This is a genomic window from Ensifer sp. 1H6 (assembly GCF_001976035.1).
Lineage (GTDB): Bacteria > Pseudomonadota > Alphaproteobacteria > Rhizobiales > Rhizobiaceae > Ensifer > Ensifer canadensis.
On sequence record NZ_MOAI01000010.1, the window covers coordinates 56,261 to 111,424 of the forward strand.

54 protein-coding genes, 2 tRNA genes and 3 pseudogenes (1 of these 59 running past the window's edge) are annotated in these 55,164 nt (G+C 62.2%); 26 read left to right on the forward strand and 33 right to left on the reverse strand.

Features of this window, described 5'->3' with window-relative positions; all coding sequences use genetic code 11:
- Positions 1-9, forward strand: partial view of an antibiotic biosynthesis monooxygenase gene (locus tag BKP54_RS13745; RefSeq protein WP_025426199.1) — the 3' portion only. It extends 339 nt beyond the left edge of the window; 9 of the gene's 348 nt are visible here — the last part of the coding sequence; its start codon lies off the left edge, out of view; its stop codon occupies positions 7-9.
- Between the two features lie 138 nt (positions 10-147).
- Positions 148-1,278, forward strand: coding sequence for a site-specific DNA-methyltransferase (locus BKP54_RS13750; protein ID WP_025426200.1), 1,131 nt, complete (start codon positions 148-150; stop codon positions 1,276-1,278).
- A gap of 159 nt (positions 1,279-1,437) precedes the next feature.
- Here BKP54_RS13750 and BKP54_RS13755 read toward each other — a convergent pair whose 3' ends face one another.
- Positions 1,438-2,055, reverse strand: a complete 618-nt coding sequence (locus BKP54_RS13755) for an HAD family phosphatase (protein WP_038575950.1) — start codon at positions 2,053-2,055, stop codon at positions 1,438-1,440.
- Between the two features lie 45 nt (positions 2,056-2,100).
- On the reverse strand, positions 2,101-3,192 hold the full coding sequence (gene mutY / locus BKP54_RS13760; protein ID WP_025426201.1) for an A/G-specific adenine glycosylase: 1,092 nt from the start codon (positions 3,190-3,192) through the stop codon (positions 2,101-2,103).
- A gap of 93 nt (positions 3,193-3,285) precedes the next feature.
- Between mutY and BKP54_RS13765 the strand changes: the two genes are divergently transcribed.
- The 3 genes and pseudogenes from BKP54_RS13765 (at position 3,286) to smc (ending at position 8,312) form a co-directional block, all read left to right on the forward strand.
- The gene (locus BKP54_RS13765; protein ID WP_025426202.1) at positions 3,286-3,792 is read left to right on the forward strand and encodes a DUF721 domain-containing protein; all 507 of its coding nucleotides are present in this window, start codon (positions 3,286-3,288) and stop codon (positions 3,790-3,792) included.
- Positions 3,793-3,912: 120 nt separating this feature from the next.
- On the forward strand, positions 3,913-4,749 hold the full coding sequence (locus BKP54_RS13770; RefSeq protein ID WP_081788840.1) for a DsbA family protein: 837 nt from the start codon (positions 3,913-3,915) through the stop codon (positions 4,747-4,749).
- A 102-nt stretch (positions 4,750-4,851) separates the two neighbouring features.
- Positions 4,852-8,312, forward strand: a pseudogene (gene smc / locus BKP54_RS13775) (chromosome segregation protein SMC).
- A gap of 2 nt (positions 8,313-8,314) precedes the next feature.
- Here the strand turns inward: smc and BKP54_RS13780 are convergent.
- Positions 8,315-10,126 (reverse strand): caspase family protein, encoded by a 1,812-nt coding sequence (locus BKP54_RS13780; RefSeq protein WP_025426205.1) that lies wholly within the window; start codon positions 10,124-10,126, stop codon positions 8,315-8,317.
- Positions 10,127-10,377: 251 nt separating this feature from the next.
- Complete coding sequence (locus tag BKP54_RS13785) at positions 10,378-11,427, reverse strand: AraC family transcriptional regulator (RefSeq protein WP_025426206.1); 1,050 nt, start codon at positions 11,425-11,427, stop codon at positions 10,378-10,380.
- 163 nt (positions 11,428-11,590) lie between these two features.
- Here BKP54_RS13785 and BKP54_RS13790 point away from each other — a divergent pair, with 163 nt between their 5' ends.
- Together BKP54_RS13790 and ppdK are read left to right on the forward strand one after the other, a co-directional pair.
- Positions 11,591-12,301 carry a hypothetical protein gene (locus BKP54_RS13790; RefSeq protein ID WP_025426207.1) on the forward strand — a complete coding sequence of 237 codons (711 nt, stop codon included), beginning with the start codon at positions 11,591-11,593 and terminating at the stop codon, positions 12,299-12,301.
- A 137-nt stretch (positions 12,302-12,438) separates the two neighbouring features.
- Complete coding sequence (gene ppdK, locus BKP54_RS13795) at positions 12,439-15,105, forward strand: pyruvate, phosphate dikinase (protein WP_025426208.1); 2,667 nt, start codon at positions 12,439-12,441, stop codon at positions 15,103-15,105.
- A gap of 176 nt (positions 15,106-15,281) precedes the next feature.
- Here ppdK and BKP54_RS13800 read toward each other — a convergent pair whose 3' ends face one another.
- Both BKP54_RS13800 and BKP54_RS13805 read right to left on the reverse strand, forming a co-directional pair.
- Positions 15,282-15,563, reverse strand: a complete 282-nt coding sequence (locus BKP54_RS13800) for a hypothetical protein (RefSeq protein ID WP_025426209.1) — start codon at positions 15,561-15,563, stop codon at positions 15,282-15,284.
- A gap of 350 nt (positions 15,564-15,913) precedes the next feature.
- The gene (locus BKP54_RS13805) at positions 15,914-16,303 is read right to left on the reverse strand and encodes a hypothetical protein (protein ID WP_025426210.1); all 390 of its coding nucleotides are present in this window, start codon (positions 16,301-16,303) and stop codon (positions 15,914-15,916) included.
- Between the two features lie 260 nt (positions 16,304-16,563).
- Between BKP54_RS13805 and BKP54_RS13810 the strand changes: the two genes are divergently transcribed.
- Positions 16,564-17,472, forward strand: a complete 909-nt coding sequence (locus tag BKP54_RS13810) for a DUF1499 domain-containing protein (protein WP_025426211.1) — start codon at positions 16,564-16,566, stop codon at positions 17,470-17,472.
- A 23-nt stretch (positions 17,473-17,495) separates the two neighbouring features.
- Here the strand turns inward: BKP54_RS13810 and BKP54_RS13815 are convergent, their stop codons facing one another.
- Genes BKP54_RS13815 through BKP54_RS13830 form a run of 4 tightly spaced genes read right to left on the reverse strand, consistent with a single transcriptional unit; the run spans position 17,496 to position 19,841 of the window.
- Positions 17,496-18,128 carry a DUF4166 domain-containing protein gene (locus BKP54_RS13815; protein WP_057211504.1) on the reverse strand — a complete coding sequence of 211 codons (633 nt, stop codon included), beginning with the start codon at positions 18,126-18,128 and terminating at the stop codon, positions 17,496-17,498.
- Positions 18,129-18,148: 20 nt separating this feature from the next.
- The gene (locus tag BKP54_RS13820; RefSeq protein WP_025426213.1) at positions 18,149-18,601 is read right to left on the reverse strand and encodes a thiol-disulfide oxidoreductase DCC family protein; all 453 of its coding nucleotides are present in this window, start codon (positions 18,599-18,601) and stop codon (positions 18,149-18,151) included.
- 2 nt (positions 18,602-18,603) lie between these two features.
- Positions 18,604-19,527: an MBL fold metallo-hydrolase gene (locus BKP54_RS13825; RefSeq protein ID WP_025426214.1), complete on the reverse strand. Its 924-nt coding sequence runs from the start codon at positions 19,525-19,527 to the stop codon at positions 18,604-18,606.
- Positions 19,528-19,544: 17 nt separating this feature from the next.
- Positions 19,545-19,841: a cupin domain-containing protein gene (locus BKP54_RS13830; RefSeq protein WP_025426215.1), complete on the reverse strand. Its 297-nt coding sequence runs from the start codon at positions 19,839-19,841 to the stop codon at positions 19,545-19,547.
- A gap of 214 nt (positions 19,842-20,055) precedes the next feature.
- Between BKP54_RS13830 and BKP54_RS13835 the strand changes: the two genes are divergently transcribed.
- Together BKP54_RS13835 and BKP54_RS13840 are read left to right on the forward strand one after the other, a co-directional pair.
- Positions 20,056-20,130, forward strand: a tRNA-Gln gene (locus BKP54_RS13835).
- Positions 20,131-20,364: 234 nt separating this feature from the next.
- Positions 20,365-21,576, forward strand: a complete 1,212-nt coding sequence (locus tag BKP54_RS13840; RefSeq protein ID WP_025426216.1) for a GGDEF domain-containing protein — start codon at positions 20,365-20,367, stop codon at positions 21,574-21,576.
- Positions 21,577-21,683: 107 nt separating this feature from the next.
- Here BKP54_RS13840 and BKP54_RS13845 read toward each other — a convergent pair whose 3' ends face one another.
- Entirely contained in the window at positions 21,684-22,118 is a 435-nt protein-coding gene (locus tag BKP54_RS13845; RefSeq protein ID WP_025426217.1) for a hypothetical protein, read from the reverse strand.
- Between the two features lie 390 nt (positions 22,119-22,508).
- A complete protein-coding gene (locus tag BKP54_RS13850) occupies positions 22,509-22,985 on the reverse strand; it encodes a hypothetical protein (protein ID WP_025426218.1) in 477 nt (158 codons plus the stop codon).
- Between the two features lie 272 nt (positions 22,986-23,257).
- On the opposite strand from BKP54_RS13850, the gene BKP54_RS13855 reads away from it, so the two are divergent.
- Both BKP54_RS13855 and BKP54_RS13860 read left to right on the forward strand, forming a co-directional pair.
- Positions 23,258-23,334, forward strand: a tRNA-Pro gene (locus BKP54_RS13855).
- 339 nt (positions 23,335-23,673) lie between these two features.
- On the forward strand, positions 23,674-24,093 hold the full coding sequence (locus BKP54_RS13860; protein ID WP_057211502.1) for a hypothetical protein: 420 nt from the start codon (positions 23,674-23,676) through the stop codon (positions 24,091-24,093).
- 158 nt (positions 24,094-24,251) lie between these two features.
- Here BKP54_RS13860 and BKP54_RS13865 read toward each other — a convergent pair whose 3' ends face one another.
- On the reverse strand, positions 24,252-24,431 hold the full coding sequence (locus tag BKP54_RS13865; protein WP_025426220.1) for a hypothetical protein: 180 nt from the start codon (positions 24,429-24,431) through the stop codon (positions 24,252-24,254).
- 209 nt (positions 24,432-24,640) lie between these two features.
- Between BKP54_RS13865 and BKP54_RS13870 the strand changes: the two genes are divergently transcribed.
- Both BKP54_RS13870 and BKP54_RS36040 read left to right on the forward strand, forming a co-directional pair.
- A complete protein-coding gene (locus BKP54_RS13870; protein WP_025426221.1) occupies positions 24,641-25,600 on the forward strand; it encodes a bile acid:sodium symporter family protein in 960 nt (319 codons plus the stop codon).
- 558 nt (positions 25,601-26,158) lie between these two features.
- Positions 26,159-26,302 carry a hypothetical protein gene (locus tag BKP54_RS36040; RefSeq protein WP_164474926.1) on the forward strand — a complete coding sequence of 48 codons (144 nt, stop codon included), beginning with the start codon at positions 26,159-26,161 and terminating at the stop codon, positions 26,300-26,302.
- 30 nt (positions 26,303-26,332) lie between these two features.
- Here the strand turns inward: BKP54_RS36040 and BKP54_RS13880 are convergent, their stop codons facing one another.
- The 4 genes from BKP54_RS13880 to BKP54_RS13895 all read right to left on the reverse strand — a co-directional run bounded on the left by BKP54_RS13880 (position 26,333) and on the right by BKP54_RS13895 (position 29,939).
- Complete coding sequence (locus BKP54_RS13880; protein ID WP_107026871.1) at positions 26,333-26,527, reverse strand: hypothetical protein; 195 nt, start codon at positions 26,525-26,527, stop codon at positions 26,333-26,335.
- Positions 26,528-26,678: 151 nt separating this feature from the next.
- Complete coding sequence (gene cysN, locus BKP54_RS13885; RefSeq protein WP_025426223.1) at positions 26,679-28,184, reverse strand: sulfate adenylyltransferase subunit CysN; 1,506 nt, start codon at positions 28,182-28,184, stop codon at positions 26,679-26,681.
- A complete protein-coding gene (cysD, locus tag BKP54_RS13890; protein WP_057211498.1) occupies positions 28,184-29,137 on the reverse strand; it encodes a sulfate adenylyltransferase subunit CysD in 954 nt (317 codons plus the stop codon). The genes cysN and cysD overlap by 1 nt, the downstream gene beginning before the upstream one ends.
- A gap of 46 nt (positions 29,138-29,183) precedes the next feature.
- Positions 29,184-29,939, reverse strand: coding sequence for a phosphoadenylyl-sulfate reductase (locus BKP54_RS13895; protein WP_025426225.1), 756 nt, complete (start codon positions 29,937-29,939; stop codon positions 29,184-29,186).
- A gap of 462 nt (positions 29,940-30,401) precedes the next feature.
- Here BKP54_RS13895 and BKP54_RS13900 point away from each other — a divergent pair, with 462 nt between their 5' ends.
- Both BKP54_RS13900 and BKP54_RS36485 read left to right on the forward strand, forming a co-directional pair.
- Positions 30,402-30,791: a DUF6152 family protein gene (locus BKP54_RS13900; protein WP_025426226.1), complete on the forward strand. Its 390-nt coding sequence runs from the start codon at positions 30,402-30,404 to the stop codon at positions 30,789-30,791.
- Positions 30,788-31,265: pseudogene (locus tag BKP54_RS36485) on the forward strand (DUF2214 domain-containing protein). The gene BKP54_RS13900 and the pseudogene BKP54_RS36485 overlap by 4 nt, the downstream one beginning before the upstream one ends.
- Before the next feature lie 8 nt (positions 31,266-31,273).
- Here the strand turns inward: BKP54_RS36485 and BKP54_RS13910 are convergent.
- From BKP54_RS13910 to betI (BKP54_RS13935), 6 genes are all read right to left on the reverse strand, one after another.
- On the reverse strand, positions 31,274-31,909 hold the full coding sequence (locus BKP54_RS13910; RefSeq protein WP_025426228.1) for a flavodoxin family protein: 636 nt from the start codon (positions 31,907-31,909) through the stop codon (positions 31,274-31,276).
- 149 nt (positions 31,910-32,058) lie between these two features.
- Positions 32,059-32,955, reverse strand: a complete 897-nt coding sequence (locus tag BKP54_RS13915) for a sigma-70 family RNA polymerase sigma factor (protein WP_084814545.1) — start codon at positions 32,953-32,955, stop codon at positions 32,059-32,061.
- A gap of 236 nt (positions 32,956-33,191) precedes the next feature.
- Complete coding sequence (gene betA, locus BKP54_RS13920) at positions 33,192-34,841, reverse strand: choline dehydrogenase (protein ID WP_025426230.1); 1,650 nt, start codon at positions 34,839-34,841, stop codon at positions 33,192-33,194.
- 222 nt (positions 34,842-35,063) lie between these two features.
- Positions 35,064-36,527: a betaine-aldehyde dehydrogenase gene (gene betB / locus BKP54_RS13925; protein WP_025426231.1), complete on the reverse strand. Its 1,464-nt coding sequence runs from the start codon at positions 36,525-36,527 to the stop codon at positions 35,064-35,066.
- Position 36,528: 1 nt separating this feature from the next.
- Positions 36,529-38,064, reverse strand: a complete 1,536-nt coding sequence (gene betC / locus BKP54_RS13930) for a choline-sulfatase (protein WP_057224795.1) — start codon at positions 38,062-38,064, stop codon at positions 36,529-36,531.
- A complete protein-coding gene (gene betI / locus BKP54_RS13935; RefSeq protein ID WP_025426233.1) occupies positions 38,061-38,663 on the reverse strand; it encodes a transcriptional regulator BetI in 603 nt (200 codons plus the stop codon). The genes betC and betI (BKP54_RS13935) overlap by 4 nt, the downstream gene beginning before the upstream one ends.
- A 145-nt stretch (positions 38,664-38,808) precedes the next feature.
- Between betI (BKP54_RS13935) and BKP54_RS13940 the strand changes: the two genes are divergently transcribed.
- Together BKP54_RS13940 and BKP54_RS13945 are read left to right on the forward strand one after the other, a co-directional pair.
- Positions 38,809-39,357 (forward strand): HdeD family acid-resistance protein, encoded by a 549-nt coding sequence (locus BKP54_RS13940; protein ID WP_025426234.1) that lies wholly within the window; start codon positions 38,809-38,811, stop codon positions 39,355-39,357.
- Between the two features lie 467 nt (positions 39,358-39,824).
- A complete protein-coding gene (locus tag BKP54_RS13945) occupies positions 39,825-41,621 on the forward strand; it encodes a GGDEF domain-containing protein (RefSeq protein WP_025426235.1) in 1,797 nt (598 codons plus the stop codon).
- Between the two features lie 52 nt (positions 41,622-41,673).
- Here the strand turns inward: BKP54_RS13945 and betI (BKP54_RS13950) are convergent, their stop codons facing one another.
- Entirely contained in the window at positions 41,674-42,264 is a 591-nt protein-coding gene (gene betI / locus BKP54_RS13950) for a transcriptional regulator BetI (RefSeq protein WP_025426236.1), read from the reverse strand.
- A gap of 104 nt (positions 42,265-42,368) precedes the next feature.
- On the opposite strand from betI (BKP54_RS13950), the pseudogene BKP54_RS13955 reads away from it, so the two are divergent.
- The 3 genes and pseudogenes from BKP54_RS13955 to BKP54_RS13965 all read left to right on the forward strand — a co-directional run bounded on the left by BKP54_RS13955 (position 42,369) and on the right by BKP54_RS13965 (position 45,203).
- Positions 42,369-43,303, forward strand: a pseudogene (locus tag BKP54_RS13955) (choline ABC transporter substrate-binding protein).
- Positions 43,303-44,160, forward strand: a complete 858-nt coding sequence (locus BKP54_RS13960) for an alpha/beta hydrolase (RefSeq protein ID WP_025426238.1) — start codon at positions 43,303-43,305, stop codon at positions 44,158-44,160. Before BKP54_RS13955 ends, BKP54_RS13960 begins: the two are co-directional and overlap by 1 nt.
- A gap of 32 nt (positions 44,161-44,192) precedes the next feature.
- Positions 44,193-45,203 (forward strand): NAD(P)H-quinone oxidoreductase, encoded by a 1,011-nt coding sequence (locus tag BKP54_RS13965; protein ID WP_025426239.1) that lies wholly within the window; start codon positions 44,193-44,195, stop codon positions 45,201-45,203.
- A 369-nt stretch (positions 45,204-45,572) separates the two neighbouring features.
- Here the strand turns inward: BKP54_RS13965 and BKP54_RS13970 are convergent, their stop codons facing one another.
- A complete protein-coding gene (locus BKP54_RS13970; RefSeq protein ID WP_025426240.1) occupies positions 45,573-46,310 on the reverse strand; it encodes a DUF3750 domain-containing protein in 738 nt (245 codons plus the stop codon).
- A gap of 72 nt (positions 46,311-46,382) precedes the next feature.
- On the opposite strand from BKP54_RS13970, the gene BKP54_RS13975 reads away from it, so the two are divergent.
- Positions 46,383-47,390: an asparaginase gene (locus BKP54_RS13975; protein WP_025426241.1), complete on the forward strand. Its 1,008-nt coding sequence runs from the start codon at positions 46,383-46,385 to the stop codon at positions 47,388-47,390.
- A gap of 80 nt (positions 47,391-47,470) precedes the next feature.
- Here the strand turns inward: BKP54_RS13975 and BKP54_RS13980 are convergent, their stop codons facing one another.
- Entirely contained in the window at positions 47,471-48,223 is a 753-nt protein-coding gene (locus BKP54_RS13980; RefSeq protein WP_025426242.1) for a DeoR/GlpR family DNA-binding transcription regulator, read from the reverse strand.
- Positions 48,224-48,315: 92 nt separating this feature from the next.
- Here BKP54_RS13980 and BKP54_RS13985 point away from each other — a divergent pair, with 92 nt between their 5' ends.
- On the forward strand, positions 48,316-48,687 hold the full coding sequence (locus BKP54_RS13985) for a hypothetical protein (RefSeq protein ID WP_025426243.1): 372 nt from the start codon (positions 48,316-48,318) through the stop codon (positions 48,685-48,687).
- A 109-nt stretch (positions 48,688-48,796) separates the two neighbouring features.
- Here the strand turns inward: BKP54_RS13985 and BKP54_RS36490 are convergent, their stop codons facing one another.
- Both BKP54_RS36490 and BKP54_RS36495 read right to left on the reverse strand, forming a co-directional pair.
- Positions 48,797-49,213, reverse strand: coding sequence for a DUF4198 domain-containing protein (locus BKP54_RS36490; protein ID WP_245317831.1), 417 nt, complete (start codon positions 49,211-49,213; stop codon positions 48,797-48,799).
- Between the two features lie 77 nt (positions 49,214-49,290).
- The gene (locus BKP54_RS36495) at positions 49,291-49,527 is read right to left on the reverse strand and encodes a hypothetical protein (protein WP_245317832.1); all 237 of its coding nucleotides are present in this window, start codon (positions 49,525-49,527) and stop codon (positions 49,291-49,293) included.
- Between the two features lie 138 nt (positions 49,528-49,665).
- Between BKP54_RS36495 and BKP54_RS13995 the strand changes: the two genes are divergently transcribed.
- Entirely contained in the window at positions 49,666-50,286 is a 621-nt protein-coding gene (locus BKP54_RS13995) for a glutathione S-transferase family protein (protein WP_025426245.1), read from the forward strand.
- A 9-nt stretch (positions 50,287-50,295) separates the two neighbouring features.
- On the opposite strand, the gene BKP54_RS14000 is transcribed toward BKP54_RS13995, so the two are convergent.
- Entirely contained in the window at positions 50,296-50,712 is a 417-nt protein-coding gene (locus BKP54_RS14000; protein ID WP_057211496.1) for a hypothetical protein, read from the reverse strand.
- A 125-nt stretch (positions 50,713-50,837) separates the two neighbouring features.
- Entirely contained in the window at positions 50,838-51,755 is a 918-nt protein-coding gene (locus BKP54_RS14005; protein WP_025426247.1) for a bestrophin family protein, read from the reverse strand.
- A gap of 249 nt (positions 51,756-52,004) precedes the next feature.
- On the opposite strand from BKP54_RS14005, the gene BKP54_RS14010 reads away from it, so the two are divergent.
- On the forward strand, positions 52,005-52,583 hold the full coding sequence (locus tag BKP54_RS14010; protein ID WP_025426248.1) for a dihydrofolate reductase family protein: 579 nt from the start codon (positions 52,005-52,007) through the stop codon (positions 52,581-52,583).
- Between the two features lie 112 nt (positions 52,584-52,695).
- Here BKP54_RS14010 and BKP54_RS14015 read toward each other — a convergent pair whose 3' ends face one another.
- A complete protein-coding gene (locus BKP54_RS14015; RefSeq protein ID WP_051509197.1) occupies positions 52,696-53,082 on the reverse strand; it encodes an MmcQ/YjbR family DNA-binding protein in 387 nt (128 codons plus the stop codon).
- The gene (locus tag BKP54_RS14020) at positions 53,079-53,282 is read right to left on the reverse strand and encodes a hypothetical protein (RefSeq protein WP_057212448.1); all 204 of its coding nucleotides are present in this window, start codon (positions 53,280-53,282) and stop codon (positions 53,079-53,081) included. The genes BKP54_RS14015 and BKP54_RS14020 overlap by 4 nt, the downstream gene beginning before the upstream one ends.
- Before the next feature lie 90 nt (positions 53,283-53,372).
- Between BKP54_RS14020 and BKP54_RS14025 the strand changes: the two genes are divergently transcribed.
- Positions 53,373-54,314 carry a LysR substrate-binding domain-containing protein gene (locus BKP54_RS14025; RefSeq protein ID WP_084814540.1) on the forward strand — a complete coding sequence of 314 codons (942 nt, stop codon included), beginning with the start codon at positions 53,373-53,375 and terminating at the stop codon, positions 54,312-54,314.
- Between the two features lie 36 nt (positions 54,315-54,350).
- On the opposite strand, the gene BKP54_RS14030 is transcribed toward BKP54_RS14025, so the two are convergent.
- Positions 54,351-55,010 carry a glutathione S-transferase family protein gene (locus BKP54_RS14030; RefSeq protein ID WP_025426251.1) on the reverse strand — a complete coding sequence of 220 codons (660 nt, stop codon included), beginning with the start codon at positions 55,008-55,010 and terminating at the stop codon, positions 54,351-54,353.
- Positions 55,011-55,164 lie beyond the last annotated feature (154 nt).

Sequence of the window (55,164 nt, forward strand, 5' to 3'; positions counted from 1 at the left end):
GAGGCTTGAGGGCCATCGGCATGCCAAGCGGTTGGCTATGCATCGCAATTACAAAATTTTTCCTGATGACCTTCAGGCTTTGGTAACCATCTTCGGTAACCATACGCTCCATAGTCCGTCCCGAGTAAGCGTATTTGCGAGTTGTCCATGTCATCAGTTGTTTCGCTTGCCGAAGTCTCCCGTTCCACCCGTCCGCTGGGCTGGCTCGATTCCATCATCAAGGGTGACTGCGTGGCAGCGCTCAATGCGCTTCCCGACAATTCGGTGGATGTCGTTTTCGCCGATCCGCCCTACAACCTGCAGCTTGGCGGCATGCTGACCCGCCCCGACCAGTCGGTCGTCGACGCCGTCGATGACGAGTGGGACCAGTTTGCTTCCTTCGAAGCCTATGACGCCTTCACCCGCGCCTGGCTGCTTGCCTGCCGTCGCGTGCTGAAGCCGACCGGAACGCTTTGGGTCATCGGCTCCTACCACAACATCTTCCGCGTCGGCGCCATCCTCCAGGACCTGCATTTCTGGATCCTCAACGACATCATCTGGCGCAAGACCAACCCGATGCCGAACTTCAAGGGCCGCCGGTTCCAGAACGCCCATGAAACGCTGATCTGGGCGACGCCGAACGCCAGCGCCAAGGGCTACACCTTCAACTACGATGCAATGAAGGCGGCCAATGACGACGTGCAGATGCGCTCCGATTGGCTGTTTCCGATCTGCTCGGGTCACGAGCGCCTCAAGGGCGACGATGGCAAGAAGGTGCACCCGACCCAGAAGCCGGAAGCGCTGCTTGCCCGCATCATGATGGCATCGACCAAGCCCGGCGACGTCATCCTCGATCCGTTCTTCGGCTCCGGCACCACCGGCGCCGTTGCCAAGCGCCTCGGCCGTCACTTCGTCGGTATCGAGCGCGAACAGGATTACATCGACGCGGCATCGGCGCGCATCGACGCCGTCGAGCCGCTCGGCAAGGCCATGCTTTCTGTGATGACCGGCAAGAAGGCCGAGCCGCGCGTGGCATTCAATACGCTGATCGAAAGCGGATTGATCAAGCCCGGCACCGTCCTGACCGACGCCAGGCGGCGTCATAGTGCCATCGTGCGCGCCGACGGCACGCTTGCCTCCGGTGGCGAGGCCGGCTCCATTCATCGCCTGGGCGCCAAGGTCCAGGGTCTGGATGCCTGCAATGGATGGACATTCTGGCACTTCGAAGATGGGAACATCCTGAAGCCCATCGACGAACTCAGAACCGTCATTCGAAATGACCTGGCAAAACTGAACTGATCAACCAGTTCCGCCAGGTCCTTCGAAAAGCCCTCTGCCCGGTTTTTGTACCTTCAGTCCCGGAAGGAGAGCTTTAAACGCCCGGAATCCGCAAGGTTTCCGGGCGTTTGTATGTTTCCCTCAACCTCGGGGACTTCCAGCTATTGGCGCGCTGCCATGTCAGCGCTGGATGCCATAGGCCGCGAGATCGGCCTTCAGCTTCTCCGGGTCGGTGAAATGCACCGCGTACCAGCCGGCGAGGCGCGCGCCCTCGACATTGGGCATGCTGTCGTCGATGAACAGTGTCGCTGGCGGATCGAGGTCGAAGTTGCGGGCATGAGTCTCGTAGATCGCCACATCCGGCTTGATCAGGCCGACATCGCCCGACACGGTGACGCCGCGCGGCAGGGTGAGGAACGGATAGAGCTGCAGCGCCTCGCGGAACGTATCGGAGGCGAAGTTGGTCAGCATCGTCACGTCGCGCCCCTCGGCGATCAGGTTCTCCATCAGGGAAACCGTTTCGACATAGGCGTGCGGGACCATCTCCTGCCAGTGCTTGCGGAAGGCGCGGATATGCTCTTCCCGTTCAGGGTGATCCTTGATCAGCAGAGCCTCGGCTTCTTCCCAGGAGCGGCCGCGGTCCTGCTCGATGTTCCAGTCGTGGGAGCAGACATTGGCGAAGAACCACTGCCGCTCGGCCTCGTCGGGAATGATGCGGCTGAAAGGCAGATTCGGGTCGTAGTGGATCAGCACCCTGCCGATGTCGAAGACGATGTGGCGGATTTCGATGCTGCTCATGAACCTGTTCCTCTTTACGAACTTTTACAGCGCCGCGCGTCTACGCTAGACGCGCTCGGCCTTGAAGGCATCTGGTATCGCCTGGGCGATCGCCTTCTTCATAACCGTCGGCAACGCCTGGGTTTTCAGCGAAGCGACCGGCTCCCACCAGCCGTCGTTTCCGGTCTCGGCGCGCGCGACATTGGCCCGGTAGACCGACAGGCGCAACTCGAAATGCGTAAACACATGGGTGATCGTGCCGCAGTCTTCCCAGGCCGCCGCAAAGGGCTGGGCCTCGACTGAAGTCTCGCCGTCTTGCCGCGCCGTCCACGCCGTGCCGGGCACTTCGGTCATGCCACCGAGTAGGCCGGTTTCGCTGCGCTTGCGCAGATAGACCGTGTCGCGGGCATCGATCGCCACGAAGGCGGCGCCGAGCCTCAGCGGCTTGTCCTTCTTCTTTGCCTTGCGCGGAAAAGTCTCGGGGTCGGAGACGGAAAGCGCCAGACAGTGTGGCCGGAAGGGACAGAGCGAACAGGCGGGGCGCTTCGGCGTGCAGATCGTCGCGCCGAGATCCATCATCGCCTGGGCGAAATCGCCGGGCCGGTCGGTGGGCGTCAAGGCCGCGACTTGGCTACGCATTTCCGGCTTGGCCGCCGGCAGCGGCGTTTCGATGGCATAGAGCCGCGAGATCACCCGCTCGACATTGCCGTCAAGTACGGCGCTCTGGCGGTTGAAGGCGATGGCGGCGACGGCGGCGGCCGTATAGTCGCCGATGCCGGGCAGGGCCTTCAGCCCTTCTTCCGTGTCCGGGAAACGGCCGCCATGATCGCGGGCGACGGCCTCGGCGCATTTCTTCAGGTTGCGCGCCCGTGCGTAGTAGCCGAGGCCGGCCCAGGCCTTCATCACGTCTTCATTGTCGGCGGCGGCGAGATTTTCGACCGCCGGCCACAAGGTCAGGAACTTCTCGAAATAGGCCTTCACCGCCTGCACGGTCGTCTGCTGCAGCATGACCTCCGACATCCAGATATGGTATGGGTTCGCGACCACGCCTTGCCGCGCCATCGACGGCGAGACCCGCCACGGAAGCTCGCGGTGGTGCCGGTCGTACCATTCAAGAAGAAGCGGAGCGGCCTTCGCCGCCGTGATCGTATTTGCCATGATTTGCCGGAAGTTCCTTTTCCGGCCTATACTTGGAGAAGGCGAGCCGGCGCATCAAGGCTCAATCGACATTGCATACAGAAAGTCGCGTTCGTGAGTGAACAGAAGTCCCGCAGGGGTGTGGTCCAGATCAGCGAGGTCGCCAACGGCCTGATCGATCCGGTGCTCGCCAAGCGCGCCGGCATCAACACCATGCTGCTCGGCTCCTGGGACGAGATCGCCGGCGCGGACTTTGCCGACTGCACCCGGCCGGAAAAGATCGCCTGGCCGCGACGCGCCTCGGAGATTGCCGGCGAGGGCGGCCATCAGCCCGGCGTGCTCACCGTTGCCTGCGAGGGCGCGCGTGCGCTTTTCCTCACCCATGCACAGGGCGAGCTGATCCAGCGTATCAACGGCTTCTTCGGCTTTTATGCCATCGGCCAGCTGCGGATCGTGCAAAAGCCGGTATCGCCGCCGCCAAAACGCAATCGCAAGCCAAGCCCGCTTTCCGGCGAACCGGCCCGCAAACTCGAAACCATGGTCGAGGGTATCGAGAGCGAAGAGCTGAAGGCGGCGCTGCGACGGCTCGGGACCGCAGTCATGTCTCCACGCCGGCGTTAGGCCAGCACCATCAGGCGGTCACAATTCTTTGAATTCTGTTGAAACGCTGCCCCTTGCCGCCCCGCGCGCGGCAAGATATCGAATCCGCACTGCAATTCCCTCCGAACACGGGTAAAATTCATGTCCGCTTCCGCAATGAACCTTTCGAAACGCCTGCTCAGCGGTGTTGCCATCGCGACCGTCGCTCTTGTGCTTGCCGCCTGCAGCGACGAGAAGAAGGAGCAGGCTTCGGCGACCCCGACCGAAACCACGGAAACGGCCGCCAAGGCCGACGCCAAGCCGGCCGACGCGATGACGACCGCTTCGACGACGGCTGCTCCGACAACGACCGCGCAAGCCAAGCCCGCCGGCACCGAAGTTGCCCAGTCGACCGCCGCTCCGGCAAAGGTCGAGCTGCCGAGCTCGGAAGGCTCCGTCGACATGGCCAAGCTGCTCGAGCCCGGAGCGCTGCCGGAAATGGCGGTCGGCGATGCCAACGCCCCGGTAACGATCGTCGAATACATGTCGATGACCTGCCCGCATTGCGCCGCCTTCCACAACAACACCTTCGAAGCGATCAAGACGAAGTACATCGACAGCGGCAAGGTTCGTTTCGTCCTGCGCGAATTCCCGTTCGATCCGCGCGCTGCTGCCGCCTTCATGCTGGCGCGCTGCGCCCCAGAGGGCCAGTATTTCCCGATGATCTCGATGCTGTTCAAGCAGCAGCAGCAGTGGGCTGCCGCTCAGAATGGTCGCGACGCATTGCTGCAGATGTCCAAACTTGCCGGTTTTACACAGGAGAGCTTCGAGTCCTGCTTGACGAACCAAAAACTTCTGGATGATGTGAACGCAGTTATGCAGCGGGGCGCAAAGGACTTTGGCGTACAATCGACGCCGACCTTCTTCGTCAATGGAGAGCACTATTCTGGGGATATGTCGGTTGACGTCATGTCGGCCCTCATCGACAGCAAGCTCTGATCCTTCGCTTTTCCTGAAAACGGGCGACGGCAGCAGCCGTGCGCCCGTTTTTCATGCCCTGGGGCCGGGTGAAGAGGGGCGTTCCGCGCCAGCGTTTGCCGCATGAAGTTCAACAAGCTTCGCCTGCTTGGCTTCAAATCCTTCGTCGAACCCAGCGAATTCATCATCGAGCGCGGTCTGACCGGCATCGTCGGCCCGAACGGCTGCGGCAAGTCGAACCTTGTCGAGGCATTGCGCTGGGTTATGGGGGAGAACTCCTACAAGAACATGCGCGCGTCCGGTATGGACGATGTGATCTTCTCGGGCTCCGGCAATCGCCCGGCGCGCAACACCGCCGAAGTCGGCCTCTACCTCGACAACAGCGATCGCACCGCGCCTGCCGCCTTCAACGACAGCGACGAAATCCAGGTGACGCGCCGCATCGAGCGCGAACAGGGCTCGGTCTACAGGATCAACGGCAAGGAAGCGCGCGCCAAGGATGTGCAGCTGCTGTTTGCCGACGCGTCCACCGGCGCTCGCTCGCCGTCGATGGTCGGCCAGGGCCGCATCGGCGAGCTGATTGCGGCAAAGCCGCAGGCCAGGCGCCAGCTTCTGGAAGAGGCGGCCGGTATTTCCGGCCTGCACTCGCGCCGGCATGAGGCCGAGCTGCGGCTGAAAGCCGCCGAAACCAACCTCGAGCGCCTTGATGACGTCACCTCTCAGCTCGAAAGCCAGATCGAGAGCCTGAAACGGCAGGCGCGCCAGGCCAGTCGCTTCAAGATGCTCTCTGCCGATATCCGCAAGCACGAGGCGATCCTGTTCCACATCCGCTGGGTTCAGGCCAAGGAAGCCGAAGCCGAGGCGACCAGCCAACTCAACCAGGTGACGGCACTCGTCGCCGAAAAGGCGCAGGCCCAGATGCAGGCCGCCAAGGATCAGGCGATTTCCAGCCTGAAACTGCCGGAGCTGCGCGAGAGCGAGGCGAAATTGGCGGCCGCACTGCAGCGGCTGCAGATCGCCCGTTCGCAGCTTGAGGAGGATGCTGGCCGTATCCTGCGCCGTCGCGACGAGCTGCAGCGTCGCCTGGCCCAGCTTGCCGAGGATATCGCCCGCGAGGAGCGCCTGGTTGCCGACAATGCCGGTATTCTCGCTCGCCTCGACGAAGAAGATGAAGAACTGCGCGAACTGCTCGCCGAGGCGGACGACCGGGCAAGCGAAGCCCGGGAACGGCTCGAGGAAGCGAACGAAAAGCTCTCCATGAGCGAAGCAGATCTCAGCCGGCTGACGGCCGAGCGTGCCGAGGCACAGGCCGGTCGCAACCAGCTTGAGCGGGCGCTGCGCGATCTCTCGGAGCGGCAGGCTCGGTTGGCGCGCCAGCTCTCCGACCAGGCCCGCGATCTTGACGAACTCGACCGGCAGATGTCGACGCTGCCGACCCGCACGAAAAACAGGGCCAGGTCGAAGTGGCCGAGGCCGCCCTAGAAGAGGCCGAGGCGACTGTCGCAGCCATCGAAGAGACCCTCGCCGAAACCCGCCGCGCCGAGGCCGACGCCCGCCCGCCAGTCGATCGGGCGCGGGCCATCCTGAACGGCATCGAGACCGAGGCGCGCACGATCCGTCGCATGCTCGAAGCGGCCGGTGGTGGCGACTATCCGGCTGTTGTCGAGGAGATGAAGGTCGACCGCGGCTTCGAGACGGCGCTTGGCGCAGCGCTTGGCGATGATCTCGATTCGCCGCTCGATAGCGCAGCACCGGCCCATTGGCGTACACCGGGCGATCATTCCGGCGATGCCGCCTTGCCGCAAGGGGCGCGCTCACTCATCGAGCACGTTCGCGCGCCACAGGCATTGACGCGTGCCTTGAGCCAGGTCGGCATTGTCGACAGCGAGGCAGAGGCCGAGCGGCTGATGCCGCTGTTGAAACCCGGCCAGAGCCTGGTGACGAAGCAGGGCTCGGTTTGGCGGTGGGATGGCCACGTGACCGGTTCCGAAGCGCCAAGTGCTGCAGCACTAAGGCTGGCCCAGAAGAACCGCCTTGCTGAACTCGATACTGAGGCGGACGACGCCGGCGAGTCGCTCCGCCGTGCCGAGGCTGATCTTGCCGCTGCCGGCTCGCGCATCCGCGCCGAGGATGAACGGCTGAGGCTTGCGCGCGACGCCCAGCGCATGATCACGCGCCAGCTCGGCGAAGCGCGCGATGCGCTGGCCGCTGCCGAGCGCGCATCCGGCGATCTCTCGCGTCGCCGCGCGGTTGTTGCCGAAACCAAGAGCCAGCTTGAAAGCCAGCTTGAAGAGGTCGCCGAGCAGATCGAGACCGCCAACGACGCGCTTGCCGATGCGCCCGACCTTTCAGAACTTGAGCTGAAATTGCGCACGCAAACGGCAGATGTCGCCGCCGACCGGGCAGCGGTTGCCGAAAGGCGTGCGGCCCATGACGGACTTGCGCGCGAAAACGAGGCGCGCCAGCGCCGGATCACTGCGATATCAGGCGAACGCCAGACCTGGAAAGCACGGGCGGCAAGCGCCGAAGAACATATAGCCACCCTCAGGGATCGCGAGGCGGAAGCGCGCGACGAGGTCGAGGAGCTGATGGATGCGCCCGACGAGTTCGAGGACAAGCGGCGCGCGCTGATGAACGAATTGCAGAAGGCCGAGGCTTCACGTCGCGAGGCCGCCGATATCCTGGCCGAGGCCGAGGGTCGCCAGCGCGAGGCAGACCGCATGGCCGCAACCGCGCTTTCGGAGTTGGCAGAATCGCGCGAAAAGCGCGGCCGCGCCGAGGAGCGGCTGGTATCCGGCCGCGAGCGCCGGGTCGAGATCGAGGCACGCATCCAGGAGGCGCTCTCCTGTGCTCCGCATGAGGTTATGCGGCTGACCGGGCTTGCCGTCGACGAGGCGCTGCCGGACATGCGCAATGTCGAGCGCGAGCTGGAACGGCTGAAGATCGAGCGGGAGCGTCTTGGCGCCGTCAACCTTCGGGCCGAAGAAGAACAGAAGGAGCTCTCCGAGCGGCTCGCTCTGCTTCTGAAGGAACGCGACGACGTCATCGAAGCGATCCGCAAGCTGCGCAGCGCCATCCAGAACCTCAACCGTGAGGGTCGCGAGCGGCTGATCGTCGCCTTCGACGTGGTCAACGCCCAGTTCCAACGGCTTTTCACCCATCTCTTCGGTGGCGGCACGGCCGAGCTGCAATTGATCGAGAGCGACGACCCGCTTGAAGCCGGCCTTGAAATCCTTGCCCGTCCGCCGGGCAAGAAGCCGCAGACCATGACGCTGCTGTCGGGCGGTGAACAGGCGCTGACGGCAATGGCGTTGATCTTCGCCGTCTTCCTCACCAATCCGGCGCCGATCTGCGTTCTTGACGAAGTCGACGCGCCGCTCGACGACCACAATGTCGAGCGCTACTGCAACCTGATGGACGAGATGGCGGCATCGACCGAAACCCGCTTCGTCATCATCACCCACAACCCGATCACCATGGCCCGCATGAACCGCCTGTTCGGCGTCACCATGGCGGAGCAGGGCGTGTCGCAGCTTGTTTCCGTCGACCTGCAGACGGCAGAGCGGCTGAGGGAAGTGGTGTAACTCTACTCGAACTCAAGCAGGAAGCTCCCGGTCGCGTCTTGCGGACCCATGTCGTCCCAAGTCGTTACCCGCAGCGATTTAAGATCGGCTCTGCCTTCGCGGTGAGCATAATACATGCCAACATCGTCGCCCTTCTTGTGCTCGTTCGGCATGTTGGCAAACCATTTCGAGTACGTCAGCGGCTCGCCGTCGTCCCAGCCCCATCCGCCGCGCGGCTCTCTGCCCTGGGACGCTTGAACGAGACCGATCCACGGACCCATCTTGTAGCTGACGCCGCCATTCGGATCGTATCCGGTGTTGAAGAAGTTCTCGTCGCTGTTGAAGAGTGAGGCGACGAACTCGTTCTCTGCGTCCGAAGTGATTGTAGCGAGATGTGCGCCGCAACTCTTGGCCCAATATTGTGCGACTGAGGCAGGGACATAGAGGTATCGCACGACGACGTAGAGATGCCCCTGGAAGGCACCATAGACAGTGTCGTAGCGAGGTAGGCATTCAACTGCCCTCAGAACCCGCCCGTCGGTCTCCAGCCCTCTCAAATCATCGATCTTGTATTCGCGGGCCTTGGTGGCGCTGTAGACGCCGTCGATATCCTGCGAAACGGCGATGCCAAGTGCCTTGGCGGTGCGTTCGCTGATAAAGCCGTTGCTCGGCTGCTGGTTCCGGCTTTGGTACTGCCGGATGGCAGTGCGGGTCTGCTCGCCGAAGACGCCGTCGGCCGTGCCGATCTCAAGCCCCGTCGCCGCGAGCGCCAGCTGCACGCTCCTCCGCGCTTCCTTGCTCGGAAGCAACCGGCTCTCGATCGTCTGCGGCGTTGAATTTTGACCCCGCGCTGTCGCCGGGTCGATCTGCGCCAATGCCTGCCTACCAAGTTCGGCATATTCGCCTGTGCGATGCTTGGCGACGAAGAAGCGCCAGATGCGCGGCGTACCGACACGAAGCGCCTTTTTGAAATCGGCTTCGGCTTCAAGCTCTGCCGGATCGACGGCAGTCGAGGGGGCCGTCTGCGTCGATGCCGCCGTCGGTGTTTCCGGCCCGAAGTAGAATTCCAGCGACAGGGACGAAAGGATCTGCGGTGATTGTTTGCCGCCCGTGTCCTTGCGCACATCGCGAACCACGCGCTTGAAGGCGGTGCCAACCTCAAGCCCGGGGCCGGAGAGGTTGGCGATCAGGGCGCGGGTAAAGGGTGAATGCCCGTCGGTGCCGTCGGCAGCGACCTGTCCCGGGGCGGCCGCAAAGGCGACCAGTGTACCGGCACCTTGCGTTTCGATCGGTGCAAGTCCGCGGGTGGCGCCGCCACGCGTGGCGCCATCGACGTCGACATTCAGTTTGTTGGCGAGCGGATTGTTGCGACAGGCGTCGAGGAACACCAGGGATATCCGGGCGCGTTTTTCGAGTGCATTGATGATCTCGGACAGCGCCACGGTTTCCGCCGGCACGTCGAACTCGCTTTCGAGCCTGGCATCCGTGCCGATCAGAAAATTCTCGCCATGGAGCTGCATGCCGTGGCCGGCAAAATAGAACAGTGCAATATCCTGCGGCCCGATCTTGCGGGCGAAGCGCGAGAGCGCCTCGGCAAAGCTCTTGCGGTCTGCATTCAGCACGAGGTCCGCTTCAAAGCCTTTGCTCTGCAGGAAGCCGCTGAAGGCTTCGGCGTCGCGGGTCGCGTTCGGCAAGCTTCCGGCGATCGCGTAGTTACTCATGCCAACGATCAGAGCCAGCCGCTTGCCGCCATTGTCGCCGAACACTGGGCTCGCAGCAAACAACAAAAGCAGAAATGACAGCATCGAAAAGCGCAGTTTCGCACGACATTTCATGACCTGCCTCCAAGCCCACAGGACTGAAACGGATCGCCATGACGGGATATTCGCCGATGTGCCCCTCATCGCTTCGTAATATTAGATATTTATGATGGATGCTGCAATGTGCAGTCCTGGGCCGATTGCGTCAGCGCCACGCGGTAAACTACAGCGCCGCGCGTCTTGTTAGACGCGCAAAGGTCGCTGCAGCACCTTGGATTGCTGCATGTTTTGAATCGAATACGATTTAAGGAAACGTGCAGTAGGCTCTATGCCGCTTCGCGAAATTCGGGCACGCGCTGCTCTTCGCGCCACGAAGAAGGGCTCTGGCCGGTGACGCGCAGGAACTCGCGGTTGAAGTTCGATTTCGTCAGGAAGCCGGCCTCGAAGGCGATCTGCGTGATTGCCTCGTCGGTCGCCGAAAGCAGCCGGCAGGCTTCCTCCACCCGGTAGTTGTTGACATATTGCGAGACGCTGATGCCGTGGATCCGGTTGATGGCATTGGAAATCCGCCGGGCCGGCACGCCGAGCTTGCGGGCGATCCGCGAGAGGTTGAGCTCGAGATCCTTGTAGAGCGCTTTCCTGCGCATCAGGTCGTCGATGCTTCGCACGATCTCGGCATCTTCTTCAGTCGCAGTGCGCTCTTGCGGCAAAGGCGCTGCGTCCCCCCGTCCGCTGTCTGTCGATGTGTCGAAGCTGGCGATCGAGGCGGCGGTGCCGAGAATGAGCAGGGCGAGTACGTTGCCTGCCGCAACGATCGCGCCGGAATAGGCACCTCCATTGCGCAGCTGGTCGAAGCCGATGGCGACGTCGCTAAGCGCTGAGGCGATCAGCGCCCACCCGGTGAACTTGAGCGATCGGTATGAGCGAAGCACGCCGTCGAGCCGCGAGGCGACCAGTGCGTTCGGGCCCCGCCGCGCAAGCCAGAGCAAGGCAAACCCGTAGCCGAGAAAGAACAGGGTGATCGCCGTGCCGACCGCATCGCGCCAGGCAAACATCATGACCCCGACGATGAGCGGGGGCAGGAGGTGCCAGGCGATTTGCCCCAGGCGTGGCGGACCATCGCTCGCAAGGCTGCTGAAGCAAACCCATGCCAGCGCCGCGTTGAACGTCGCAAGCATCGCCTGTGCCAAGAGGATGGTACGGATTTCGTAGCCCCATCGGATGCCGATCAGCACGGATTGCAGTGCATAAGCGCACACGAGCAGCAGGAACAGGCGTTGCTCGAAGGTCATGGCCTCGCCGCGCTGCCAAAACATCCGGACAATCACGATCATCAGCAGCAGGGAAACGACGAAGGGGAGCGGTACAAACAGCATGAGCGGAAGAATTCTTCGGGAGGGAGGTGGGCGGATGGCAGGATGATGCCCTTGATTGCGTTCAGGGTCGACCCGAAACGCGATCAAGGTCGCGACTGCGTTCGATTTCAGGCGAGCTATTCCGGTCCGGCGATGGTGCCAGACCGCACGAATGGAGCGTCAAATGTTGATCGGACCGCCAGCAATGGTTCTCGCCCCCATCCTTCTCCTCGCCCTGGCGAGCAATGCCGAGACATCGGCGAGGGACATCGATATCACCGGCGTCACGGCGATCGTCGCCACCGGCGACGCAAGCGCAATCGAACTCACCAGCGATGAGACTTTGCCCTTCAGCGCCTCGGTCGAGAGCAGGCGGTCCGGCTGGTTTGCCCCCTTCTATTCCAGCTGGTTCTACAGCGATTGCGTATCGGAGACCCGTATGCGCGTCGAAGGTTCGACCCTTTACATCGTTGTGGCAGCGCCCTCCTGGCCGGAATTGGAGGAGTGCAGGACCGCATTTCGCGCCAACCTGAAAAAGGGAGCGTCAATCTCTGTGGAGCAACCGGCGTTCCAAGCCGCGCTTGAGGGGGAGTTTTCGAGTGTGGCGCTCAAGGGCAAGGCAGCTGATGTTTCGATCGAGGGGCACGTCGGACAGGTGAGGCTCGATGTCGACGCCCTGCGGGCGCGGCTGATCTATGAGAAGACCTCGCAGTCCGAGACCGTGGAGATCTCCGGCAAGGCACTCGACATTCACCTCGGATTCGATGCGGCAAGTTTCATTGATTATCGGGTGATGGCGACGGCCTCCTGGGTCGACAGTTCGCGAACGGCGATCCCCGGCGCCAGGCCTCTGATTTGCATCAAGGGGGAGATGGTGCGCGCGACGATCCGCTGAGCCTCGAAGTCCGCCGCAGTGCGTTCGACAGTCGGAAAAATGATGCAATGCAGCATAAATCTTCGGCGGGTGCATTTCCAGGCTGAAGCATATACTGTAAATCGTCATAAAAGACTGTTTTTGGGTGGAGAGCAGGCATGATGAAATGGGTTTACACCTTCGGTGGGGGCAAGGCCGAAGGGCGTGCGGGTGATCGTGACAGGCTGGGCGGCAAGGGTGCAAACCTTGCGGAAATGTGCAGTCTGGGCCTGCCGGTGCCGCCGGGGCTGACCATCATCACCGATGCCTGCAACAGCTATTTCGACAATAGCCGCGAAATACCCGAGGGCCTGCACGACCAGGTCCGCGAAGGCATTCGCCGGATGGAGGAAGTCACCGGCCGGGTTTTTGGCGACACCAACCGTCCGCTGCTGCTTTCCGTGCGTTCCGGCGCCCGCGCCTCGATGCCGGGGATGATGGACACTGTCCTCAATCTCGGCCTCAACGATCAGTCCGTGCATGCGCTCGGTCACGACGCCGGCGATGCGCGGTTTGCCTGGGACAGCTACCGCCGCTTCATACAGATGTATGGCGACGTCGTCATGGGCGTCGACCACGATATCTTCGAGGAGATCCTTGAAGACGAGAAGGCCCGCCTCGGCCACGAGCAGGATACCGAACTTTCCGCGGTCGAATGGCAACATGTCATCACACGCTACAAGGACGCGATCGAGGAAACGCTCGGCGAGCCGTTTCCGCAGGATCCGGAAATCCAGCTCTGGGGCGCCATCGGCGCCGTGTTCTCCAGCTGGATGAACCCGCGCGCCATCACCTACCGCCATCTGCACAGCATCCCGGCGGCCTGGGGCACCGCGGTCAACGTCCAGGCGATGGTTTTCGGCAATCTCGGCAATTCGTCGGCGACCGGCGTTGCGTTTACCCGCAACCCCTCGACCGGAGAGAACGAGCTTTACGGCGAGTTCCTCGTCAATGCCCAGGGCGAAGACGTGGTTGCCGGCATCCGCACGCCGCAAAACATCACCGAGGCGGCCCGCATTGCGTCCGGCTCCGACAAGCCATCGCTTGAAAAGCTGATGCCGGAGGCCTTTGCCGAGTTCCGCACGATCTGCGACAAGCTCGAGCGGCATTATCGCGACATGCAGGACCTCGAATTCACCATCGAGCGCGGCACGCTCTGGATGCTGCAGACGCGCTCCGGCAAGCGGACGGCCAAGGCCGCCCTGAAGATCGCCGTCGACATGGCGGACGAGGGGCTGATCTCGAAGAACGAAGCGGTCGCCCGCATCGATCCGGCTTCGCTCGATCAGTTGCTGCATCCGACGATCGATCCGCACGCGCGCCGCGATATCATCGGCTCCGGCCTTCCGGCTTCGCCGGGGGCTGCAACCGGCGAAATGGTCTTCACCTCGGAAGAGGCCGTCCAGGCCGACAAGGAAGGCCGCAAGGTCATCCTCGTGCGCATCGAAACCAGTCCGGAAGACATTCACGGCATGCACGCCGCCGAAGGCATTCTGACCACGCGCGGCGGCATGACCAGTCACGCCGCGGTGGTTGCGCGCGGCATGGGCACCCCTTGCGTTTCCGGTGCGGGCGGCATCCGCGTCGATCTGCGCAACGAATTGCTGATCACGCCGAGCGTGACGCTGAAGAAGGGCGACATCATCACCATCGACGGCTCGTCCGGCCAAGTGCTGAAGGGCGCGATCGCCATGCTCCAGCCGGAGCTTTCGGGCGATTTTGGAAAGATCATGGCCTGGGCGGACGCCAGCCGCCGCATGACCGTGCGCACAAACGCCGAAACGCCGGCCGACGCGCGCGCCGCCCGCTCTTTTGGTGCCGAGGGCATCGGCCTTTGCCGTACCGAGCACATGTTCTTCGAGGATGGCCGCATCAATGTCATGCGCGAGATGATCCTGGCGGAAGACGAAGCCGGGCGGCGGCTGGCGCTCGCCAAGCTGCTGCCGATGCAGCGTTCGGACTTCGTCGAACTCTTTTCCATCATGCACGGGCTGCCGGTGACAATCCGTCTGCTCGACCCGCCGCTGCACGAATTTCTGCCGAAGACGGATGAGGAAATCGCTGATGTTGCCGGTGTTTTGTCACTGGATCCGTCAGCCCTGCGTCAGCGCGTCGACCAGCTGCACGAGTTCAACCCGATGCTCGGCCATCGTGGCTGCCGTCTGGCCATCTCCTATCCGGAGATCGCCGAGATGCAGGCTCGCGCCATCTTCGAGGCGGCGGTCGAAGCCGCGCGCGAAACCGGCGCTGCCGTCGTGCCTGAGATCATGGTGCCGCTCGTCGGCCTGCGCGCCGAACTCGACTACGTCAAGGAGCGCATCGATGCGGTGGCAAAGGCGGTGATCGGCGAAGCCGGCATCGACATCGACTATCTCGTCGGCACCATGATCGAGCTGCCGCGCGCGGCACTTCGCGCCCATGTGATTGCGGAAGCCGCCGACTTCTTCTCGTTTGGCACCAACGACTTGACCCAGACGACATTCGGCATTTCACGCGACGACGCCTCGCAGTTCCTGGCGACCTATCAGCAGAAGGGCATCATCGAGCAGGATCCCTTCGTCTCGCTCGATTTCGACGGTGTCGGCGAACTGATCCAGATCGCCACGGAGCGCGGACGCCGGACCAAGAACGGCCTCAAGCTCGGCATCTGCGGCGAACATGGCGGCGATCCGGCCTCGATCCGCTTTTGCGAAGAAGCGGGCCTCGACTATGTCTCCTGTTCGCCCTTCCGCGTGCCGATAGCCCGGCTCGCCGCCGCACAGGCGGCGATCAACGGCAAGGCGTGAGGCGGCATCGATACCGGCCATAACCTCAACGCCCCGGTCAAGGGTGCCCGGGGCGACTGCATGTTTCCTTAAATCCTATTCGATTTAAGGACAAAAACATGCAGTAATTCAAAGTGCTACAGCGACCTTTGCGCGTCTATCAAGACGCGCGGCGCTGTAGGCATCTCGTTTCAGAGCTACTTAGACTGCACGATAACCGGGCGTGCAATGACGACCGGCCGGTTCCAACCCCACATCATCACATCATTGTCATAGCGGTAGCTGCGCCGCTCGGCGCGGCGGTCGAGCTCGATGCGTTGCAGGCAGGTGGCGAATGCATCGGTGCCGCGCCGAAAGCCGTAGGAGGCGCAGGTGTTGCCGTCGGCGGCGCGCCGCTCTTCCGGCGTCATCGTCTGGCAGGCCGCAAGCAAGAGCCCGATGGCGGCAAGGGTCAGCAGTTTGGTCTTCATCGTATTCATGCCTCCTGAGCGGATGCAGATCGGCTCGGCGAAAGACCGGCTTTGCTTGTGCCCGAACCTCAGCTTTTGTCAGAAGGCTGTTGGGTACACCGGTCGCTCAGGTCTTTACCGCCGCCTGCAGGACAGAGCTCTGCCGCATGGCGGGCCGTCGTGTCCACCCTGATTTTTTCGGGTATGGCTGTAAAGATCGGTAGGGTGGATCGTGCAATCGAGGGCCGAGGCTTCGGCGCAGCTACAAGCCAAGGGCAGAAACGCACAACACGGATTTTGCATTCACGATTCGATCGCATGAAGACATGATGGGGCAGCCGTTGGGCGACCGTCAATCCGTTTTCGGCAAGTCCGGATGGTCACATGCGCTCAAGCACGCCGACAAAGGATTCGGCAAAGCTTTTCAGATCCTGGGTGTTCTCGCCGGGGTGCTCGAGCCGGATCGTCGAGCCCTCTTCTTCGAGGCAGACAAACAGGATTGGCGACGCGTCGCCCTCGGTCCCGCCGAGCCGAAGGACCGCGATGCTCAGGCAATCGTCGACCAGGCCGGAAGCGGGCAAGGCAAAGAGAAACTCGCCGCCGACGTTGTCGGCAACCGTGCGGATGAAGGCGGTGAAATCGTCCTTGCTTCCGGAGAAACCGTCGAGCGAAAGCTCCAGCTCCAGCAGCGCCATGGGAATGCGGGCGTCAGCCGGCGGAGGCGGTGCTGCGTGGGTGGCTGTTGCCACGGCTGCTTGCGATGCGACCATGATGTCTCTCCATCTTGCCGTGCCGGATGCGTTCCCAGCGTCGGCCCTTGCCCCCCGATTGACGATTCGCGACGACTTTTGCCGGCGTACGGGCATATTTCCAGTTTCTGATAGGTGGTTAACGAGAATGGCGATTTTGCGGCAAGTGGCTGCAGGCGCGCGGCCCAGGTCTCCAGCCGCATCCTATTGCCTGTTTTCACGGCCCCGGCCATGGTCTAAGAATGCTGGTCTGTTTCGATGCAGGGGATTGATTCCGTTATATGATGGTCCGGTACGAGCGCCCCTATTCCTATGCCGCCCACTGGGCGCGCCGCTTTGCCCGCATAGCCTTTGCGATCTTCGCGCTGTCCCTGCTGGCGCACCGGTTCGGCCCGTTGACGACGCCGCATTTCCTTGGATTGGTCGGGCTCTCCGGTGCTTTTGCACTGCTCGGCGTCCTGCTTGCCGTAGTCGGGCTCGCGCGGCTTTGGCAGGTGGCCGCGATCGGTGGCATCGCCTCCGCCTCGGCCCTTGTCTATGCGGCGCCCACGCTCGGTTTCATCGGTTTCGGCATCGCGCAGTACCTGACCCGGCCGGCGATCTATGATGTCAGCACCGACACAGTGACGCCGCCGCCTTGGCTGAAGGTGCCGCAGACGGAGGAAAGCTGGCTGAAGCGCAATCCGGCTGTGACGCCCGAGGACCGCGAAGCGCAGATTATCGCCTATCCCGGCCTGACCGGACGACGATACGACGGTGCGCTCGACCGCGTTTTCCAAGGTGTGCGCAATGTCGTCGAGAAAACGCGCGTCGGCGTCACGCAGGAACTCGGCGTCGAAAACGCCCGCGCCGATCTCGAGGATCTGGCGGTGCGGCCGAATGCCGGGGCGGACGCCGCCGCCGAGCCGGAGAACATACCCGTGCCGGAATCCCGACCGGAGCTGGCTTTGGAGGGCGCCCTTCCAGGGCGGCGTTCCAGTGACGTCGTGCTTCAGGGAGAATGGCGGACGCTGATTGCCGGCTTTCGTTTCGATGTGCTGATCCGCCTGCGCGAAGAAGCGGAAACGACGTTCGTCGACCTGCGCGTCGCGTCTCGCTACGGCCAGCACGACCTCGGCATCGGCGCCGCCTTCGCCGACCAGTTCCTGCGGGCGCTCGATGCGGAGCTGCTCGGCATCGCCGGCGATTGATCCGCAGAATACCGGCAGACGCTTCAGTCCTGCATGAGGGCGTCGTGGCCACCAGATCCATGAGGCAGCTTTTGGTCTCGCACGTTTGCGATCGGCGATGGTGCCTCGTCGTCCGCCTTGAGCCAGCCGCGATAGCGCACAATCAAGCCGGTCAATGGGCTTTCGACCTCGACGTGGAAGTGGAACAGGCCATCGCGATCTTCCTCGAACGTCCGGCCACCTGGCGCCAGCAACGCTGGAAGCGGGAGGCCGAGGAAGGACCAGCCGCGAACCCTGAGATGCAGGCGGTTTCCCACAGGCTCCAAGGCGCACAGGATCCGGAACGGCCCGAAACCCTCGGCAAGCAATCGTTCCTTCCGGTTCTCGGCTTTTTGCTGGGAGCTGCGCAAAACCTTCTCTCCAAACCGCCGCGTCCAGATCTCGCGACCATTGGCGCACTCGAAACGGATCTCGACCGGCACATTCTCGCCGGCCACGGGAAAGCCGAAGACAGAGGCGGTGAGGCGGCCCCATGACCCCTTGCCACGCTCGATGGTCGCACGCCCCCTGAAAATGGCTTGCCCATCCGACGTCTCATGCAGAGTGCGGATCGCCGTGGGCAAGCGATCCCATTCAGCGCCGAGAACTCGTCGGTAGAGGCTTTGCTGACGGACCATGCCACTTTCCGCTGCGTCCTTCACGCGATGAAACGCCCGCGCTCGTCGGCGGTCGGAACCATGCAGGTCTGGCGGCGCCCGGCGATGCGGTAGCGGTTCCTTGCAACGAGATCGTAGAGCGGATCGCGAAGGGCAGCAGGCAAAATGCGGCAGATATTCACCAGCGACCATGGCAGGCCCAATCCTGCAAGCGTGCGAATCGATCCGTCCGATTTGAAGCGCGCAATACCGTTCTCGATCAGGATGTTGCTTTCATAGTTCTCTGTATCGAGGCCATAGTGCCGGTAGAGCGCCTGGCCGAGCGGCGATTGCGCCGTCAGGTAACGATAGCGCGCTTGCCGGTCATGGCGCAGCATGAAGCGCACCCAGCCCGAGCAGAAGATGCATTCGCCGTCAAAGACGATCACCGGCCGATCGTCGGGAAAGCGCGGCACCGACGGGTCCTCGCGGTAGCTGTGCGCTTGCCGCCGCATCCTCAGCCAGCCCCTCCCGGCGCCAGGCGATAGTCGCCGAAAAGGGACGGCGGTCCATCGGTCTCAACACGTCCCTGTTCGACCAGGTCTTCAAGATGCGCCAGCACGGAGAGGGCTGCTGCGCCATGCAGTCGTGTGTCGGTGGAGGCATAGATCACCTTGACCATGTCGGGGATCTTGCCGTCGCCGGCGCGGACGCGCTCAAGCACGGCGCGCTCACGCATGCGCCGGTGGGCGCGCAGGCCCCTGAGGAATGAAGCCGGCTCGATGACAGGCCCGCCGTGGCCGGGCAGATAGAGCCGGTCGTCACGCATCAGCAGCTTTTCCAGCGAGGCCATGTAGTCTGCCATGGCGCCATCCGGCGGTGCGACGATCGTCGTCGCCCAGGCCATGACGTGGTCTGCGGAAAAGACCGTGCCGGTGCCGTCGAGCGCAAATGCCATGTGGTTGGCGGTGTGGCCGGGGGTGGCGAGCCCCGTCAGCGCCCAGCCGTCGCCTTCGATCCGTCCGCCATCGGCAAGGATGATGTCGGGCGAGAAGTCCATATCGGAACTCTCGGCGAAGGGGTTGATCTCGCCTTCATGCAAAGGTCTGGCGGCACGGTGAGGCCCTTCGCCGACGATTGCCGCGCCCGTCGCGGCCTTCAGTCGCCGCGCCAGCGGCGAGTGGTCGCGGTGGGTGTGGCTGACGGCGATGTGGGTCACCTCGCGGCCCCTAAGCGCCGACATCAACGCCTGAAAATGCGCTTCGTCCTCCGGGCCCGGATCGATCACCGCCACCGAGCGATTACCGACGATATAGCTGTTGGTGCCGTGAAAGGTGAAAGGGCCGGGATTGTTGACGGTGATGCGCTGCACGCCGTCGGCAACGGTCACGGCCTCGCCATGTGCCGGCTTGAAGTCGAGATCGAAGTCGGGGCCCTGCATGCGTCGTTTCCTGGCCTTCACTTGTATTCGATCTCGATGAAGGACATCGGTTCGCTGCCGGCATTGACGACGTTGTGCGCCATGCCGGCCTCGCGCCGGTAGGCCGCTCCCTTGGCGATATCCACCCGGCGGCTGCCGCCTTCCTCCTCCAGCAGGAACCGGCAATCGGTCATCGGCACGACGACATAACCGAGACCGTGGACATGATGGCCGGTATCGGCACCGGGTTCGAAGTCCCACCTAGTAATGCGCACGACCGCGTCATCGACAAGAATGCTGGGCACGGCGGGCGGACGGGCGCGAAACTGGCTCATTGGGGTCTCCATTCGCGCCGGAGAATAGGAGGTGACGGTCGGGAAGGGAAGGGCGGTGCGGCATCGGGCACTGGCGTTTCGCCGAGGGCGAAGTGTATGCTGGCGAACAAAGCCCAACAAAACCGCTCGAACCACAAACTTAATCATTGTGACGCGGCACGAGCTTTGCTAATCAGGCGCTCGATTTGGCGAAACTATTTCTCGCCAATTTCGTTGGGGCGTAGCCAAGCGGTAAGGCAGCGGTTTTTGGTACCGCCATCCCCTGGTTCGAATCCAGGCGCCCCAGCCACATTTTTCTTTCAAGCGTTCTGTCCTCTCAACGTCCCGGATGCCAAGTTCGGCGTCGCGCTTGACGATGGCTGTCGCGTTGCCGTGTATGCCCGGTCCTCGAGTCTCCTTAAAATTCTAGGGGCGTCTTTCATCTTTCCTCCATCTGTCTGCCGCATTCATGCACGCAACGTCTGGATGCACGTCTTCACGTCGCGTGAGAGGCGTTGGTTGCCAGGGAGGAAACAGCCGGAAAATGAATGGACCTCTGGCGGCATCGGCGATCGCTTCGGCATGGCCGGGACTGTTCGTGCTATTCGGCCTTGCCTTTGGATGGGCGTGGTCGATTGAGAAGAAGCGGCACTATCTGCTGCTTCTGACTGCCGCCTGCCTATTGTTTGCGACAGCGGCGTTTATGCAGATCATGCTGCTGCCCCTCGATATCGGCGCCAATACCATCCCGACTGGCCTGCTCTATACGCTTGCGGTGCTTGCTGCCGCGGAGGCCATCCTGCGTCGTTCAGGTCGCGGCATGGGCTGGAAGGCGGCACTCGGGGCAATCGGTGTGATAACCGCTCTGCTTTGGTACTTCTACTATATCAGGCCGAACCTTCTGGTGCGGATCTACGTGCAGGCTTTTGGGTATGGGTTGATCCTTGCGGCCGCCGCCTGGCGCATTCGGGCTCTGCGACATGGTCGCCTTGTAGACCGCGTCCTGTTCTGGGTTGTGGCTGTCGTTGCGATCCACTTCTTCCCGCGCACCTGGCTGACATTTGGCACTGACGCGACCGCCAGCATCGAGGCTTTCGGCGCGTCGCTCTTCTGGAACATGATGCAGTTGCTGATCGCGGCGGCGGGTACAGCGCTTGCCTTCGCGCTGCTTGCGGCGGCGCTGACGGATGTCATGGACGATCTCAGGCGCGAGCGCGATGTCGACCCGCTGACGGGTGTCCTCAATCGTCGGGGGCTGGAGGAGCGAGTGGCAAGGCTGTTTCGCAATGCGGGTGCACCGCTCAGCCTGATCCTCTGCGATATCGATCATTTCAAGGCGATCAACGACGCCCATGGACATGCGGCCGGTGACAGAGTGCTGGCGACGTTTGCGGGCGTATTGCGCGACAGCGTGCGTGAAGCAGATCTTGTCGCGCGGATTGGCGGCGAGGAGTTCGCAATCCTCCTACCTGGGATGGACGTGGATGCGGCGATGGCGGTTGCCGAGTGTATTCGCGAGCGGCTGGCAATTCACCGTTTTCCTGTTCTTGGCGCGACAGAAAGCGTGACCGCGAGTTTCGGTCTGGCGCAACGCGATGGCAGTGAACGTTTCCAGGCGTTCAGCGCGCGCGCCGATGCAAGGCTTTATCGCGCCAAGCGCGAGGGGCGCGACCGGGTCGTGGCTGCGGATATGCCGCTGACCGCTGGGCCGGCAGAGGTTGCTCAGCCGGCAAATGCAGCCAGTCCGGCTGCCTGAAGCAATAACCGAGGGCGGCTGGCTTCGGCGGACTATTCCAAGGAAGCAGAAAACCCGCCAACTGACGCTGGCGGGTTTCAAATGTCTGCCCCTTGATGCGCCGGTTATCAGCTTGCCGGTGCAGCCGGCTTTTCCGCCTTGGCGCCGCCGAGGAATTCTTCGCACCAGCTCGGGCCGTCGGCGCGCTTGTGGTCACCGACCAGGCGGATCGAGCGGATGACATAGTCCGAAGAGACGGTCAGCTGCACCGAGCAGCTCAGATATTCCGTGCGGGCCGAGGAGATACGCTTGCCGCGCTTGCCGTCCTTGCCGGTTTCGTACTGGGCCGGGGTCTTGCGGGTCTTATAGCCGCCCTTCCAGTTGTAGACGGTGGAACTGCCGCTTTCGACGTCGGAGAGCGGAGGACCATACTGGGCGAAGAAGCCGCCGGCCGGCTGACCGAGCCAACGCGATTCAACTGCGTTTCTGGAAATCGCCGTCGTCGTGGTGCAGCCTGCGAGCACAAGCGCGAGGCCTGCCACCGTCATCATGCGGAAGTTCATGTTTTCGTCCCTTTGGCTCTCGTTCGGAAGTAGGCGTGGCGCGCGCGCCCCAATCCCCTGAGTTTGCGCGCTTTCCGCTGAGCCTCTAGCGCCAAAAGCCGGCAAAGAAAATCCGCTGTCTGCATTCTATCTAAGGAAAATGCGAAGCGTTGCAGAAAGTCCCTATCTGGCCCCGGAAACCTCACCGCAACGTGATCGGTTGCAGTCGTTTCTGGTCCCTTCGCCCGCCGCTGCGGGCATGGGAAACCGTTGCTCCATTTCGATGCGAATCGCTCCGCGGGAGGGCTTCTGGTGGGCGCGGTCTTCGCCGAGACGCGAAAGCGCTAGAGTTTCGTCGGTGCGCAGGCATTGTCCGCTCCGCTGTGTCGGTCAGGGGCGGCTCCTGTGGGTCTACTCCCCGATCAGCTTGCAGCCGATCTTGGTGGCGCTCCCGGCGATCGCCTTCAGCGGACCGTCATAGACATCGCAATCGAGCAGGTTGTCCGGGCCGCTGCGACGGGCGGAATGGACGTTGATGTTGACGAGAGGTTCGCCGTCCTTGACCCAATGCAGCCGCGTCTCGATGTCGCCCTTGCCGGGGATCGCCACCACGGCCGGTTCGCCATCGCGCTCGGTCCTGTCCTCGCCGAGATCGATCATGCCGATCTGATCAGCATGCTCTTCTGCGCCCGCCGCCGGCTCGCCGGAATAATAGGCCGCGATCACGACCCCTTCCTTCAGCGCCTGAAGTTTGCTCGCGGCGGCCTGCGAGAAGGAAAGATCCACTTCAAAGCCCCAGGGTCCGGCAATATCGGCACCAGCCGGGCCAGCCAAGAGACCGGCAAGGATCATTGCGGCAAGCGACACGGGACGGATGATGGGCGACACGGCAGCACTCCTTGGCAATGGCGGGCAAAAAAGCGGACACAGCAGACAATCGACACGGGCCATCCCCGTCAAGGGGCGGCCTCAAGCACGAGCAATCGCCTTCTGTCCTGGTCGATTGCTGGTGTGCCTGACGGGTGTGTCGGACAAGAGGCGGAACGCGGTTTCGGCCGGGGTTTTCCACTGTACCGGCTTTTTTGGCGAGACCGAGAAGGTTTTTCGAAATAGGCGCTTGTGCAATCCAAATGCCTGTTCTATAGAGGCGCCGCTGGTCACGGAGTGTAGCGCAGTCTGGTAGCGCACCACGTTCGGGACGTGGGGGTCGGAGGTTCGAATCCTCTCACTCCGACCAGCTAAATCAATCCCTTAATTCGTTTTCTGTTCGGCCCGTTTTTGAGTGCGGACCGATTGCGGGCGCCTTCAGGGTAACGCAAGTCGTGGGCTTGTGAAGTTCGTCTCCGCATACGGATTGGCCCGCCTTAATTTGGCGCTGGCCGCTTATCCATTCTCCTCCGTGTTCGACATCTCCTCGAAGTTCTATTGCGGCGCGTGATTCCCTCTGGTGCGCGTTTCGCAGGCGTGAACGCGCCGTTCGTCGAATAACGGTGCATTGGTGGATGTTCGACTTGTTGGTCGATAACTAAGGGTTGTAGTCTCGGCAACTACATTGTCGTTGTCGAGAGGATAGGGAATGTTGTTTAGGCGGATAATAGTCGCATCGGCGCTGGTTCTGGCGAGCCACGGACTGGCGCAGGCGCAGAGCTGCGAGAAAAACTTCAAGGTATCCGGTGTGCCGCTGGTGACGGCCATCAGCTACAAGACCTGGCAGGAATTTTCCAAGCTGAAACCCGACACGGCCTTGCAGCGGCTTGCCCAGGGCGTTGCCGCCGAAGGGTTCTCGGGCATCAAGGTCAACAAGTCGCTCGGCACTGTCGACGCATTCCAGGAAACGACCGGTTCAGGACGCATCCAGACGCTGCGGGTCGTTGCTCGCAAGCGCGGTGCCGGCACGCGCGTCGATGCCATCTTCGACATCCAGGCCGGACAGGTGACCTCCAAGGACATCGTGCGCGACGGTCTCTGCAACATCGTTCGCTCGGCGACGGAGTAGTCGCAGGCGGCTGCTGGCCGTTCGTTTGCGCGGTGCGGCCAAACACCAGTCGGGATGACGGCCGCACAGCCATGCGGGGCTCGCTGCCGTGGCGCGATCAAGTACAAGCTGGAAGCGAACTGTGCCGCTGGGTGGGGGGCACGACGGCCCCCGCGTCTTCAGCGTTGTTTTTCCAAAGCCTTCAGCACGGATTGGCCGATTGCCTGCGCTTGCAGCATCGAGGAGAAGTTGCCCTGAGCCGGATGGGTGACGCCGCGATACTTGACGACGAAGCACCATTTGCCGTTCATGCGCTTCTCGACGGTCACGGTCGTCTCCGGTTTTTTATCCGTGGTCATCTTCGTCTCCTTGAGATCCTGCGCGCCGCCGCGTGGGCAATGCCTGATATCCGCATGACGCGGTCCATGTCCATAGACGTCTGGTTTATGTCGGCTATCGTGACGTGATAGAAACAAAGTTGCGATATCTGACGGTTTTTTGTTCGAAGCGTGTTGAAGCCGCCGGTTGTGGCGCCTAGACAGCCCTCATCACGCCAAGGAGTAAAATTTTGAAGGCTGTCGCATCGTTTTCCGCGTTCGTCGGGCGCACATTCGCGCTCTGGGTCATTCTCTTCGCCGTTCTCGGCTTTGTCTTCCCGGATATTTTCAAGCAGATCACGCCCTATATCGTTACGCTGCTTGGCATTATCATGTTCGGCATGGGCCTCACCATTTCGCTCGACGATTTCAAGGAAGTCGCCAAGCGCCCGTTCGAGGTCGGCATCGGCGTCATCTCACAGTTTCTGATCATGCCCTTGCTGGCCGTGTTGCTGACGGCCATCATCCCGATGTCGCCGGAAGTGGCCGCCGGTGTCATTCTCGTCGGCTGCTGCCCGGGCGGCACCTCGAGCAACGTCATGACATACCTCTCGAAGGGCGATGTCGCGCTGTCGGTGGCCTGCACTAGCGTCACCACGCTTCTGGCCCCGGTCGTCACGCCGTTTCTCGTCTGGACCTTTGCCAGCCAGTATCTGCCGGTTGATGCGATGGCGATGTTCATGAGCATCGTCAAGGTCGTGCTGGTGCCGCTGGCGTTGGGCTTTCTTTTGCAGAAGCTGCTGCCGGGCCTGGTCAAGGCCGCGGTGCCGGCATTGCCGCTGGTCAGCGTTGCGGGCATCGTGTTGATCGTTGCCGCCGTCGTCGGCGCCAGCAAGGGCGCTATCGCCAGCTCCGGCCTGCTGATCTTCGCGGTCGTCGTTCTGCACAATGGCCTCGGCTATCTGCTCGGCTTCTTCGCCGCCAAGGCCGCCGGCCTGTCACTTGCCAAGCGCAAGGCGATCGCCATCGAGGTCGGCATGCAGAACAGCGGTCTCGGCGCGGCTCTGGCCAATGCCTATTTCTCGCCCGTGGCTGCCGTGCCGAGCGCGATCTTCAGCGTCTGGCACAACATTTCCGGCGCGCTGCTTGCCAACTACTTCGCAAGCCGCACGGAAGACGAAAACGTCGAGCCCGTGGTCATCACACGCTGATCGGGAACTACAGCGCCGCGCGTCTTATTAGACGCGCAAAGGTCGCTGTAGCACTTTGAATGGCTGCATGTTTTTATCGTTAAATCGAATAGGATTTAAGGAAACATGCAGCAGCTTCGAATGACAGGAGAGGGCTCGCAAGGGCCCTTTCTTGTTGCACGGCCAAAGCCTGCAAGGTGCATAGCCAGGCGGACTGTCCCACGGCGTTTGGAAACGGTGAAACAGCCCTATCGATCATCATGATCGACGCGCCAAATTACAAATGCCCCGGTGAATTTGAACCCAAGTAATTCGCGACCGCCAATCAAGGTGAAGCAATGTCGACAAGTGTCCCATTTTGGGACGATCGCATCTTGGGCGTCACGCGTGCGGCCATTTTCCGATCGTTCTAGCGGTGGCAGAAGCTGCGGGTGAGGGGCAGTCTCCAACGCCGCACCCGCCTACGTCGGGTCACGTTATTGTTCAATTGGAAACGGCCTGTTCATCGAATGGCGTCTTATCAGGGTGAACAATAAGCGCGATATTATCTTCAACAATCGTTCTCCCAGTGAGGCTCAGATGTTGAAGGAACCGATATTCACATTCCGCGAGATCGCCATATGGTCTGCCATCCTCGGCAGCGTCGTCGGATACCAGCTTTGGCAGCACACAGATCCCGCGCCGCTGACGATGGTGCTTCCGAGCATCGAGCAGCGGTCGTAATTTAAAGGCAATCCGGCGCGGCGCGAAACGCTACTCCTCAGGCATTCCGTTGCGCCGCGCGGCCTGCAATAACTCGATCTCACCGGCCGTCGGACCAAACTGGCTCTGAAGCCGTTTTGTTTCCTCAGCGTCCAACCGGTACTTTCGCGCAAAGGCCTCGATCGTCACGGCCCGCCCAAGAAAGCTTCGGCGCGGCACGTCCTCCCGTTCATGGTCCAGCATCATGGCTGCTCCTCCTTCCCGGTTCTTTGGAAGTAGTGCGGCAGGTCGTTTCGGGAAGAGGCGGTAGGAGCAATCTGGCGAGGCATCAAAAATAGATCAGCAGAAACGGAAAAAGGGCCCTCGTGGGCCCTTTCTGATCTTTGGGGAGTGGCGATCAGCCGTCGATCGTGTCGATGATCTCGCTCGCGCGGCCAGCGCTGACGCGACGCACTTCTGCATCCTCGCGACGACCCGCAAACAGCTCGGTTGCCATCAGCTGGTCGGCGAGATCGGCGGGCAGCGACAGGATCACGCGGGCGTCTTCCGTATGGATGCCGCCGAGCGCCGAGCGCTTGGCCGTGATCATGCCGCCGGCCACCGTGTTGTTGGTGTCGGGATCGATCAGGATGAAGGCGCCGGTCGTCCGATTCTGCTCATAAGGGTCGAAGATCGCCTGTTCGTCGAAGGCAAGGTGAACCTTGCCGATGGCGTTCATCGGCAACTGGTCTGCGTGCTCCCACTTGCCCGTCTTCAGGTCCAGCTGGCTTGCCGGCTGCACCTGCACACGCTGGCGGCGGCTGCCGCTTTTCAGCCAGTAGCGCTTGCCCGGCTGGATGCCATCAGGCTGCAGCGCAACGATCTGGGCGTCGAAGGCAAGGCCCGTCAGCGGCTGGCTGTCGATGGCGACGATCATGTCGCCGCGCGAAACGTCGACCTGGCGGTCGAGCACCAGGGTGATGGCATCGCCGGCGACCGCAGCGTTGCGCACGAGGTCGAAGGTGACGATCTTGGTGACGTTGGCAACCATGCCCGAGGGCAGGATCACGACGCTGTCGCCGGGCTTGACCGCGCCGCCGGCAACCGTTCCCTGGTAGCCGCGGAAGCTTTCGCCCGGGCGCGAGACGCGCTGCACCGGCAGGCGGAAGCCGACGGTCTGGGAGGAGCGTGTCGTCGCCAGTTCAAGCACTTCGACCAGTGTCGGGCCATCGTACCAGGGCATCGAAGCGCGGCCGTCGTAAACGACGTTCTCGCCCTTCAGTGCCGAAAGCGGAATTGCCGTGACCTGGCGCACGCCGAGCGATAGCGCCAGCTCACGAAACTCGTGGCTGATCTGGTCGAACCGGGCGCGGTCATAGTCCGTCAGGTCGATCTTGTTGACCGCCAGAACGAACTGCTTGATGCCCATCAGGGTCGCGATCGTCGCGTGCCGCCGAGTCTGCTCGAGCAGGCCGACGCGGGCGTCGACCAGCAACACCGCGAGGTCGGCCGTCGACGCGCCGGTTGCCATGTTGCGGGTATATTGCTCATGGCCGGGTGTGTCGGCGACGATGAAGGAGCGCTTGTCGGTGGAGAAATACCGATAGGCGACGTCGATGGTGATGCCCTGTTCGCGCTCGGCCTGCAGGCCGTCGAGCAGGAGCGCGAAGTCCGGCAGGCCGAGATCGTTCTGCTTGCCGTTGGAATCACGCCGCAGCGTCGCCGCCTGATCTTCCTTGACCGCCTTGGTATCCCAAAGCAGTCGACCGATCAGCGTCGATTTCCCGTCGTCGACCGAGCCGCAGGTGATGAGGCGAAGGGGGCGGCTGTCGCGCGTTGCGCGGACCGATTCGGACGCCGGAAACGCCAGAACGTGAGCGGCTGCGTCTTCCTGAACGGCATTCGCGGTTGCTGGTGCGGTCATCAGAAATATCCTTCGCGTTTTTTCTTTTCCATCGAACCGGATTGGTCACGGTCGATGGCGCGGCCCTGGCGTTCGGATACGGTCGCGGTTTCAAGTTCGGAGATGATGTCGTCGAGCGACGTGGCGTCGGAGCGGATGGCGCCGGTCAGCGGGAAGCATCCGAGCGTACGGAAGCGGATCACTTCCTCGCGCTTGGCCTCACCCGGCAGCAGTTCGAGACGCGGGTCTTCGGCAAGGATCATCATGCCGTCGCGTTCGACGACCGGCCGTTTCTTGGCGAAATAAAGCGGCACGATCGGAATGTCTTCGGCCTGGATGTAGCGCCAGATGTCGACCTCGGTCCAGTTCGACAGCGGGAAGGCGCGCACGCTCTCGCCCTTGCGCACCATGCCGTTATAGACGTTCCAAAGCTCGGGACGCTGGTTGCGTGGATCCCAGCGGTGGTCTGGGGTGCGGAAGGAGTAGATGCGCTCCTTGGCGCGCGAGGCCTCTTCGTCGCGGCGCGCGCCGCCGAAAGCGGCGTCATACTGGCCGGCGTCGAGCGCCTGGCGCAGCGCCTCGGTCTTCATGATGTCGGTGTAGAGCGCCGAACCGTGGCTGAACGGCGTGACGTTCTCCTGAGCGCCGCGCGGATTAACGTGCTCGATCAGGTCGAGGTCGTAGCGCTTCACGATCTCGTCGCGAAACGTGATCATCTCGGCAAACTTCCAGCCGGTGTTGACGTGCAGCAGCGGAAAGGGAACGCGGCCGGGATAGAAGGCCTTGCGCGCCAGGTGCAGCAGCACCGAGGAATCCTTGCCGATCGAGTAGAGCATGACAGGGCGTTCAAACTCGGCGGCCACTTCGCGGAAGATGTGGATCGCTTCGTTTTCGAGCGCCTTCAAATGCGGGTCAAGCGGCGGCTTGGTGCTCTGCGGATTGTGCAGTTCCGTTTCCGGATGGGTAAGAGGCATTTCAGTCTCCGGGAGGATCTTTGTCTTGGGAGGAGCGCGCCAGCCCTCAGGCGGCGCTGCTCGAAGTCGGGATGATGGAACTGGCGGTCTCTGGGACGTGAAGCCCGCATTCGCGCTTCTCGTCGTTTTCCCACCACCAGCGGCCGGCCCGTTCGGGCTCGCCCGGCTTGATGGCGCGGGTGCAGGGTTCGCAGCCGATCGAGGGATAACCGCGGGCATGCAGCGGGTTCACAGGAACGGCGTTGGCAGTGACGTAACTGCGGATGGTTTCGATGTCCCAGTCGGCGAGCGGATTGATCTTGATGAGGCCGCGCTCAGCATCCGCTTCGGCAAAGGGTGTCGCTGCCCGGTTGCCGGACTGGCCGCGGCGAAGCCCCGTCACCCAGTAGCTGGCGCCTTCGAGTGCGCGTGCAAGCGGCTTCAGCTTGCGCGCGTCACAACAGGCATGCCTGGCTTCGACGCTGTCATAAAAGCCGTTGGCACCATATTGCGCGGCATAGGCGTCGACGTCTGCCTTTTCCGGATGAAAACGCTTGATCAGGATGCCATAGGTCTCTTCGGTCTTGTCGATCAGCGCCACCGTCTCGTTGAAGAGGCGGCCGGTCTGCAGCGTGGCGACATCGACCGCCAGCTGGTTCTCGCCGATGACGGCCGTGATCACCTGATCTTCGATACCGAGCGACGTGGTAAAGACGGCACGGCCTTCAAGGCCGGCAACGAGCGCGAGACGTCCTGCGAGATCCAGGACTTCAAGCGCTTGGTTCAGAGCTTTCGCGGTGGCGTCGAGGGGTGACGTGGTCATGGCTGCGTCCTGTTCCAACTTGTCAGGAATATCGCAGCCGGGTGTGGCGAGGGACAGAAATAGCGGTTTCTAATGCTGGGCGTTTGGAGCAAATCTGCCTCTCAGATCGAAAAGCAGCGAAAAACGCAAGATAAGCTAGTAATTTACTAGACTTTATACTTCCTTTCGCGTCCTTGGCCCGGCCGTTACATGAAGAAGCGCGGCCCCTTCGGTCCGCGCTTCAACGGGCGATCGGTCAACGGTGCCGGTCAGAACTCTACTCAGGCCTTCTCCTGCTCGGCTTCCGGATTGCGAAAAGCAGCCGCAAGTCGGCGGCCGAGCACGGATGCGCGGGCCTAGCAACGACGACGTAGCGCTTGCCTCAAGGCCGGACCGCTCAAGATATGTTGAACGGCAGATGCTTTCCCATCCGTCGCTTCAGGTTCAATCTTGCGGGTTCCGAGGCAAATTGAGGAGTGGGAGATGATGAGGTCCTTTCCTGGCCGCGTTCTCGCCGGAAGCATCGTGACGTTGCTTCTGGTCACTGGCGCCTACGCTCATCACGGCTGGTCCTGGGCAGAGGCGGACCAGATCGAACTTGCCGGCACGATCCGTGAAATCTCGATGGCGCCGCCACATCCGACGCTTCAGGTCGAGACTGAAAAGGACGGGCTCTGGCGCGTCGAACTGGGCAATCCCAGACAGACGGAACGGTCCGGCTTCGTCGAAGGTGTCGCCAAAGTCGGCGATCAGATCGTGGTTCTGGGCAATCGCTCGCTCGATCCGAACGAGAAGCGCCTGAAGGCAGTCCGCGTCACCGTTGCCGGCAAGAGCTTCGACATCTATCCGGACCGCATCCGGACCGGTGGATGAGCGCGGCGGAACTGCTCGATTGGATTGCCGCCTGGCCGCTGGCGTCAGCGATGCGTCGATCCGCGATCCTCTATCTCGTCGTCAACGCGGCCCATATCTTGGCGATCGCGCTTTTGATCGGCGCGATCGTGCCTCTGGACCTGCGACTGCTCGGTTTCTTCGGGAACACTTCGCTGGAAGGGCTCGGGCCGTTTCTGTCGCGCGCTGCCGCGGTCGGTCTGGGTCTGGCGATCGTGACCGGTTTCTGCCTCTTTAGCGTTCGGCCGGCGGCTTATGCCGCGAATGCTGCCTTCCTCGCAAAGATCGGTCTGCTCGGGGTTGGCGCCGCCAATGCTATGACTGTGCATCTTGGCGGCGCCTGGCGGCGCCGTAAATGGCGGCCCGGTCTCATGGCGTCTTCGCGTATCCGCAGCCGTCTCGCTGACGGTGTGGCCGGCAGCACTTCTGGCTGGGCGCTGGATCGGCTTTCTCTGACGCCGATCCTATCGCTCGTTTGCCGTTCTCCACGCGGGGACGACCGGCTCCCGCTCGACCGTTCTGCCACGCACGAACTGCAACGTGGCCTCGGCGACGCGTTGGCCGAGATGCCGTGCTGTGGCGAGATCGGATGCCGGCGGCGCGAGATCGGCCCCCTGGTCGACATTCGACTGGGCGCCGGCGCCCAGCCAAAAGCCCAACCGGTTGAGATCATCAGGTGATCCGGTGGTCGAGTGGTTGGAAGGCGGCAGATCGAGGTTGATCCAGTGCATGCCGTGCTGGGCAGCAAAGAGTGCGAGCTGCATCAGCGTCGCGAGCTTGTCGCCGGAAGCGGTTCCCGAATTGGTGAAGCCGGCGGCGATCTTGTCTTTCCAGAGATAGCCTTTGGCCATTACAGCGTTGGAACTCGCTTCCTGAAAAGACTTGAACGCGGCCGACGGGCCTCCGACATAGGTTGGCGTGCCGAAGATGATCGCCTCGGCCGAGAGCAGATCGCTCCAGCGCGCCGGTGTGTCTTCAACGGTCAAGAGCAGGCACTGCGCGCCGTCGACCCGCTCGATACCGGTTTTGACAGCGTCAGCCTGCCGTGCCGTGTGTCCGTAGCCGCTGTGGTAGATGACGGCGATGCATATGTTGCTCATGGTTCGGTCTCCTTTGGTTTTGGTGGTGGATTTGTCGCGCGAGCGAAGGCGCGCGCCGTCGGCGCGTGCCAGGTTTGCTGAAGCGTTGGTCAGGGTCGGTTGACGGAGCTGTCGGCTCCAACGATTTTTAGGGCGCGGCCACCCGCCGTTCAGTGAACGGCATGGCCACCGAAATGTCGCAGTGTTTCCGGGAGATGTTTGAGCTTCTCCGGATTGCGGGTGACGTAGATGGCGGTGATCCGATCCTGCTCGATCTCAAGGGCAGTGGTCTGCAGGATCTCTCCGTCTTCGATGGTGATGAAACCGGGCAGCCCATTGATGAAATCGTAACGCACCAGCCGCGACATCGTCTGGGCAAAGATCAGCGCCAGCGAGGCGTGCAGCTTCATCACCTTGTCTAGGCCGACGATCGGCCGTCTTGGTGCCACCGTCTTACCGCCACCATCGGCATAGACGATCGCCTCGGTCGCAAGCAGCGAACGAAGCTGCTGCATGTCGCCGCCACGCGACGCCGCGAAGAAGGCGGAGGCGATTTCCAGGCCCTGTTCCCGTGGCATCGCAAAGCGGCGTCGGTCATTGCGGATATTGACGCGGGCGCGGCTGGCGAGCTGGCGGCAGGCCGCCGGCTTGCGGCCGATCGTCTCGCCAATTTCATCGAAGCTGACGCCGAAGACATCGTGCAGCAGGAAGGCAGCCCGTTCGAGCGGCGACAGACGCTCCAGCGCCATCATCAGCGGCAGGGTGATGTCGTCGAGGTCGTCGCTCTCCTCGACGATCGGTTCCGGCAGCCACGGCCCGAGATAGGTTTCGCGCCGCCGTCGTGCCGACTTCAACTGATCGAGGCAAAGGCGCGTCACGATCCGGCGCAGAAACGCCGATGGTTCCTTGACGGTCACACGGTCGGTGTCCAGCCAGCGCAGGAATGCCTCCTGGACGATGTCCTCGGCCTCGCTGACCGAACCCAGCATCCGATAGGCAATGCGGATCAGTCGCGGACGCAGCGGGTCGAAGCTCGTTTTGACGTCTTCGTCGGTCATCTCGGTCATCACATCCCCCACTGCCGTGCGGTGCAGGCGGTCAAGCAATGGCCAGCGCGCAGGCGGAGCCATGATGGCATTGCCGCAGCGGTTGCGACAAGCGGATCGAGCTTCGCTGTCATGTTCGTCTCCTTCATCTCGGGCACTTGAGAAGACAGGACGAGATAGCGTCAATGAATGTGACATGCCGCAGACGTTGCGGCAGTCGAATGCCGGGGAAAACGTGCCTCGTGGCGCAGGCGATCCTATCTGTCGCTGACGGCCCAGCGCGGATTGATCCAGGGCTCCTGATTGGACCGGGCAAGCGGTTGCTTGCCGAGGATATGGTCGGCTGCCTTTTCGCCGGTCATGATCGAGGGGCTGTTGAGATTGCCATAGGTCACGTGCGGGAAGATCGAGGAGTCCGCGACGCGCAAACCATCGACGCCGATCACCCGCGTCTCCGGGTCGACCACGGCCATTGGGTCGTCCTTGGCACCCATCCGGCAGGTGCCGCAGGGGTGGTAGGCGCTTTCCAGGTGTTCGCGCAGGAAGGCGTCGATCTCATCGTCCGTCTGCACCTTCTCGCCCGGCTGGATCTCCGGCCCGCGATACTGGTCGAAGGCCCGCTGGCCGAAGATCTCGCGGGTGAGGCGCACGCAGTGGCGGAACTTCTCCCAATCCTCCGGGTGGCTCATATAGTTGAAGCGGATCACCGGGTCGGCCATCGGATCGGAGGATCGCAGGGTGACGTTGCCGCGCGACTTCGACAGGTTGTAGCCCACATGCACCTGGAAGCCGTGGCTCTTGGCCGCCGCCTTGCCGTCATAGCTGATCGCGACCGGCAGGAAGTGATACTGGATATCGGGCTGCTTGACGCCCGGCGCCGAACGCAGGAAGGCGCAGGCCTCGAATTGGTTGGAGGCGCCGAGCCCACCTTTGGAGAGCAACCATTGTGCTCCGGCGACCCCCTGCCAGAACCACGGCAGCCAGGAATAGAGCGAGACCGGTTTGGTCGAGACCTGCTGGAAATAGAACTCCATATGGTCCTGAAGGTTGGCGCCGACACCGGGTCGATCGACCTTGACCTCTATGCCCATGTCCTTCAGGTGCTGTGCCGGGCCGATGCCGGACAGCATCAGCAGCTTCGGCGAGTTGAAGGAGGAGGCGGAGACGATCACCTCGCGGTTCGCCTTGACGATCTCGATCTTGCCGCCGCGCTCGATCTCGACGCCGGTCGCCCGGCGGTTCTCGATCACCACCTTGCGGGCAAAACAGCGCATGAGCGAAACGTTGGGCCGCTTCAGAGCCGGGCGGAGATAGGCGTTGGCGGCGGACCAGCGGCGCCCCTGCCAGACGGTCTGCTCCATCAGGCCGAAGCCTTCCTGCTTGGAGCCGTTGTAGTCGTTGGTAAGCTCGAAGCCCGCCTGCTCGCCCGCTTCAATGAAGGCATGGAACAGTGGGTTGGTCACCGGCCCGCGCTTGACGTGCAACGGCCCGTCGGTCCCGCGCCAGCCGACCTCGCCTCCGTGCGAATGCTCCATGCGCTTGAAGTAGGGAAGCACGTCGGCATAGGCCCAGCCACGTGCGCCCAGGTCCTCCCAGCGATTGAAATCCTCGGCATGGCCGCGCACGTAGACAAGGCCGTTGATCGAGGAGGAGCCGCCGATGACCTTGCCGCGCGGCGCGGTGATGCGCCGGTTGTTGAGGTTCGGCTCGGGTTCGGAATGATAGCCCCAGTTGTAGCGGTCCATGCTCATCGGCCAGGCAAGTGCTGCCGGCATCTGGATGAACGGCCCGATGTCCGAACCGCCATATTCGAGCACGATTACGGAATGCTTGCCGTCCTGCGAGAGGCGGTAGGCGAGCGCCGAACCGGCCGAGCCGGAGCCGATGATGATGTAGTCTGCCTGCATGATCGTGCTCTTTCTTCTGCGTCTCTAAACCGGCCGGTACCGTGCCTCTACCTCTGTCCCCTCATTCCTGTGCTTGTCACAGGAATCCAGCCAAGCGACGTCTGTCGCTTGAGGGAGTCTTTCGCGCCACCGACGTGGCGCTGCTGGATCCCCGGAACTCGCTTCGCTCACCCGAGGATGAGGGAGCGAATCAGATGCGTCCCGAGGAAGGCCGCTTGAACCTCAATACGGCGCCTGCACCGGGCTCATGCCGACGTAGACGGTCTTCAACTCGCTGTAATGGTTGAGCGCCGCCACGGAATTCTCGCGCCCGAAACCGGATTGCTTGGAGCCGCCGAAGGGGATCTCGACCGGGCAGAGATTGTAGGTGTTGATCCAGAGCGTGCCGGCTTCGAGTTGGTCGACGACGCGGTGGGCGCGGGTGATGTCGGCGGTGAAGACGCCGGCCGACAGGCCGAATTCGGTGGCATTGGCGCGCGCGACGACATCAGCCTCGCTTTCGAAGTCGAGAACGCACATCACAGGGCCGAAGATCTCTTCGCGCGCGATGGTCATGTCGTCGGTGACGTCGGCAAAGACGGTCGGCTGGATATAGGTGCCGTCGGCACTGACCGCATTCGGAATGCCGCCGCCGGTGACCAGACGCGCGCCCTCGGCTTTGCCCTTTTCGATATAGGAGAAGACCTTGTCGCGTTGCGCGCCCGACACCATCGGCCCGAGCTGGGTGGCTTCGTCCATCGGGTCGCCGATGACGATCGCTTCAGTGCGCGCCTTGAGGCGATCGAGGAACGCATCCTTGATGCCCTTCTGGACGAAGACGCGGGTGCCGTTCGAGCAGACCTGGCCGGTGGAATAGAAGTTGCCGAGCATGGCGCCGCCGATGGCGCTTTCGAGATCGGCATCGTCGAAGACGATCAGCGGCGACTTGCCGCCGAGCTCCATCGTTACGTGGCGAAGACCGGCAGCTGCCGCCTCATACACCTTGCGGCCCGTCGGCACCGAGCCGGTGAGCGATACCTTGGCGACATCGGGGTGGTTGACGAGCAGCGGACCGGTCGTCCGATCGCCCTGGATGACGTTGTAGAGGCCCTTGGGAAGGCCCGCCTCGATCAGGATCTCGGCGATCTTGAGGGCGCCGAGTGGGGTATTCTCCGATGGCTTGAAGACCATGGCGTTGCCGGCGGCAAGCGCCGGCGCACCCTTCCAGCAGGCGATCTGCTGCGGATAATTCCAGGCGCCGATGCCGACGCAGACGCCGAGCGGCACACGCTTGGTATAGGCGAAATCGCCGCCGAGCGGAATGTAGTCGCCGTTGAGCGCTGTGGCGATGACGCCGCCGAAGAATTCGAACGAGTCGGCGCCCGATGTCGGGTCGGCGACGATCGTCTCCTGGATCGGCTTGCCGGTGTCGAGCGTTTCGAGCTCGGAAAGCTCGCGGTTGCGCTCGCGCATGATCTCGGCGGCGCGCTTCAAGATGCGGCCGCGGGCAGTCGGGCTCATGGCCGCCCATTCCGGTTGCGCGCGCTTGGCAGCGGCAATCGCCTTTTCGACGATCGCGGGCGTTGCCGCATGCAGCCGGGCGATCACCTCGCCGGTTGCGGGATAGATGCTCTCGAAGACGGTGCCGGCAATGTCCTCGACATACTCGCCATCGATGAAGTGCGAGGCTTGCGGTTGGGCTCTCATGTCATTCTCCCCGCGGATAGCGTTTGGATTCCTCGAGATTGTCGAGGTTCATGTGGTTGCGCATGTAGCGCTCGGATGCTTTTTGCAGCGGCTGATGGTCCCACGGATAATAGGCGCCGTTCCTCAGTGCCTCGTAGACCACCCAGCGCCGGGCCTGGCTCTCGCGCACGGCGCCATCGAAGGCCTCCATGTCCCAGTGGGCGGCGCACATGTCGCGAAACGCATTCAGCGTTGCCGCCTGCACCGGTGTCTCCGGGTTTGCCGCGAGGTTCTTCAGCTCCAGCGGATCGGCTTCGAGATCATAGAGCTGATCCGGGTCGAGCGCGCAGTGGATATATTTCCATTTGCCCTTGCGAATGGCGACCAGCGGCGCGTGGGACGCTTCCGCAGCATACTCCATGAGCACCGGCTCGGTGCGCTCCTCGCCATTGATGACAGGCACGAGGCTGATGCCATCAGTCCAGGGCTTCACCTCGTCCATCGAGATGCCGGCGAGGTCGCAAAGCGTCGGGGTTACGTCGAGGTTCGACGTCGGCGTCAGGTGCAGGCCGGGCGCAACGGCGGGTCCGGCCGCCATCAGGGGCACGCGCGCCGAGCCTTCGAAGAAGTTCATCTTGAACCACAGGCCGCGCTCGCCCAGCATGTCGCCATGGTCGGAGCAGAACAGGATCAGAGTGTTGTCGAGCATCCGGGTGCGCGTCAGCGTGTCGACAAGTTCGCCGACCTTTTGGTCGAGATAGGAAATATTGGCGAAATAGGCGCGGCGCGAGCGGCGGATATTGTCCTCGGTCAAGTCGAAATTGACGTAGTCGCAGGAATGCATGATCCGCTTCGAGTGCGGATCCTGGTCCTCCTCCGGCAGCATGCCGACCTCTGGCAGAAGATGCTCGCAATCCTCGTAGAGATCCCAGAATTTCTTTCGTGCGACATAGGGGTCGTGCGGGTGGGTGAAGGAGACGGTCAGGCACCAGGGGCGGCGGCCCGCGTCGTCGTTTTCGCGCGACAGCTGGTAGAGCTTCTGGTTGGCGAGAAAGGCGACCTCGTCGTCATACTCCATCTGGTTGGTGATCTCGGCGGCGCCGGCGCCGGTGACGGAGCCGAGATTGTGATACCACCAGTCGATGCGCTCGCCCGGCTTGCGATAATCCGGCGTCCAGCCGAAATCGGCGGGATAGATATCGGTCGTCAGCCGCTCCTCGAAACCATGCAATTGATCAGGCCCGACGAAATGCATCTTGCCGGACAGTGCCGTGTAGTAGCCGGCGCGGCGCAGGTGATGTGCGTAGGTCGGGATCGAGGACTGGTATTCGGCGGCGTTGTCATAGACCCGGGTGCGGCTCGGCAGCTGGCCTGCCATGAACGAGGCGCGGGCAGGCGCGCAAAGCGGCGACGAGGTGTAGTTGTTGCGAAAGCGGGCGGAGCGGGCGGCGAGGCTCTTCAGGTTCGGCGCATGCAGGAATTCCGCCGGACCGTCGGGAAAGAATTTTCCGTTCAGCTGGTCGACCATAATGATCAGGATATTAGGTCTGGCGGTCATATGGCCCGTCCTTGGCGGTGGAGCTGGTCGAGAAGCGAGGTGACGTAGTCTTCCGTCAGCGCGATCGAGGCTTCGATGCCGATCGGCGCAGAGCGCAGACTCTGGCGGATGTAGAGCCCGTCGATCATCGCAGCTGCGCCTTCCGCGATGCGTTCCGCGTCATCGACGGGACAAAGCGCCTTGAGGCTCGCCATCAGGTTGGAGCGCAACCGCCGGGCGTAGACGACGAGGAACCGGCGGACGTCTTCCGAGCGCTGCGCCTCGGAATAGAAGGCGAGCCAAGCGGCGATGGTGTCGGGCGCAAACTGGCTTGCCTGGAACGAAACGCGGATCAACGCGCTCAGTTTCTCACGCGGTGTAATCGCTGCACTCAGCGCCGTCACCGTATCGTCGCGCAGTTGCCTTAGAAGACTGCGCACGGTCTCGATCAGCAATTGCTCCTTGCTGCCGAAATAGTGATGGGCAAGGGAAGGGGAGACACCGGCACGGCGGGCGATGTCGGACATGGTGACGGCGAGCGTGCCCTGATCGCCGATCACGCGCAGCGCCGCATCCACCAGCGCCTTGCGGCGCACAGGCTCCATCCCGACCTTGGGCATCCGTCTCTCCCTCGATGATGGTCAGTTTATTTTTGATTGACTCATCAATCAATAAAAATTTGCGATGTTTTCTCTTTCTTTTTTCGGAGAAATCCGGCTCAATCCGATGGTAGAGTTCTGGATATCAGAAGGACTGGAGGTTGAAATGACCCATGCATTCGATCCGGCTGGCAAGGCGGCGGTTGCCGGCAAATGGGGATGGTTCGTCGCGCTCGGCGTGCTGTTGATCATGTGTGGCGGCCTTGCCTTCGGCAATCTGCTGATGGCGACGGTGGCCTCGGTCTATTATGTCGGGCTGATCATGCTCGTCGGCGGCCTGTTCAATCTCGCCCATGCCTTTCAGGTCAAGGGTTGGAACAGCGTGCTCTATTGGGTGCTGAGCGGCGCCTGCTACGCCATTGCCGGGCTCTTTGCCTTCATCAACCCGGTGCTGGCCTCCTCCGTCCTCACTTTCCTGATGGCCATCGCACTCGTCGTCGCCGGTTGCTTCCGGATCTGGGTCAGCTTCAAGCTGCGGCCGATCCAGGGCTGGGGATGGGTCGCGCTCGGCGGTCTGGTCACGCTCGCCGCCGGTCTGATCATTGCCGCCGGCTGGCCGGTCAACAGCCTCTGGATCCTCGGCCTGTTCCTGGCGGTCGATCTGGTGATGCAGGGTCTGTCGCTGATCGCCTTCGGGGTGTTGGCAAAAGGCTAGCGCACGGCTCGCTCGCCTTTGCCGTGTTCGGGTGGGATTGTAAGCAGAGCGTGCCTGTTGGCTGGCGTATTGGGAAGGCGACCGTGCGGGCCGCCCGTGTAACGACGCTCATCCCAGCGCTGATCGCCATCTCGGGTGTAGCGCTACAGGTGCCCCTGTCCGGCATGGCACTGATCCTGCTTGCAGTGTGACTGCTCTGGACCACGATGTTTGCGCTTGCCGCGATCTTTCTCGGTCGTGGCATGCACTCGTTATCGCATCACCTGAACCTGTTGCGACCAATTTTCCGCAGTTCGGGAAAATTCGATGAAACTACTGATTTTATTAGAAAGTTCGATAATGATCAGCGTGGGCGGAGCTGTCATATAGCTTTCATCAAAGCTTCATATTGGGGAAAGACTTCGTTGACTGTTGGTCGCCATCCTGCGGCCGTCCGATCGTCCGTTCTCAATCTTCTGGAGCCCGGCATGTCCGCCGCCCCCGCCGAAATTCTCTCGCTTCGCCGGTTCGGCGACGACCAGATCGTAACGCTTGCAAAGCTTGTGATCGAAAGCGCATTCCAGCCGATCGTCGAAGCGGCAACCGGTGCCGTGTTCGGCTACGAGTCACTGATGCGCGGCTTTCAAAAGCTGGGCTTTGCCTCGCCCTTGGAATTGCTCGACAAGGCGGAAGAGGCCGGCCAGTTGCTGGCGCTCGAGCATATGGTCAACAGTCGTGCCGTCGCAGGCTTCGCGACATTGCCGGAATTTTCCACCCGCACGCTGTTCCTGAATTTCGATTCCCGCCTGGTCGGCGGCGAAAACGCGATCGTCGAGCGCCTCGTCAATCACCTGAAGCGCGCCAACATCGCGCCGTCGTCCTTATGCTTCGAGCTGTCCGAACGTTTCGACAGCGGCAAGATGCCGGATTTCTCGGCGCTCGTGCGCGAACTGCGGCTGGCCGGATTCAAGCTGGCCATCGATGATTTCGGCGCCGGCTTCAATGGCCTCAAGCTGCTCTGCGATCAGCCCGTCGATTACGTGAAGATCGACCGGCATTTCATTTCCGGCATCGACGCCGATGCGCGCAAGCGCCACCTGGTGCGCCACACCGTCAACACCGCCCATGTGCTCGGCACCCGGGTCATCGCCGAAGGCGTCGAGACCGAGGCGGAGTTCCAGACCTGTCGCGATCTCGGCTGCGACCTCGTACAGGGCTATTTCATCGCCCGGCCGACGACGCACCTGAGCGAATTGCAGCCTGCCTATCCGCATTTGGCCTTGAATGGCGGCGGTCACCGCTCGTCGGCGACGCTCGACAGCATTCTGATCCGCAAGCAGATCGAACAGCTGCCGGCGGTGCGCGAAAGCGACGAACTCGAATCCGTGTTCGATCTGTTCCGGCTTAATCCCCGTCAGGCGTTCTTTCCGGTGCTCAACGCCAACGGCGAACCGCGCGGCATCCTGCACGAATATCACGTCAAGGAGATGATCTATCATCCCTTCGGCCGCGACCTGCTGAAGAACCGGCTCTACCAGCGCCGCATCTCGCATTTCGCAAGCCCGGCGCCGATCGCCGATCTCGATACGCCGGCCGACGAGATGCTGAAGATTTTCGCCGGCATGGACGGCAGCGATTGTGTGATCCTGACCGAGAATATGCGCTATGCAGGCATCCTGTCGGCATCGTCGCTGTTGAAGATCATCAACGAGAAGCAGTTGAAGACGGCGCAGGAGCAGAACCCCCTGACCGGATTGCCCGGCAATCGCGCCATCCGCGATTACGTTCAGGACGCGATCCTCGACGGCGATCAGCCGCGCTATTTCTGCTATTGCGACTTTGACGATTTCAAGCCGTTCAACGATACCTACGGTTTTCAGAAGGGCGATCTGGCGATTTCGCTTTTCGCCGCCCTGCTGCGGCGGCATTTCATTGGCGAAGAAAAGTTCCTCGGCCATGTCGGCGGCGACGATTTCTTCGTCGGCATCAGCGGTTGCACCGTCGATGAGCTGCAGGTCGTTCTTCACCGTCTACTCGACGATTTCGCCTCCGATGTCCGCCAGCTCTATCTACCGGAGCATCAGGCAGAGGGGCGTATCAGCGGTCATGGCCGCGATGGCACGGCCAAGGATTTTCCGCTGATGCGCTGTTCGATCGCCGTTCTCGGATTGCCGGAAGGTTTTGTGTTTTCGGACGGCCAAGCCGTCAGCGCCCGCATCGCCGAGATCAAGTCTCGTGCCAAGGCCAGCGCCAGCGGCCTCGTTCTGGAGGCGCTCGGCGTCTAACGCGTGGATGGGCAAACACGTTGCAGTCGGCAATGAGTGCCGCTGCGTCCATTTACGCCTGGGTTTTTGGCAGGCGATGGACCAGGTAGTCGCGCATCTGCGCAAGTGCCATGTCGCGTGTCAGCCCCCCTTCAGACTGCAGCCCGAGCCGCAGCCACAGCCCGTCGATCAACGATGTAATGGCAAGCGCCACATCTTCGCACTCGTTCGCAGGCAGGATGTGCGTCAGCGCCGACAGCAAGTTCGACCGCATCCTTGCGTGAATGATCTTCTGAATCCGCGCCAATTGCGGTTCGCGCGGCACTTCGGCGCAAAGCGATAGCCAGGCGTGGCAGACGGAAGGCTGGAAGAAGCGTTCCTCGAAATTGGCCTCAATGATCGCATCCATCCGCTCGAGCGGGGTACGTGCGCGATGCAGCCTCTCGACCACCGCTTCTTTCAAGGAAGCGTTCGCCTCGCGCATGGCATGCTCGAACAGTTCCTGCTTGCTGGCAAAATAATGCAGCACGATGCCCTTCGAGGCGCCGGCATGCGTCGCCACCTTTTCCAGGGTCGCCCCGGCCATTCCCTCTTTCTGCAGGACCTCAAAGGCCGCCCGCCGCAGCTCGCGGCGCCTGATCTCACTGATTTTCGTCAATCGCATGCGGTTTCTCCCAAGCGATTCTCACATTGACAATCTTTCCAGGAAGATCAATTGCTGACCCGTGGGTCAATTTGAAGTCCCGACGGACAATTGTGAGGATCGCGATGCTGCATTTGAAGAGCCTGATATTTGCCGCTGCTCTGTTGACGGCCACAAGTTCCGGCTTTGCCGGTGATCCGCAGGCATGCAAAAGCGTGCGGTTGGCGGAGCCCGGCTGGAATGACTTGGCCTTTACGACCGGCGTCGGGCTGAGCCTGCTGAAGGCGCTTGGATATGAGCCGGAAAGCAAGCTTCTCGGCATCGACGTCATCTATACGAGCCTGCGCAGCAAGGATCTCGACGTCTTTCTCGGCTACTGGGATCCGGCTATGGTCGCCTACTACAAGCCTTACCGGGAGGACGGTTCGGTCGAGACCGTGCGAACCAATCTTGAGGGGGCAAAATACACCTTTGCCGTTCCCGACTACGTCTGGGAAGCGGGCGTCAAGGATTTCTCGGATTTGAAACCCTTCTCCGACAAGTTCGAAAAGAAGATGTACGGCATCGAACCTGGCTCCAATCAACTGATGCTCGATGCCATCAAGGATCCAGATCTTGGTCTGGCAGACTGGGAAGTGGTCGAGTCGAGCGAGCAGGGCATGTTGTCCGAGGTGACGCGTCGGGTTCGTGACAAGGCCTTCATCGTATTCCAGGGCTGGGCGCCACATCCGATGAACACTGTATTTTCGATGAAGTACCTGACGGGTGGCGACAAGTTCTACGGTCCGAATTTTGGCGCGGCGACGGTGTCGACGCAGGTACGCAAGGGATACCTTCAGGAGTGCCCGAATGTCGCCCGCCTGTTGAACAATCTGGTTTTCGACGTCGATTTCGAGAACCGCGGCATGGGCTACCTGATGAATGACGGCCTGTCGCCCGATGAGGCAGGGGCTAAGTCGATCAAGGAAGAACCGCAGCGTCTGGAACCATGGCTCGCTGGCGTAACGACCTATGACGGCAGCCGGGGCTGGCCGCGGTCAAAGCCGCGCTCGGTCTTTGATGGTGATCGATCAGCAGTCGTGGGCGGCCGCCAAGCGGCGAATAGAACTGCCCGGCGGCCAGCAGTTCACCTATGTCGATCACGGGCAGGGGCCGGTTCTCCTTCTCTTGCACGGCTACTCCGATACCAGCCGCAGTTTTTCCCTGATCGCGCCATCCTTAGGCGGATATCGCCTGATCATTCCAGATCTCGGCGGACACGGCGGTTCGATGCCCAGGGAAGGGATGTCGATTGCCGAACTCGCCCACGATGTCGATTGTCTGGCCGATCGCCTGGCCATTCACCAGTTTGTGCTTGTTGGTCATTCCATGGGAGCGATGATTGCTGTCGATATTGCCGCGCGCCGCCGGGAGGCGGTGCGTGCATTGATCCTGCTCTCGGGAAGCCTCAAGCCGGACTTTGGTCCGGGGACGGAGGTCGCCCGGGCGATACGCGGGCTCAAAGACCCGCTTGGTCCCGACGATGCCTTCTTCGACCGCTGGCATGCCTGCAGTCGGTCGGTCGACACGGCGTTCCTAAGGCATCTGCGCCGCGAAGCCGCAGCGATGCCGATGACGACTTGGCGAACGCTCCTTGATGCGCTCGCGGTGACGGATCTCAAATCGCGCGCGACTCATGTCAGAGCGCCGGTGCTGTGCATCGCCGGAGCACAGGATCCTCTTTTTGACATCGGGCATCGGCAGGTTCTTGCCGAGACCTTCGCCTCCGTGCGCTCCATCACGCTCGACGGCCATGGCCACAACCCGCATTGGGAGAGTCCTGCCGATGTCGCAGCGCTGATCCTCTCGTTTCTCGGCGATGAGGTCGGCCAACCCGGATCGACATCGGGCCTTTCCGCGACGCATGGGCGGCGCTAGGTATGACGCTTGAGAGTCCTTGAGGTAGAGCCATGTCCCTTCCAGTTGAAATGACCTTCGTTGATCTTCCGTCCCCGGGCGGGGCGGAAAATATGGTGCTGTCGAAGGGACCATTGCCGACGCTCAAGCCGGGCGACATTCTGGTGCGCGTCGAAGCGGCAGGCATCAACCGGCCTGATGTGCTCCAGCGCAAGGGCGACTATCCGCCGCCGCCCGGGGCGAGCCCCATTCTCGGGCTGGAGGTTGCCGGTGAAGTGGTGGCTCTCGGCGAGGGCGCGCAGGGTTTTTCGATCGGCGACAAGGTCTGCGCCCTGGCGAACGGCGGTGGTTACGCCGAGTATGCGGCCGTGCCGGCGACGCAGGCGCTTTCCTGGCCGAAAGGGTATGACGCGGTGAAAGCGGCAGCCTTGCCGGAAACTTTCTTCACTGTCTGGGCCAATGTCTTCGGCATGGCCGAGCTGAAAGCGGGGGAAACCATCCTCGTCCACGGCGGATCGAGCGGTATCGGCACGACGGCAATCCAGCTGGCAAAAGCATTGGGCGCCGAGGTCTTCGCCACCGCCGGCAATACTGAGAAGTGCCGGGCCTGCGAGGCGCTCGGCGCGAAACGGGCGATCAACTATCGCGACGAAGATTTCAAGTCGGTCGTGCTGGAGGAAACCGGCGGTCGCGGCGTAGACGTCATCCTCGACATGGTCGGCGGCCGCTATTTCGACCGCAATATTGGTACGCTTGCCAAGGATGGCCGGCTCTCGATCATCGCCTTTCTCGGCGGCGCCAAGGTCGAGGCCGCCAACATCGCCCCGATCCTGTCAAAGCGGCTGCATGTCATGGGTTCGGCGCTCCGCCCGCGAACGGCGGCAGAGAAACAGGCGATCCGCGACGGCCTGCTGGCAACCGCCTGGCCATTGCTCGAAGCGGGCAGCGTCGCACCGGTCATCCACGCGGTGCTGCCATTCGAACAGGTGGCGGACGGACACCGGATGATGGAAGAGGGCGACCACATCGGCAAGATCGTCATGACCATGCGAACCTCGTCATGACCGCGCGAAGTTCGTCGTGACCATGCGAAACGCATCATAACCTAGCTTGAGTTACGACCTTCGTCGGCCTTGCAATCCCGGGAAATTCACCTACCTTGAAATTATCGCTAACGAACAGAAAGGAAGGTGATCCAATGTCTAATGAGATTTCGGTCGTCGTGACAGGCATGGGAGAGGTGAACACGTCGAGGCGAACTTCGGCCTGATTCCCGCCTTCCTTCGGGTCCTAAGCCCGGGCCAGCCACTTGGCCAAAACTCATGGAAGGGTCGCCTCGCGCGGCCCTTTTCCATTTCTAGCCCGCCATGCAATTTCCCATCCCGATCTTCAGATGCATTCTGCGCCGGCGTGCGCGTGCGCCTGCGATGTCGTCAAATACCGAAACGCCCGACCGCCGGGATCTTGATGCCCGGTTTGGCAATGTCGAAACCGGCGACGAGGCCGAAGAAATGCAGCTCCAGGCCGCTGCGCACCCCCGCCGAAATGCCTGCGAGGCCATAGAGCGTCGCATGCAGGTCGCGGCTATCGGCGTCGATCTGGAACAGTTTCCCCTCCGGCAGGTAGTCGCGCCCGACAGCATCTGGCGGCAACACCGCATTGAGTTCGGGGACCGAGCGCAGCACATGGGCAACGAAGGTGTTTGAGTTCGGCCCCGGCCAGATCCGGTAGCCGCCGGCCGATGAATAGGGGTAGGCAGCGATTGCCGCTTCGATCTTCGGGATCAGCCTGCTCGCCTCGACGCCGCTGGCGGTCGCAACCAATCGCGGCTCGTTCGAATACCAACGGGCGTCCGCCTGATAGGCGTTCCTGCGGATCGGCTTGCCCCAGCCGACCTTGTCGTAGCGATTATAGGCCTGGGCGCCCTGTTGCTTGGTGACGATCCAGGCGTGGCTGGCGACCGCTCCCTTCATGCCGCCCGTCGTGGCGGAGAAGATATAGACCGCCGCATCCGGGCTTTGCGCCGGCTTCGGCAGGATGCCCGCCGAAGACCAATCGGCATGGCGCCAACTCTGCGGTCGCTCCTTCATATACCACCATCCGGCCGACGCTAGAGCCGGCAGAAGGTAGATGACCAGAAAGACGGCGACGAGCCTGCGGATGAATTTCATGAAAGCGCCGGTTTCCTGTTGTCCGATTCCTGCTAAATGCATGCACTAATCTAGGAAATTTGAGGGCAAGACATGTCGAATCCCGTTCTCGTCGAAGTCACGCGCGGCAATCTGGTCGAAAGCCGTCACCGCGGCCTGGTCATCGCTGTCGATAGCGAAGGCCGTACGGTCTTTTCGCTGGGCGATACCGAGAGCGGCGTGTTCCCGCGATCGGCCTGCAAGGCAATGCAGGCGCTGCCGTTGATGGAAAGCGGCGCTGCTGACGCTTACGGCTTCGGCAACAAGGAACTGGCGCTCGCCTGCTCCTCGCATTCGGGCGAGCCGGAGCATGTCGCGCTTGCCACGAAGATGCTGGCTGCTGCCGGCCGCGACGTGTCGGCGCTCGAATGCGGCGCCCACTGGTCGTCTGACCAGAAGACGCTGATCGGCCAGGCGCGCTCGATGGAGGCGCCGAGCGCGCTTCACAACAATTGCTCCGGCAAGCATTCCGGCTTCATCTGCGCCTGCTGCCATTCAGGCACTGAAGTGAAGGGCTATGTCGGCTATGATCACCCGCTGCAGCAGGAAATCCGTGGCGCCATGGAAAACCTCACCGGCGCGATCCTCGGCCGCGACAATTGCGGCGTTGACGGCTGCTCGATCCCGACCTATGCGGTGCCGCTGAAGGGGCTGGCGCACGGTTTTGCCAAAATGGCGACTGGCGTCGGTCTCGCGCCCGAACGCGCGCGCGCATCGAAGCGGCTGATCGAAGCCTGCATGGCCGAGCCTTTCTACGTCGCCGGCACGAAGCGCGGCTGCACGCGGCTGATGGAAACGGCACCGGGCCGGATCTTCGCGAAAACCGGCGCCGAAGGTGTGTTCTGCGCGGCGATCCCGGAAAAGGGCATCGCCATCGCCGTCAAATGCGGGGATGGTGCCACCCGTGCTGCCGAGGCGATGGTCACCGCTACGCTTGCTCGCTTCTTTCGGGGCGAGCCTGACGTGCACGCGGCACTGATGGCGCAGGCCAACCACACCATGAAGAACTGGAACGGCATCCCGGTCGGTGACGTCAGGGTGACGGACGCCTTCGCCGCCTGATGTCGATCGGAATGACGCGCGCGCAGGAATCCCGGCCGCGCGTTGTTGCACACGCCCCGTAGCGACCAGTACTCCGCGTCTCACGCCGACAGAAGCGCCATGCCCTTGTCGCGATAGGGGCCGAGAGCATCATCGTTCATATCTTCCGGCACGATCAGGCCGGCAATGTCTTCGGCGTTGGCGACGTGGTGCGGCGAAGCGGCATCGAACTTTTCGGCTGTCGCGATGACGAAGGTGTCGGCGGCTTGGCCAAGAATGGCGCGCTTGACGGCGGCCTCCTCGTAATCGCCGGTCGAAAACCCATGAACCGGATGGATCGCGGTGACGCCCAGGAAAAAGATGTCGACACGGATAGCGGTAATGGCCGCCAGGGCGGCCGCACCCGTTGCCACCATGGAGTGCTTGTAAAGCCTGCCGCCGATAAGGATCACATCCGCCTCATGTCTCTCCAGCTCCGCCGCAATGGTCGGGCTGTGCGTGATGATCGTCAGCCGCATCTCGCGCGGAAGCGCTCTGGCGATTTCGGCGTTGCTTGTGCCGCCATCGAGAAAGATCGTTTGCCTCGGTGCGACGAGCCCGGCTGCCTTGCGTCCGAGCCGGCGTTTGACGTTGCCAGCAATTTCCTGGCGTGTGGCAAAGTCCGGTAGGGCAGGTGTCAGCGGCAGCGCACCGCCATGCACCCGCTTCAGCAGCCCTTCGGCCGCCATTTCCCGGAGGTCACGGCGGATCGTATCTTCGGAAAGTTGCAATTCATCCGCCAGGCGCTTGGCGACGATCTCGCCATCGCGGCTTAGCCGCGCCGAGATCAACGCTCGTCTCTGTGTGGTCAGCATCATTTCGCTCCTTGACTCTTCACGATATTACACGAAATATCATGAATATTCCAGAGTTATCTGGGTGTATCGTGCAAAGTAAGGAAAAAATCATGTTGATCTTGATTGCGGGTCCCTATCGCTCGGGTACGGGCGACGATCCGGCCAAGATGGCGGAAAATTTGAAGCGTCTGGAGGAACCGTCCTATGCCCTCTTCAGGGCGGGCCATGTGCCTGTTATCGGGGAGTGGGTGGCGCTGCCGGTCTGGCATGCCGCCGGCGGCGCCAGCATCGGTGACGACCTCTACGAGGAGATCTTTCATCCCGTCGCCGGGCGCCTGCTGGCGCTTTGCGATGCCGTGCTGCGTCTGCCGGGCGACAGCAAGGGGGCGGACAATGATGTCCGCATTGCCCGGGAGCGCGGCATTCCGGTCTATTACAACCTCGAAGATGTGCCCGGCTGCAGCGAAGCGCAGGTCGCCTGAGCGACAGCAGCCCCGGCGGGTATAGCTCGCCGGGGCTGCGGATTGGTGCCGGGCATGCCGCGACGCGTGCCTTGTCGCACTTGCGCCGGCTACCCGGAAAGGCGTGGACTTATTCGTGCACGTGCGGCTCGGCGACGAAGGTCAGCGTTGCCGTCAGCCCCTTCTTGTCGGCGGCGGTATCCGCTTCGAGCGGAATTGCGTGGCTGACGGCGAGAATGTTGACGCCGGCATTGCGCAACGTCACTTCGGTTTCGCCCTTCGCGTCCGTTTTTTCGGAGACGAGCTCCGGAAGTCCGGCGTAGTCGACGGTGATTTCCTTGCCTTCGAGCGGCTTTCCATCAAGCAGCAGGCGGACGCGAAATTTTTCGCCGGGCTTCAGCCCGATCGGATTGTCGAGCGGCACGATCTGCAGTGGCTGGGCCGGGAAGGCCGGCATGTCGCCATGCACATGCACAAGCGCGATACTGTATTTCACCGAGTGGCTCGCCTGTTTGGCGCCTGGTACCTCGCTCTTCGGCTTGTTCACCCATTTGCCGTCAGCACCCTGGCTCCAGTAGCCGTTGTCGAATTCGAGCGCGAGCAGGGCCGGTTCGCCGTCGAGCTTCAGCAGGGCATGGGTGCCGGCCGCTCGATGGTGACCGGCAATGCCGTGCCATCCTCGCCGAGGGCAGAAACGGATTTCACCTTGGCCGGATCATAGGCTTCGTCGGCGGGGCCGTGGCCGTAGATCACCGCAAGGTCGCCCCAGCGCTCGCCGATCCAGGCGCCATGCGCAAATGCCGGCGTGGCTGCGGTGGCCAGCAGACCGGCGGCAAGCAGGGAGGAAATCAAGGTCTTCATGAGTGACTCCGAAATTATGTTATAACGTTACGTTCACGTTGTATTGAAGTCATGTTCGGCTTGTCAACCGAGGAGACTTCATTTCTTCTGCGGCCCGAAGGCGGCGCCAGGGTCGCCTTGATTAGCAAGGAGAGTAACGTGCTGAAATTGTTTTACACCCCGGGAACCTGCTCGCTGGCCTCGCACATCGCGCTGGAAGAGACTGGCATCGATTACACGGCCGCGCCGGTCGATTTTTCCAAGGCGGAACAGACCAAGCCCGACTATCTCGCGATCAACCCGAAGGGGCGTGTCCCCGCGCTCGTCACCGATCGCGGCACAATTACCGAGACCCCGGCGATCCTCACCTACATTGCCCAAAGCGCTCCGCAAGCGAAGCTGGCACCGCTCGACGATGCCTTCGAGTTTGCACGGATCCAATCCTTCCTGAGCTATCTCTGCTCGACCGTGCATGTCGCCCATGCCCACGGCCGGCGTGGCTCGCGCTGGGCCGACGACCCGGCGGCGCATGAGGCGATGAGGGCCAAGGTTGCTTCGAATATGACGGATTGTTTCGAGCTGATCGAAACCAGGATGCTCGCCGGTCCCTTCGTCACCGGCGACACCTACTCGATCGCCGACCCCTACCTGTTCACGATCGCTGGCTGGCTCGAGCCGGATGGCGTCGACCCGACACGCTTCCCGAAGATTTTGGACCACCGCAACCGCATGACGCAGCGGCCGGCAGTCGCCCGGGTTCTCGCGGTTCTGAAGGGTTAAGGATCGGGGCTAACGGCCAGCGAGTCTCTCGGGCAGGTCGAGCGGGGGTTCGTCTGCCCAGGCGACGAATTCCCCGTAGCTGATCTGATCGTCGATAATGGCGCGGACGAACAGGCGGCAATAGGCTGCCGGAATCTCTGCCAGCCGCACGTCAAAATGGGACCCCAGCTTCGCCAGGTCGACATTGGCGATCCGGCCTTCGGCAATTCGCTTTTCCATCCCAAGCCTGCACCCGGTCACTGCACGGGAAAAGGCGTGGCGTTCTTCGCGAAGAGCACGTTTCCTCTGCTGCCATTCCTCGACCGTAAGGTTGTCAGCGCTGGAGGCACGGCCGAATTCGGCCACCCTGAAGTTCATCACAAGCATGAGAACAACGACAAGGCCGAGGCTTACGATGAGTCCGTTCAATGCCTTGCTGAGCCGCATTCGAAACCTTCGCTTTCAGGACACCCTGCATAGCAAATAGAAAACAAAGCTGGAAGCTGCAATGAGTTATCATGGCTATCCTGGCGTGTGTTGCCACAAGCCTGCGGTCCTTGGAAATCTGTCGGCTACATCAACATGTAATCCTTCGGTTGCGGCAATTCGGGCAGGTCGGTTTCTCCAAGCGCCTCGCGCAGATTGATCTCGATCGTATCGGCAAGCGCCACGATCGGCAGGTCGTTCGGCAGCGTGCCGAACGGCTCCTCCAGTTCATCGCCAAGCGCGTCGAGACCGAAGAAGGTGTAGGCGACGAGTGCCGTTACGAACGGCGTCGCCCACCCGAGCGCATCGGCAAATCCGAAGGGCAGGAGGAAGCAGAAGAGATAGGCGGTGCGGTGCAGAAGCAACGTGTAGCCGAAGGGAACCGGCGTGTTGCGGATGCGCTCGCAGGCGGCAAGCACGGCCGACATGCGTCCGACCGTGCCGTCCAGCATCATGTACTGAATGTCGCTGATCCTCTCAGTGGCACGCAGGCTGGCAAGCAGGCCGCCGATCTCGCGCAGCAGCAGGTCCGGGGCATTGCGGCTTGCCTTGTAGGTAGGCAGGAGATCCGCTGGCAGCCTCCGCAACGCCTTGTCGGGCTTGCTGCCCGGCCGCAGGTGGCAGACCAGCGTCTGCGCAAAGATGATCACCAGATTGAGCAAACGTGCCCGCGCGCCGTCCGCGTCACCTGCTTCGAGGATCAGTGTCTGGCGGGCAAAGTCACGCGAGACGAAAATCAGCTGCCCCCAATCCTTGCGGGCCTCCCACCAGCGGTCGTAGCAGGCATTGTTGCGAAAGCCGAGAAACACCGAAAGGGCGATGCCCAAAAGCGCGAACGGTCCGCTGTTGACGCTCGGCACCATCGTCGGGAAGGCCTGGTGCGACCAGACGACGCCGGCTGACAGGGCAAAGACGAACAGCACCTGCGGGAAGATCCGCTGGATGACCGAGCCGCGCAGAATGAAGAAGAGCTTGGGGAGGCTGGGGCGGTCGCGAACGATCATCGACGGGTACCTGTGCGGCAAGGATTTAGCATCGGTACAGGCGGGACACGAAAATTGGAAGAGCGCGCGATGTTGTCAGCGCCCGCATCCGTGCCTTGCCATGACCAGCAATGTAAATTGGCGATCTTCCCGCTGCCGTCCTTTTCGCCGCCTGCACCGCGGCACCAGTCTCCAACGATATTTCAGGCACCCTGTCGGCACGCGGGCGTCCCGCTCGTCCTTGATGAGAGCATCGAAGAGGAGACGAAAATGCGCAAGGTTGTTGCCGGCATGCAAATGTCCATCGATGGCAAGATCGATGGTCCCGATGGCTATGCCGATTGGGTCGAGTCCTGGTCGGATACCTTTGATCTCTTGCCCGAAATCGATGCCTGCGTGCTCGGAAGCGGCATGTATTCGGGCTACGAACAATATTGGAGCGCGATCAAGGCCGACCCGCACAGCCCGCTCGAATTGAGCGGAAACCTGCCGACACCAGAGGAAATCGAATACGCCGACTTCGCCCTGAACACGCCGCATTATGTGCTGTCCAACACGCTCGACGGCGTGCGCTGGGCGAACACGACGGTGCTGCGCGACGCAGCGGATGTTGACGCTTTGCGGCAACGGTCGGGCAAGACCATCTATGTGGTCGGTGGCGCGCAGACGGTTTCCGGCCTGCTCGACAGGGGCGTGATCGATGAGTTGCGCCTGACGATCCATCCGCTGGTGGTGGGGGAGGGCAAGGCGCTGTTTGCAACGATCGCGCAACGGCATCGCCTGCAGCTCAACGAGGCGAAGTCGCGCCCGGACGGCACTGTCAGCCTCGTTTATGCCGTCGGCGATTGAGCGATCCGGCTGGCTTGGGTTCAAAGGCAGGGAGCTAACGGCGTGGCATAGCAGGTATTTGTCGGGTAACGGCCCGGTGATCCGCCAGGCCCACGCGACGAGGAATGTCGAGTTAGGCCGGAAAGTCGGCTGACAGTTTCCGCGGCGCCTTCTCGCGCCAGGCGGCGATCAGCCTCTGTGTCAGGCTCGCGTCGTCGATCGCTCCAAGACGCACCAGCATCGCCGGCCATCCCTTGTAGTGATCGGTTTCGAAGAAGAGTGACGGATCGAGTTCCAGCAGCATTTCTTTTTCTTCGAGCGCGCACATGACCACCAGGGTGTCGGCGTCCTTCATGCGCGCAAAGCTCTTGCCTTTTACCAAGAGAGCGGGCGTGCCATAGGAGGTGCCGAGCGACACCTCCGGCAGGCCAGAGGCTTCGGCCAGCGTCACGACGCGGGCAAAAGGACCGTCGAGGTCTTCGCTCGGGCGGCCATTATGCGCGGCCGGAGGGTGGCTCATCGCCTGGCCGCCGAGGCGCAATCGCAATTGCCGGTCCGCGGCCAGGGCCAGCCCGGGAAGGGCAGGTCGCCGAGTTCGCGCCCGTCCATTCGTTCGAGATCGGGATGTTGCAATGGGTCGCGTGCCCAGGAGAGCGAGGCGTCCTGTCGGGTGTCGGTAAGAGATCGGGTCGGTTTCAACAGGGAGAAAATCTTCAGCATGGCGGGCCATCCTTTCGATGCTTCAGAGCATCTGCCTGTTTGACCACGATTTCAATTGAGATTGCCAAAGGGTAGGTTTAGAAAAACTATATGAAAGAATTGAATGCTATTCACCTGAGCGGCTTGCGTGCGGTCGAGGCGGCCGGTCGCCTTGGCTCGCTGGCAGCAGCAGCCGAGGAATTGGGGGTGACCCCCGGCGCGGTCAGCCAGCAGATCGCCAAATCCGAGGCGCAGCTCGGCCGCATCCTGTTCGAGCGCACATCGCGTGGGCTGGTGGCCACGGATTTCGGCCGGCTGTTCCTGGCGCGGCTGAGCAATGCTTTCGGCGAGTTGGCTGAGGCGGTTGCCTCGGCGCGGCGGCGGGACGAATCGGTGCTGACAATCTCGGTCGCGCCGGTCTTTGCCGCGCGCTGGCTGGTCTACCGGCTCAATCGTTTCGCCGAGCGCCATCCTGATATCAGGCTGCGCATCGACGCGACGACCAGGCTCGTTAATCTCGATACATCGGATGTCGATGTCGGAATTCGTGTTGGTGAGGGTCGCTGGCCGGGGGTCAAATCGGAGCTGTTGCTGGAGCAGGAGGTTTTCCCGGTCTGCTCGCCGGCGATGGCTGAAAACCTGCGCGAGCCTGCAGATATTCTAAAGATGCCGGCGGTTATCGACGGCCATTCGATGTTTACCTGGGAGGTCTGGCTGCGCGAGGTCGGGCTTTCCGGTGCCGAATTGGGCGTGCGCCATACCTTCAACGAGGCATCGCTCGTGCTCGATGCCGCGATTGCCGGCCAAGGCGTGATGCTCGCCTGGCAGACGCTTGCCGGTTTCGCCGTGACCGAGGGCAGTCTCGTCGTTCCCTACGGTATCCGCGCGCGTACCGGCTACGGCCACTACTTCGTCAGCTCGCCCTCAAGGCGGGAGAGCAAGGCCACCACGGCGTTCAAACGTTGGGTGCGCGACGAGGTCGAAGAGGGCATGCGACTGCTCGACCTCAAGGCGCCACGCACCCGTTTCAAGCCACCGTCTGCGAGTGACTAATGTCGCTTCGCCGGCGTGGCGTTCGATGGCAGAAGCCTATTCGGCTTCCTTTGACCGAACCTCCATCATCGCCTTGAAAGCCGGACGAGACTGGCAGCGCGCCAGCCACGCCTTGACCTTGGGATGCCCGTCGAACAGTTCCGTCTGGCTCATGGCGTAGCGGAACACTTCCGCGAGGTTGAGGTCGGCGACGGTGAAGCGGTCGCCGACGATATGGTCCCGGCCATCGAGATGGCTTTCGAGATAGGCAAAGGCCTTGCCCAATGCGGTGACAGCCGCGCTGACCTTGGCTTTGCCCTCATCGGTGTTCTCGGTGCCGGCATCGTAGGTGAGAATGATGCGAACGGCGTGCGGCTCGACTTCGGTGGCCGCCCACATCGTCCAATTGCCGATCAGTCCTTCTTCCCGGACGTCGATGGGCGCAAGCGGCCCGCCATATTTGCGGGCGAGGTAGAGATTGTTGGCAAGCGATTCCGTCAGCACAAGGCCATCGTCGTCGATCGCCGGGATCAAGCCCATCGGATTGACGGCGAGAAACTCCGCCGACTTGGTGTTAACAGGCGCATCGTCCGCCAGCGGATCGGCCAGCCTATAGGCCTGCTTAACAGGTACGGATTTGAAGGGAATGCCGAGTTCTCCCGCCATCCAGTAATTGCGCGATGCGCGCGAGCGATAGACGCCATAGATCGTCAGCATGTCCGGTCTCCTCCTGTCATTTGCATACCCTTGTCATAGGCAATCGCGGACCGCGCAAGAAGCGGCGGGCGTTGATATCTCGCATGAAATCTTTTGCTGAACGACCGGTGCGGCGGTAAGGCCGCTTGTCTTTCAGACCTTCGCACACTAGCAA

Coding starts and splice junctions, on each gene's coding strand:
- BKP54_RS13750 (WP_025426200.1), top strand. CDS start 148: ATGTCATCAGTTGTTTCGCTTGCCGAAGTCTCCCGTTCCACCCGTCCG.
- BKP54_RS13755 (WP_038575950.1), bottom strand. CDS start 2,055: ATGAGCAGCATCGAAATCCGCCACATCGTCTTCGACATCGGCAGGGTG.
- mutY (WP_025426201.1), bottom strand. CDS start 3,192: ATGGCAAATACGATCACGGCGGCGAAGGCCGCTCCGCTTCTTCTTGAA.
- BKP54_RS13770 (WP_081788840.1), top strand. CDS start 3,913: ATGTCCGCTTCCGCAATGAACCTTTCGAAACGCCTGCTCAGCGGTGTT.
- BKP54_RS13780 (WP_025426205.1), bottom strand. CDS start 10,126: ATGAAATGTCGTGCGAAACTGCGCTTTTCGATGCTGTCATTTCTGCTT.
- BKP54_RS13785 (WP_025426206.1), bottom strand. CDS start 11,427: ATGCTGTTTGTACCGCTCCCCTTCGTCGTTTCCCTGCTGCTGATGATC.
- BKP54_RS13790 (WP_025426207.1), top strand. CDS start 11,591: ATGTTGATCGGACCGCCAGCAATGGTTCTCGCCCCCATCCTTCTCCTC.
- ppdK (WP_025426208.1), top strand. CDS start 12,439: ATGATGAAATGGGTTTACACCTTCGGTGGGGGCAAGGCCGAAGGGCGT.
- BKP54_RS13800 (WP_025426209.1), bottom strand. CDS start 15,563: ATGAATACGATGAAGACCAAACTGCTGACCCTTGCCGCCATCGGGCTC.
- BKP54_RS13805 (WP_025426210.1), bottom strand. CDS start 16,303: ATGGTCGCATCGCAAGCAGCCGTGGCAACAGCCACCCACGCAGCACCG.
- BKP54_RS13810 (WP_025426211.1), top strand. CDS start 16,564: ATGATGGTCCGGTACGAGCGCCCCTATTCCTATGCCGCCCACTGGGCG.
- BKP54_RS13815 (WP_057211504.1), bottom strand. CDS start 18,128: ATGGTCCGTCAGCAAAGCCTCTACCGACGAGTTCTCGGCGCTGAATGG.
- BKP54_RS13820 (WP_025426213.1), bottom strand. CDS start 18,601: ATGCGGCGGCAAGCGCACAGCTACCGCGAGGACCCGTCGGTGCCGCGC.
- BKP54_RS13825 (WP_025426214.1), bottom strand. CDS start 19,527: ATGCAGGGCCCCGACTTCGATCTCGACTTCAAGCCGGCACATGGCGAG.
- BKP54_RS13830 (WP_025426215.1), bottom strand. CDS start 19,841: ATGAGCCAGTTTCGCGCCCGTCCGCCCGCCGTGCCCAGCATTCTTGTC.
- BKP54_RS13840 (WP_025426216.1), top strand. CDS start 20,365: ATGAATGGACCTCTGGCGGCATCGGCGATCGCTTCGGCATGGCCGGGA.
- BKP54_RS13845 (WP_025426217.1), bottom strand. CDS start 22,118: ATGAACTTCCGCATGATGACGGTGGCAGGCCTCGCGCTTGTGCTCGCA.
- BKP54_RS13860 (WP_057211502.1), top strand. CDS start 23,674: ATGTTGTTTAGGCGGATAATAGTCGCATCGGCGCTGGTTCTGGCGAGC.
- BKP54_RS13865 (WP_025426220.1), bottom strand. CDS start 24,431: ATGACCACGGATAAAAAACCGGAGACGACCGTGACCGTCGAGAAGCGC.
- BKP54_RS36040 (WP_164474926.1), top strand. CDS start 26,159: ATGTTGAAGGAACCGATATTCACATTCCGCGAGATCGCCATATGGTCT.
- BKP54_RS13880 (WP_107026871.1), bottom strand. CDS start 26,527: ATGATGCTGGACCATGAACGGGAGGACGTGCCGCGCCGAAGCTTTCTT.
- cysN (WP_025426223.1), bottom strand. CDS start 28,184: ATGACCGCACCAGCAACCGCGAATGCCGTTCAGGAAGACGCAGCCGCT.
- cysD (WP_057211498.1), bottom strand. CDS start 29,137: ATGCCTCTTACCCATCCGGAAACGGAACTGCACAATCCGCAGAGCACC.
- BKP54_RS13895 (WP_025426225.1), bottom strand. CDS start 29,939: ATGACCACGTCACCCCTCGACGCCACCGCGAAAGCTCTGAACCAAGCG.
- BKP54_RS13900 (WP_025426226.1), top strand. CDS start 30,402: ATGATGAGGTCCTTTCCTGGCCGCGTTCTCGCCGGAAGCATCGTGACG.
- BKP54_RS13910 (WP_025426228.1), bottom strand. CDS start 31,909: ATGAGCAACATATGCATCGCCGTCATCTACCACAGCGGCTACGGACAC.
- BKP54_RS13915 (WP_084814545.1), bottom strand. CDS start 32,955: ATGACCGAGATGACCGACGAAGACGTCAAAACGAGCTTCGACCCGCTG.
- betA (WP_025426230.1), bottom strand. CDS start 34,841: ATGCAGGCAGACTACATCATCATCGGCTCCGGCTCGGCCGGTTCGGCG.
- betB (WP_025426231.1), bottom strand. CDS start 36,527: ATGAGAGCCCAACCGCAAGCCTCGCACTTCATCGATGGCGAGTATGTC.
- betC (WP_057224795.1), bottom strand. CDS start 38,064: ATGACCGCCAGACCTAATATCCTGATCATTATGGTCGACCAGCTGAAC.
- betI (WP_025426233.1), bottom strand. CDS start 38,663: ATGCCCAAGGTCGGGATGGAGCCTGTGCGCCGCAAGGCGCTGGTGGAT.
- BKP54_RS13940 (WP_025426234.1), top strand. CDS start 38,809: ATGACCCATGCATTCGATCCGGCTGGCAAGGCGGCGGTTGCCGGCAAA.
- BKP54_RS13945 (WP_025426235.1), top strand. CDS start 39,825: ATGTCCGCCGCCCCCGCCGAAATTCTCTCGCTTCGCCGGTTCGGCGAC.
- betI (WP_025426236.1), bottom strand. CDS start 42,264: ATGCGATTGACGAAAATCAGTGAGATCAGGCGCCGCGAGCTGCGGCGG.
- BKP54_RS13960 (WP_025426238.1), top strand. CDS start 43,303: ATGGTGATCGATCAGCAGTCGTGGGCGGCCGCCAAGCGGCGAATAGAA.
- BKP54_RS13965 (WP_025426239.1), top strand. CDS start 44,193: ATGTCCCTTCCAGTTGAAATGACCTTCGTTGATCTTCCGTCCCCGGGC.
- BKP54_RS13970 (WP_025426240.1), bottom strand. CDS start 46,310: ATGAAATTCATCCGCAGGCTCGTCGCCGTCTTTCTGGTCATCTACCTT.
- BKP54_RS13975 (WP_025426241.1), top strand. CDS start 46,383: ATGTCGAATCCCGTTCTCGTCGAAGTCACGCGCGGCAATCTGGTCGAA.
- BKP54_RS13980 (WP_025426242.1), bottom strand. CDS start 48,223: ATGCTGACCACACAGAGACGAGCGTTGATCTCGGCGCGGCTAAGCCGC.
- BKP54_RS13985 (WP_025426243.1), top strand. CDS start 48,316: ATGTTGATCTTGATTGCGGGTCCCTATCGCTCGGGTACGGGCGACGAT.
- BKP54_RS36495 (WP_245317832.1), bottom strand. CDS start 49,527: ATGAAGACCTTGATTTCCTCCCTGCTTGCCGCCGGTCTGCTGGCCACC.
- BKP54_RS14000 (WP_057211496.1), bottom strand. CDS start 50,712: ATGCGGCTCAGCAAGGCATTGAACGGACTCATCGTAAGCCTCGGCCTT.
- BKP54_RS14005 (WP_025426247.1), bottom strand. CDS start 51,755: ATGATCGTTCGCGACCGCCCCAGCCTCCCCAAGCTCTTCTTCATTCTG.
- BKP54_RS14010 (WP_025426248.1), top strand. CDS start 52,005: ATGCGCAAGGTTGTTGCCGGCATGCAAATGTCCATCGATGGCAAGATC.
- BKP54_RS14015 (WP_051509197.1), bottom strand. CDS start 53,082: ATGAGCCACCCTCCGGCCGCGCATAATGGCCGCCCGAGCGAAGACCTC.
- BKP54_RS14020 (WP_057212448.1), bottom strand. CDS start 53,282: ATGCTGAAGATTTTCTCCCTGTTGAAACCGACCCGATCTCTTACCGAC.
- BKP54_RS14025 (WP_084814540.1), top strand. CDS start 53,373: ATGAAAGAATTGAATGCTATTCACCTGAGCGGCTTGCGTGCGGTCGAG.
- BKP54_RS14030 (WP_025426251.1), bottom strand. CDS start 55,010: ATGCTGACGATCTATGGCGTCTATCGCTCGCGCGCATCGCGCAATTAC.